The 41,361-nt window shown below is 51.5% G+C and carries 36 protein-coding genes and 1 rRNA gene (1 of these 37 cut by a window edge); 19 read left to right on the top strand and 18 right to left on the bottom strand.

The window, feature by feature from the left end:
- The 7 genes from rrf to cysK all read left to right on the top strand — a co-directional run.
- A 5S ribosomal RNA gene (rrf, locus tag C5O23_RS05865) occupies window positions 1–99 on the top strand; the annotation flags it as partial.
- Between the two features lie 224 nt (window positions 100–323).
- Window positions 324–1,667 (top strand): adenylosuccinate lyase, encoded by a 1,344-nt coding sequence (purB, locus tag C5O23_RS05860; RefSeq protein WP_107032017.1) that lies wholly within the window; start codon window positions 324–326, stop codon window positions 1,665–1,667.
- 42 nt (window positions 1,668–1,709) lie between these two features.
- Entirely contained in the window at window positions 1,710–1,898 is a 189-nt protein-coding gene (locus C5O23_RS05855; RefSeq protein ID WP_107032016.1) for a hypothetical protein, read from the top strand.
- Window positions 1,873–3,810, top strand: coding sequence for a 1-deoxy-D-xylulose-5-phosphate synthase (dxs, locus tag C5O23_RS05850; RefSeq protein WP_107032015.1), 1,938 nt, complete (start codon window positions 1,873–1,875; stop codon window positions 3,808–3,810). Before C5O23_RS05855 ends, dxs begins: the two co-directional genes overlap by 26 nt.
- Entirely contained in the window at window positions 3,807–5,141 is a 1,335-nt protein-coding gene (gene trkA / locus C5O23_RS05845) for a Trk system potassium transporter TrkA (RefSeq protein WP_107032014.1), read from the top strand. Before dxs ends, trkA begins: the two co-directional genes overlap by 4 nt.
- A 7-nt stretch (window positions 5,142–5,148) precedes the next feature.
- Window positions 5,149–6,630 carry a TrkH family potassium uptake protein gene (locus tag C5O23_RS05840; RefSeq protein WP_107032013.1) on the top strand — a complete coding sequence of 494 codons (1,482 nt, stop codon included), beginning with the start codon at window positions 5,149–5,151 and terminating at the stop codon, window positions 6,628–6,630.
- A gap of 110 nt (window positions 6,631–6,740) precedes the next feature.
- Window positions 6,741–7,688 (top strand): cysteine synthase A, encoded by a 948-nt coding sequence (cysK, locus tag C5O23_RS05835; RefSeq protein WP_107032012.1) that lies wholly within the window; start codon window positions 6,741–6,743, stop codon window positions 7,686–7,688.
- Between the two features lie 110 nt (window positions 7,689–7,798).
- Here the strand turns inward: cysK and C5O23_RS05830 are convergent, their stop codons facing one another.
- Both C5O23_RS05830 and C5O23_RS05825 read right to left on the bottom strand, forming a co-directional pair.
- Window positions 7,799–8,413, bottom strand: coding sequence for an OmpH/Skp family outer membrane protein (locus tag C5O23_RS05830; protein ID WP_107032011.1), 615 nt, complete (start codon window positions 8,411–8,413; stop codon window positions 7,799–7,801).
- 39 nt (window positions 8,414–8,452) lie between these two features.
- On the bottom strand, window positions 8,453–8,644 hold the full coding sequence (locus C5O23_RS05825; protein ID WP_107032010.1) for a hypothetical protein: 192 nt from the start codon (window positions 8,642–8,644) through the stop codon (window positions 8,453–8,455).
- A gap of 124 nt (window positions 8,645–8,768) precedes the next feature.
- On the opposite strand from C5O23_RS05825, the gene C5O23_RS05820 reads away from it, so the two are divergent.
- On the top strand, window positions 8,769–10,229 hold the full coding sequence (locus tag C5O23_RS05820; RefSeq protein ID WP_107032009.1) for an aminoacyl-histidine dipeptidase: 1,461 nt from the start codon (window positions 8,769–8,771) through the stop codon (window positions 10,227–10,229).
- A gap of 283 nt (window positions 10,230–10,512) precedes the next feature.
- Window positions 10,513–11,235: an N-acetylmuramidase family protein gene (locus tag C5O23_RS05815; protein ID WP_123398306.1), complete on the top strand. Its 723-nt coding sequence runs from the start codon at window positions 10,513–10,515 to the stop codon at window positions 11,233–11,235.
- A 235-nt stretch (window positions 11,236–11,470) separates the two neighbouring features.
- Here the strand turns inward: C5O23_RS05815 and C5O23_RS05810 are convergent, their stop codons facing one another.
- The 3 genes from C5O23_RS05810 to C5O23_RS05800 form a co-directional block, all read right to left on the bottom strand.
- On the bottom strand, window positions 11,471–12,226 hold the full coding sequence (locus C5O23_RS05810) for a succinate dehydrogenase/fumarate reductase iron-sulfur subunit (protein ID WP_107032007.1): 756 nt from the start codon (window positions 12,224–12,226) through the stop codon (window positions 11,471–11,473).
- 30 nt (window positions 12,227–12,256) lie between these two features.
- Complete coding sequence (locus C5O23_RS05805; RefSeq protein ID WP_107032022.1) at window positions 12,257–14,236, bottom strand: fumarate reductase/succinate dehydrogenase flavoprotein subunit; 1,980 nt, start codon at window positions 14,234–14,236, stop codon at window positions 12,257–12,259.
- 80 nt (window positions 14,237–14,316) lie between these two features.
- Complete coding sequence (locus tag C5O23_RS05800) at window positions 14,317–14,991, bottom strand: succinate dehydrogenase cytochrome b subunit (protein ID WP_107032006.1); 675 nt, start codon at window positions 14,989–14,991, stop codon at window positions 14,317–14,319.
- 326 nt (window positions 14,992–15,317) lie between these two features.
- Here C5O23_RS05800 and C5O23_RS05795 point away from each other — a divergent pair, with 326 nt between their 5' ends.
- From C5O23_RS05795 to C5O23_RS05775, 5 genes are all read left to right on the top strand, one after another.
- Window positions 15,318–16,046: a lysophospholipid acyltransferase family protein gene (locus C5O23_RS05795; protein ID WP_107032005.1), complete on the top strand. Its 729-nt coding sequence runs from the start codon at window positions 15,318–15,320 to the stop codon at window positions 16,044–16,046.
- A gap of 246 nt (window positions 16,047–16,292) precedes the next feature.
- Complete coding sequence (locus C5O23_RS05790) at window positions 16,293–16,568, top strand: co-chaperone GroES (RefSeq protein WP_107032004.1); 276 nt, start codon at window positions 16,293–16,295, stop codon at window positions 16,566–16,568.
- 35 nt (window positions 16,569–16,603) lie between these two features.
- Complete coding sequence (groL, locus tag C5O23_RS05785) at window positions 16,604–18,241, top strand: chaperonin GroEL (protein ID WP_107032003.1); 1,638 nt, start codon at window positions 16,604–16,606, stop codon at window positions 18,239–18,241.
- Between the two features lie 146 nt (window positions 18,242–18,387).
- The gene (locus C5O23_RS05780) at window positions 18,388–19,500 is read left to right on the top strand and encodes a TlpA disulfide reductase family protein (RefSeq protein ID WP_107032002.1); all 1,113 of its coding nucleotides are present in this window, start codon (window positions 18,388–18,390) and stop codon (window positions 19,498–19,500) included.
- Window positions 19,501–19,530: 30 nt separating this feature from the next.
- Window positions 19,531–20,298: a TIGR02757 family protein gene (locus C5O23_RS05775; protein WP_107032001.1), complete on the top strand. Its 768-nt coding sequence runs from the start codon at window positions 19,531–19,533 to the stop codon at window positions 20,296–20,298.
- A 134-nt stretch (window positions 20,299–20,432) separates the two neighbouring features.
- Here C5O23_RS05775 and C5O23_RS05770 read toward each other — a convergent pair whose 3' ends face one another.
- The 8 genes from C5O23_RS05770 to ispE form a co-directional block, all read right to left on the bottom strand.
- Window positions 20,433–21,422 (bottom strand): acyltransferase family protein, encoded by a 990-nt coding sequence (locus C5O23_RS05770; protein ID WP_107032000.1) that lies wholly within the window; start codon window positions 21,420–21,422, stop codon window positions 20,433–20,435.
- 185 nt (window positions 21,423–21,607) lie between these two features.
- Entirely contained in the window at window positions 21,608–24,286 is a 2,679-nt protein-coding gene (locus tag C5O23_RS05765; protein WP_107031999.1) for a 4-alpha-glucanotransferase, read from the bottom strand.
- Between the two features lie 251 nt (window positions 24,287–24,537).
- Entirely contained in the window at window positions 24,538–27,381 is a 2,844-nt protein-coding gene (locus C5O23_RS05760) for a M16 family metallopeptidase (RefSeq protein WP_107031998.1), read from the bottom strand.
- A gap of 104 nt (window positions 27,382–27,485) precedes the next feature.
- A complete protein-coding gene (locus C5O23_RS05755; RefSeq protein WP_107031997.1) occupies window positions 27,486–28,262 on the bottom strand; it encodes a hypothetical protein in 777 nt (258 codons plus the stop codon).
- A complete protein-coding gene (gene mazG, locus C5O23_RS05750) occupies window positions 28,259–29,041 on the bottom strand; it encodes a nucleoside triphosphate pyrophosphohydrolase (RefSeq protein ID WP_107031996.1) in 783 nt (260 codons plus the stop codon). The genes C5O23_RS05755 and mazG overlap by 4 nt, the downstream gene beginning before the upstream one ends.
- 134 nt (window positions 29,042–29,175) lie before the next feature.
- Window positions 29,176–30,336 (bottom strand): molecular chaperone DnaJ, encoded by a 1,161-nt coding sequence (gene dnaJ, locus C5O23_RS05745; protein WP_107031995.1) that lies wholly within the window; start codon window positions 30,334–30,336, stop codon window positions 29,176–29,178.
- Between the two features lie 15 nt (window positions 30,337–30,351).
- A complete protein-coding gene (locus C5O23_RS05740; protein WP_160630577.1) occupies window positions 30,352–30,978 on the bottom strand; it encodes a nucleotide exchange factor GrpE in 627 nt (208 codons plus the stop codon).
- Window positions 30,979–31,171: 193 nt separating this feature from the next.
- Window positions 31,172–31,993: a 4-(cytidine 5'-diphospho)-2-C-methyl-D-erythritol kinase gene (gene ispE / locus C5O23_RS05735; protein WP_107031993.1), complete on the bottom strand. Its 822-nt coding sequence runs from the start codon at window positions 31,991–31,993 to the stop codon at window positions 31,172–31,174.
- 223 nt (window positions 31,994–32,216) lie between these two features.
- Here ispE and dnaB point away from each other — a divergent pair, with 223 nt between their 5' ends.
- Both dnaB and C5O23_RS05725 read left to right on the top strand, forming a co-directional pair.
- Complete coding sequence (gene dnaB / locus C5O23_RS05730; RefSeq protein ID WP_107031992.1) at window positions 32,217–33,788, top strand: replicative DNA helicase; 1,572 nt, start codon at window positions 32,217–32,219, stop codon at window positions 33,786–33,788.
- A 163-nt stretch (window positions 33,789–33,951) separates the two neighbouring features.
- A complete protein-coding gene (locus C5O23_RS05725; protein ID WP_107031991.1) occupies window positions 33,952–35,007 on the top strand; it encodes a leucine-rich repeat domain-containing protein in 1,056 nt (351 codons plus the stop codon).
- A 153-nt stretch (window positions 35,008–35,160) separates the two neighbouring features.
- On the opposite strand, the gene C5O23_RS05720 is transcribed toward C5O23_RS05725, so the two are convergent.
- From C5O23_RS05720 to C5O23_RS05705, 4 genes are read right to left on the bottom strand one after another with little or no spacing between them, the layout of a single operon-like run.
- Complete coding sequence (locus C5O23_RS05720; protein WP_107031990.1) at window positions 35,161–35,517, bottom strand: GntR family transcriptional regulator; 357 nt, start codon at window positions 35,515–35,517, stop codon at window positions 35,161–35,163.
- 8 nt (window positions 35,518–35,525) lie between these two features.
- On the bottom strand, window positions 35,526–36,323 hold the full coding sequence (locus tag C5O23_RS05715; RefSeq protein WP_107031989.1) for a hypothetical protein: 798 nt from the start codon (window positions 36,321–36,323) through the stop codon (window positions 35,526–35,528).
- A 5-nt stretch (window positions 36,324–36,328) separates the two neighbouring features.
- Window positions 36,329–37,174 (bottom strand): ATP-binding cassette domain-containing protein, encoded by an 846-nt coding sequence (locus C5O23_RS05710; protein WP_161553557.1) that lies wholly within the window; start codon window positions 37,172–37,174, stop codon window positions 36,329–36,331.
- A gap of 50 nt (window positions 37,175–37,224) precedes the next feature.
- On the bottom strand, window positions 37,225–38,106 hold the full coding sequence (locus tag C5O23_RS05705; RefSeq protein WP_161553556.1) for a TraB/GumN family protein: 882 nt from the start codon (window positions 38,104–38,106) through the stop codon (window positions 37,225–37,227).
- A 240-nt stretch (window positions 38,107–38,346) separates the two neighbouring features.
- On the opposite strand from C5O23_RS05705, the gene C5O23_RS05700 reads away from it, so the two are divergent.
- Window positions 38,347–39,006, top strand: a complete 660-nt coding sequence (locus tag C5O23_RS05700; protein WP_370464113.1) for a YczE/YyaS/YitT family protein — start codon at window positions 38,347–38,349, stop codon at window positions 39,004–39,006.
- 43 nt (window positions 39,007–39,049) lie between these two features.
- Window positions 39,050–39,643, top strand: a complete 594-nt coding sequence (locus tag C5O23_RS05695) for a Maf family nucleotide pyrophosphatase (RefSeq protein ID WP_107031985.1) — start codon at window positions 39,050–39,052, stop codon at window positions 39,641–39,643.
- A 56-nt stretch (window positions 39,644–39,699) separates the two neighbouring features.
- On the opposite strand, the gene C5O23_RS05690 is transcribed toward C5O23_RS05695, so the two are convergent.
- Window positions 39,700–40,785 (bottom strand): hypothetical protein, encoded by a 1,086-nt coding sequence (locus C5O23_RS05690; protein WP_107031984.1) that lies wholly within the window; start codon window positions 40,783–40,785, stop codon window positions 39,700–39,702.
- Window positions 40,786–40,877: 92 nt separating this feature from the next.
- Between C5O23_RS05690 and C5O23_RS05685 the strand changes: the two genes are divergently transcribed.
- Window positions 40,878–41,361 carry the 5' portion of a DMT family transporter gene (locus C5O23_RS05685; protein WP_107031983.1) on the top strand. The gene runs 473 nt beyond the window's last position, so 484 of the gene's 957 nt are visible here — the first part of the coding sequence; it begins with the start codon at window positions 40,878–40,880; its stop codon lies off the right edge, out of view.

Raw genomic sequence — 41,361 nt, 5'->3', positions numbered from 1 at the left:
ATAGCGTGAGGGCTCCACCTCTTCCCATTCCGAACAGAGAAGTTAAACCTCACCACGTCGATGATACTACGAAAGTGGGAAAGTAGATAACCGCCCCCTCTAAACCGCGGACCGGATCCTGTCACAGAAACAGCTTCCGGCCCGCTTTTTTTATATCCATTCTTCTGCAATTACTCTGCTTCGGAAAGACTCTTATCTGCTCCAAGGCTCCGGCATTTGTCGGGCCTGATGATTTTGTAGGGGCTGAATCTCGGTTATATGTCGCTTTTTTTGTAATTTTGCAGCAAATACGTTTTAACTGACAATCATAGTTATTAAAAATCATGAAACTTACTGAACTGACAGCTATTTCGCCGGTTGACGGTCGCTATCGCGGAAAATGTGAGCGCCTGGACGAATATTTTTCTGAATATGCGCTTATCCGCTATAGGGTTAAAGTAGAAATCGAGTATTTCATAGCTCTGTGTGAACTGCCGTTGCCTGCGCTGGCTTCAGTGCCCGCTGATGTCTTCGGTAAGTTACGTGCCATCTATGAACAGTTTTCGGTTGAAGACGCTCTTCGCATCAAGGAGATCGAAAGTGTTACAAACCATGATGTGAAGGCGGTTGAATATTTCCTCAAAGAAAAATTTGATGTGCTCGGACTTGAAAAGACCAAGGAGTATATACATTTTGGCCTCACCTCGCAGGACATCAACAATACTTCGGTGCCCATGTCAATCGCTGATGCGCTCAAAGAAGTATATCGCCCGCGCATCGTAGAACTTATCGAGCATCTTGAAGAAAGAGCCGATGAGTGGTATGAAATACCCATGCTTGCCAAGACTCACGGACAGCCGGCATCGCCTACACGCCTGGGCAAGGAAATCAAAGTGTTCAGCTATCGTCTGCGCCGTCAGCTTGAAGCGCTCGATTCGGTGGCTATCTCCGGGAAATTCGGTGGAGCTACAGGCAACTTCAACGCGCATCTTTGTGCCTTCCCTGAGATTGACTGGAGGGCTTTCGGCGCTAAATTCCTGAGCGAAAAACTTGGTATCGAACGTGAGGAATATACCACGCAGATTTCCAATTATGACAATCTTGCGGCTGTGTTCGATGCTCTGGCCCGCATCAACAATATAATCCTTGATCTCGACCGTGACATGTGGATGTACATTTCAATGGAATACTTCAAGCAGAAGATCAAGGAAGGAGAAGTAGGCTCTTCGGCCATGCCTCACAAAGTAAATCCGATCGACTTTGAAAACTCAGAAGGCAATATCGGCATTGCGAATGCCGTATTCGGCCATCTTGCAACCAAACTTCCGGTTTCACGTCTGCAACGTGATCTTACCGACTCGACTGTACTGCGCAACATCGGTGTGCCTCTGGCCCATACTCTGATTGCAGTAGCGTCAACAATGAAAGGTCTCGGCAAACTGCTCCTTAACCGGGCAGCCATTGACGCCGACCTTGACAATACCTGGAGCGTTGTGGCCGAAGCCATCCAGACTGTGCTCCGCCGTGAAGGCTATCCGAAGCCTTATGAAACACTGAAGGCGCTAACCCGTACCAACAGCGCTGTGACAGCCGAAAGCATTGCCGCGTTTATCGACACTCTTGAGGTTTCGCCTGAAGTGAAGGACGAGCTTAAGAAACTCTCGCCGCACAGCTACACAGGGTATTGATTTCCCCCGACAAGCACAGTGTGGTAAAAAAAAGAATTTATAATGGATACCTCGACTAAAATACGCTTTGGCTTTATTGCCGTTCTGTGGCTGGCTCTGTGTTATCTGGTGATAGCTTCACAGCCGTTCACTCTCTGGGTGGCGTTTATAGTCATCTGTTCAGGCATAGTGGTCTGGGTTCCTCTTTATAAAAAATATGTCAAGAATGGAAAACGAAACAGTAAAGGCTGACTATCCGCTGTTGTCAGGCATAGATTCGCCGGCCGACTTGCGCAGGTTGCCCGTTGACGAGCTGCCGAAAGTCTGTGCCGAGCTGCGTTCGTTTCTGATCAACTCGCTTGCGTCTCATCCCGGACATTTCGCATCGAGCATGGGAGCGGTAGAGTTGACCGTAGCCTTGCATTATGTGTTCAACACTCCTTATGACAGGATTGTGTGGGATGTCGGGCACCAGGCTTACGGCCATAAACTGCTGACCGGACGTCGTGACCGCTTTGAGACAAACCGAACTCTTGGCGGCCTGAGCGGTTTCCCTAATCCGAAAGAAAGCGAATATGACACCTTCACGGCCGGCCATGCCTCCAACTCTATTTCAGCTGCATTGGGTATGGCTGTGGCCAGTTCGCTCCGGAAAGATGTGCCTCCGCGCCATGTGGTGGCCGTCATCGGCGATGCCTCGATCAGCGGAGGGCTTGCATTCGAAGGGCTTAACAATGCAGCTAATTCGAATTCGAATCTGCTGATCATTCTTAATGACAACGACATGTCGATTGACAGACCTGTCGGTTCGCTCAACACCTATCTGGCTCATCTGACAGCTTCGAAGGCATATAACAATCTGCGTTACCGCTTTTCGCGTTTCCTGCGTCGTCATAAGCTTGTGACTGACTCAGGCAAAGGAATGATCATGCGTTTCAACAATAGTCTGAAGTCACTCCTGACAAAGCAGCAGAATATTTTCGAGGGCCTGAACATAAGGTATTTCGGACCGTTTGACGGTCATGATCTCCAGACGGTGGTCAGTGTGCTTGAAGATATAAAAGATCTTCCGGGTCCGCGCATACTTCATCTCCGTACAATAAAGGGCAAAGGCTATGAACCGGCAGAAAAAGATCCGTCGACATGGCATGCGCCGGGGCGTTTTGACGTCGGAACCGGAGAGATACTGAAAGACGGAGCAGGGCGTCCGCCGAAATATCAGCAGGTGTTCGGCGACACGCTTGTGGAGCTGGCCCGGTTCAATGACAGGATTGTAGGCGTGACCGCGGCAATGCTGTCAGGAACTTCTATGAACAGGCTTCAGCAGGTTTTTCCGGAAAGAACCTTTGATGTAGGCATTTCCGAAGGTCATGCCGTGACATTTGCCGGAGGTCTTGCCAAGGAGGGTATGAAGCCCTATGTGGCTATCTATTCCTCTTTCATGCAGAGAGCCTTTGACCACATCATACATGACGTGGCGATAGAGGGACTCCCTGTGGTCTTCTGTCTTGACCGGGCAGGTCTGGTCGGAGAGGACGGTGCCACGCATCACGGAGTTTTTGACCTTAGTTACCTGCGGGCTATCCCCGGCATGACCATAGCTTCGCCGCGCAATCTTGACTATCTGCGCCACCTGATGCTTACCGCTCAGGATTTTGACGGGCCGATTGCAATCCGCTATCCGCGCGGAAGGGCTGAAGAGTCAGTCAAAGAGCCTATGCGGACTTTGCCGATCGGTAAAGGAGAGAAACTGCGGGACGGAAATGACATTGCGGTTCTCAGCACCGGCCCTATAACATCTGAAGTCACTGAAGCGATCAAGAGAGCCGAGAAGGAACTGGATATCAGAGTGGCTCACTATGATATGATTTTCGTGAAACCACTTGATGCCGAAATTGTAAGTGAAATCGCAGAAAAGGGGTGTCCGGTGATCACAGTTGAAGACGGCATTTCAGAAGGCGGTCTGGGCAGTGCAGTGACAGAGATGCTGTCAGATCTTGGTTCGGCCCAGCATATCAGACGTCTCGGCGTCCCTGACAGATTCATATCACAGGGCACACCGGCTCAGCTTCACCATTTGTGTGGCTTTGACGCAGACGGGATCTTCCAGGCGATAAAGGAATCGTATATCAAAACTCAAACCGACAGCACTCCTACTGAATGAAAATAGTGATAGCAGGCTCCGGAGAGGTTGGTACTCATCTGGCCAAACTTCTTTCGAACGAGGAGCAGGATATAACTGTGGTTGACAGCGACGGTGAAAAACTCGCAATGCTCGATGCCAATTACAATCTTCTGACTTTCAGAGGATCGCCCACATCATTCACAACACTGAAACAGGCCGGGGTAGAGGGTTGCGATCTGTTTATCGCAGTGACTCCTTTCGAGACCCGCAACATCGTGGCCTGTGCCATAGCCAAGAGCCTTGGTGCCGAAAAGACAGTGGCCCGAATCGACAACTACGAATTCAAAGATCCGGTCAACCGGGAATTCTTCAGTCATATCGGTGCTGATGACATGATCTATCCTGAATATCTCGCAGCGATGGAAACCATTCAGGCATTGCGCCACAATTGGGTGCGTCATTGGTTTGAGCTTCATAACGGCGAGTTGATTCTCGTTGGGGTGAAACTGCGTGACAATGCGCCGTTGGTAGGAATGCAGCTTAAGGATCTCGGTGTGATGGACCATAATTTCCATGTGGCTGCCATAAAGCGAGATCATGAGACTATTATTCCGGGTGGTTTTGACAAGTTGCAGTGCAATGACATTGTATATTTCATGACCCGTCGTGATCATGTTGACTCGCTTGTGGACCTCTGCGGCAAAAAGCAGCGCAAGATACGCGATGTGCTCATAATGGGAGGCAGCCGCATTGCCATACGCCTGTGTGCGATGGCCGGCGATGAATTCAACTTCAAGATCATGGACATAGACCGAGACCGATGTCTCAGACTGTCGGAACGTTGTCCTGACGCGCATATCATCAATGCCGACGCCCGTGATACCGATGCTCTGCTTGAAGCCGGAATCTCTGACATGGATGCCTTCATTGCTTTGGCTGACAGCAGCGAGACCAATATTCTCACATGTCTTTCGGCAAAAGAGTTGGGTGTGGTGAAGACCATAGCCGAAGTTGAGAACCTGCAGTTCATCTCTGAAGCCGAGGGACTCAATATCGGAACCATAATAAATAAGAAACTGCTGGCATCGTCGAGAATTTTCCAGATGCTTCTCGACCGCGACACTTCGACCTCAAAATGTCTGGCACTCGCTGATGCGGAAGTCGCGGAAATCGTGGCCCGCGAAGGCTCGAAAATAACCCGCGGCCAGGTGAAGGACCTCCGCCTGTCGCGCGACATGACCATAGCCGGTCTTATCCGAGACGGTAAAGGACAGCTTGTGTCCGGTAATACTGTCATAGCTCCCGGCGACAGAGTGGTCGTGTTCACTCTAAACGGTCTGCTGCATAAAGTTGAAAAATTATTTAAGTAAGTCGTAAATGAGATTCAAAGACTCTGCATCGACGATCAATTTCAGGGTGCTTCTCCGTATCATCGGACTGCTTCTGATCATAGAAGGAGCATTTTTGTCAGTTCCCCTGGTTACTTCTCTGATATATCAGGAAAGAGACTGGATAAATTTCCTTTTTACTATGGGGCTTACGCTGACAGCAGGCTCTCTGATGACATTTTGCATCCGTCCGCGGAGTCAGCGCATGGCAAAACGCGAGGGCTTTCTGCTTACAGCCCTTGTGTGGGTCTTCTTCTCGATTTTCGGCATGATTCCTTTCATGCTTATGGAAAAAGACCCTCTTTCTGTTTCAGATGCTTTTTTTGAGGCAATGTCGGGATTCACCACCACCGGAGCCACTGTCATAAGCTCGATCAGCCATCTGAGCCACGGGGTTGTAATCTGGCGTAGTCTGATGCAGTGGATCGGAGGCATGGGTATCATACTTTTCACCCTTGCCGTGGTCCCGATGCTGAATCACTCAGGCGGAATGCAGATGTTCAACGCAGAGGTGACAGGGATCACACATGACAAACTGCGTCCGCGTATATCGCAGACAGCCAAAGGTCTGTGGCTTATCTATATAGTACTTACAGCAGTGCTGTTTGTCCTGCTCATCATAGGGCCGATGAATGTATTCGAAGCGCTGTGTCATTCGTTCAGCACCATGTCGACCGGAGGATTTTCTACAGCTGATGACAGCATCGAAGCATGGGATTCGGTATATATACAGATCGTGATGACAATCTTTATGTTTCTTGGCGGTACGAGTTTTGTGTTGCTCTACCGAGCGGCTCACGGCGAATTCAAACCGATCTGGCGCAACGATGTTTTCAGGACTTACGTGGGCATAATCATAGGCTGCTATCTGCTTTTTGTAATCGCGATAATCAAAAACGGTCAGGTACATTCAGTCAAGTCGGTGACACTCGATCCGCTTTTCCAGATAATCTCGACCATAACCTCTACCGGCTATGAGATATCGGCATTCTCGTCATGGGGCACCTTTGTGCTTTCGCTTGCCTTCGCCCTGATGTTTTTCGGATCATGTGCGGGCTCGACCAGCGGCGGCGCCAAGATTGACCGTCTGATCTATCTGCTCAAAAACTGCCGCAACGAGATTGTGCGCTCTATCCACCCCAACAATATTCTCACCGTAAGAGTCAATGACCGTGTGATCCCTCACGAAACAGTGTCAAAAGTAATCGCATTCCTTTGTCTTTATGTAATGATAATAATGGTAGGCGGCATACTGCTGACAGCAATGGGGCTGCCGCTTGTCGATTCATTTTTCTCAGCCTTCTCCTGCATAAGCAATACCGGACTCGGTGCCGGTGTCACCGGATATGGCGGATCGTATTCCGTTGTGCCTGATCTTGGCAAATGGTTGCTGGCACTGATCATGATGATAGGCCGTCTGGAACTGTTCACGGTACTGATTCTGTTTACACCTACCTTCTGGAAGAAGTGAGTCTGTGAACAATTACCATAAATATGGTATTGATAGGAAATAAGTCTGATTGTAATTTTGCATTATCAGACAGGAAACACCCTCCAAATTTCCAACAAAATTCATATAGTATGTCAAAGATTTATAAAAACCTCACAGAGCTTATCGGCTCGACTCCGCTTCTGGAAGTGAACAATGTTATTGCTTCTGAAAATCTGAAAGCGCGTATCCTTGTGAAGATCGAGTCGTTCAATCCGGGCGGCAGTGTCAAAGACCGCATCGCGCTGGCTATGATTGAAGATGCCGAACGCAAGGGGATTCTGACACCGGAGACATTGATCATAGAACCGACAAGCGGCAATACCGGTATCGGCCTTGCCTGGGTAGCATCGGTGAAAGGCTATAAACTGATACTGACAATGCCTGAAACCATGAGTGTAGAGCGCCGGAATCTACTCAAGGCGCTTGGTGCCGAAATCGTGCTTACTCCTGGGGGCGAGGGCATGAAGGGGGCTATAAGAAAAGCCGGTGAACTGAAGGAACTGAATCCGGGGGCGATCATACTCCAGCAGTTTGAAAATCCTGCCAATCCGGAGGCTCACCGGCATAGCACAGCCTTGGAAATACTGAGTGACACAGATGGTGAGGTGGATATATTTGTGGCAGGAGTGGGTACCGGAGGCACACTCAGCGGCACTTCTGAAGTGCTGAAAGAACATAATCCGGCTATAAAAACCGTGGCCGTGGAACCGGCAAGCTCTCCGGTGCTCTCAGGCGGTAAGGCCGGTGCGCACAAAATCCAGGGCATAGGAGCGGGGTTTGTCCCCGGAAACTACAATGAATCGGTTGTTGATGAAGTCATTGCCATCCCTGACAATGAAGCCATAAAAGCATCCAGACTGCTTGCTGAGAAAGAAGGTCTGCTGGTTGGCATTTCATCAGGAGCCGCACTTGCGGGTGCTATACGTGAGGCCCGTAAGAAAGAAAACGAAGGCAAGACCATAGTGGCGATACTTCCGGATACCGGCGAACGCTATCTGTCAACAGTCCTCTATGCGTTTGACGAGTATCCACTATGATGAGAAATCAAGGTCAGAAACCTTATGCTGTAAGAAAGGGCTGCTTCCCGATTATATTTCATGGGGAAACAGCCCTTTCTCTGTATTGTTTGATTTGGCTTACAGATGTCTTATTTTGCGTCGCCTACTTTATTGTAGCGGGCGTTGAGGCCTTCGATAATCTCGCTTGTGATATCAAGAGCCGGATTGAAGTAAACGCCTGCGGCTTTGAAGAGGATTGCATCGTAGCCTTTAGATGCGTTATAGATCTTGATATAGTTCTCGATCGAGTCGTTGAGCTGGAGCTGCTGCTGTGCGAGCTCGTTTTCGGTATTGCGACTGAGATTTGCAAGATAGTTTTCTGCGTCAGACTGCATTTTCTGAAGTTTCTGCATGTCGGCATTGTAACTTGCTTCGGTCAGATAGCCGTTGCTGCGGCCCTTCTGCTCGATAGCAGCTGCGAATTTCTGAATTTCAGTTGTCTTTGACTGGCGGGCACCTTCAATTTTAGAGACGGCACGCATGGATGCTTCCTGAAAATCCTTTGCCAGATTGTAGTGCGTCATCAGCGAATCTGAGTCGATGTAGCGGATGTTGATGCTCGGAGAGCTATCGCTATCGGCTGCTGCTGTCGGGGTGTTGGCATCGGCGGCGGCTTCGGTTGATGATGTGCCGTTGCAGGAAGTGGTGCTGAGGGCCATGAGACTTAGAAGCAGCGATGAAGCTGATATTGCTAACTTGTTCATGTGAAGAAAATAGGGTATATGTACTGTATATAAATGATATTAACGTTTTTGCTTACGGTCAGCGCCGCCGTGGGCGCACCCGATACCTCTTCGGCGCAGTTCAGGAAGATCGTGAGCATGACCTGAGGGGAAACGTCCGCCTTTGACAAACAGCACTTTGACCCCCAGTGCAACTATCGCGATTCCGATGAGAACAACAGCTAAGATGACTGTGATGAACAAGGTTTTCATTGTCAATTTGGACTTTTACGATGCAAAAGTAGCAATTTGCGCGATATTTTTGCGCGTATATCAATTTTATTTTATAATTTAGTGCGGTAAATCCATAAAATTTAACACTAATTAATTACCCGATATGGAAATCAAAGATCTTCAGCCGCGCGAGGTGTTCGCGATTTTTGACGAGATCACCAAGATCCCCCGTCCTTCAAAGAAGGAAGAGAAAATCCGCCAGTATCTGCTGGATTTCGCGAAAGCCCACAATCTTGAGGTGAAAACCGACAAGGTTGGCAACGTAGTCATCACCAAACCGGCTACACCAGGCCATGAAAATGCTCCTACAGTCATCATGCAGGGCCACATGGATATGGTTTGCGAGTCAAATGACAAGAATTTCGATTTTGCCAACAGCCCGATCCCCGTGGTGATCGACGGCGACTGGGTGCGCACAAAGGGCACAACTCTCGGTGCTGACAACGGTATCGGTATGGCCGCAGCTCTCGCCGCTCTGATCGATGACAGCTATGAGCATGGTCCGCTCGAAGCTCTCTTTACAGTCGATGAAGAGACCGGTATGACCGGTGCCAACAATCTCGGTGAGGATATGATTTCAGGCACTATGCTTCTCAATCTCGACTCAGAGGATGATGCCGAGATCTTTGTGGGATGTGCCGGAGGTGTTGATACCCAGGCTTTCTTCACTTACAACCGCTCGTTCGCTCCGACCGATTTCATGTATTTCAAGATAAATGTCGAAGGTCTCAACGGCGGCCATTCAGGCGGTGACATTCATCTTGGCCGCGCCAACGCCAACAAGCTCCTTGCCCGCTTCCTTTTCATGCTTTCAGGCAAGCATGAGGTTGTGGTTTCTGAAATCGATGGCGGCAATCTGCGCAACGCCATTCCGCGTGCCGCACATGCAGTGATCGGTGTCCACACTTCACGTAAGGAAGAAGTGCGTACCATGCTCAACCACTATATCGCCGATCTGGAAAACGAGTATCAGGGCGTGGAACCCGGTCTCAAGATCACAATGGAAAGTGTCGACACCCCCGAATTCACCATTGACCAGCAGACATCGCTCAATCTTATCCGCGCGGTCTATGGCGCTCCCCACGGAGTGGTTTCCATGAGCCGTGAACTCGAAGGCCTTGTCGAAACCTCGACCAACCTCGCATCAGTGAAGATGGCTTCTGACAATACAATCGTGGTTACCACCAGTCAGCGCAGCTCTGTAGAGTCACGCAAATGGGACATCGCCCGTCAGGTTGAGGCAGTCTTTCTGCTCGCAGGCGCACGTGTGGAACACGGCGACGGCTATCCCGGATGGCAGCCCAACCTCGAATCACCGATCATGAAGATCTCACGCGATGCCTATAAGGAACTTTATGGAGTTGAACCTGCCATCAAGGCCATTCATGCCGGTCTGGAATGCGGTCTGTTCCTCACCAAGTATCCTTACCTCGACATGGTTTCATTCGGCCCGACACTGCGCGACGTGCATTCTCCTTCCGAGAGCATGTACATTCCGGCTGTAGAACGTTTCTGGGGTCAGCTCAAGCGGACCCTTGAAAAGGTAGGCGAACTCAAGAAGTAATACGGGCTGCATTTCTGATGACAGCAGTCAGGCGTTACTTATAATATAAGGTGGCATCTCCTCCGCCTGCTCCAGGCGGAGGAGGCCACTATTCTTTCTCCTTACGGAGCGCCGTGAAGGCGTGGTTTTCTATGAATGACTCAGAGGTTGTTTTAAAAAACCTCTAAACTTTTGCGCTTCTGAAGCGTCTATGATATCAGTGTGTCTTTCATTCCTTTCTGACACGCTTTCGCTAAGGGCCGCGCCGGAGGGCGCTGCCGATGTTTCATCAATTCATTTTTTCATGTCACGACGATTAATTCTCTTTTCGCTCTCCATTCTCCTCTCGTCGCTTCTATTTTCAATGACCGACAACAGTTCGCAGCATCAAGCCGCTGACTCTCTGACGGCCGTTACACAGGGATGCGATCTGATGATGCTCCCTACCGACACTATTCTGACACTGACCGAAGCCGATTTCGAAGAAGTGGCTGCGGAGCTCGGAGTCGAGGTAGCAGCCATCAAGGCTGTGGTCGAGATCGAAGCCGGGCGCACACACGAAGGCTTTGCTTCTCCGGGCAAACCGCTGATCAATTTTGATCTCTCAATGTTTCGCCGTTTCGCCACAAGGCGCGGTGTGAATCTTTCGAAATACAGCAAATCACATTCTGTTGTGTTCGCGTCGTCACGCGGATCGCAGTCTCGTGCCCACAAGAGGCTGGAGGCCGCCAAATCGATCAATCATAATGCCGCTGTGGAAGGTACTTTCTGGGGTATGTTTCAGATTGGCGGTTTCAATTGGAAAAAATGCGGGGCCGAGAGCCTTGATGACTTTGTCTGCCGCATGTCACGGTCAGAGCGTGACCAGCTTGACATGTTTGCCAGTTTCATCAGTACAACCGGACTTGTGAAACACTTGAAGACCAAAAACTGGGCTGCATTTGCCCGCGGCTACAATGGCCCCGGATATGCCAAACGCGCCTATCACACCCGTATGGCCCAGGCCTACAGCCGTCACAGCAAATAAGATGGAATATTGTCAGAAAAGTGCTTCTGGCACACACGCATTCATTCTCTAACCCGTTTTTTCTGTGAAAACAGCCGGATGCACTGCATCCGGCTGTTTTAGTGTGATCATGCGGAGCGTGTATGCCCTGTCATGGCGCTTACGGCTGAAAGAGATGCGCCCTTGGATCTGTGAAAAGACCCAAGGGCGCATCAGATGGTGTTTCTTATGCCGTCAGTGCGGTGAGACCGGGCGATCAGTCAGCACACTTGGCTTTGATGAATTCGCGGTTGAGGCGGGCGATGTTGCTCAGAGGAACGTTCTTGGGACATTCGGCTGCGCAGGCACCGGTGTTGGTGCAGTTGCCGAATCCGAGTTCGTCCATCTTGCTGACCATTGCGCGCGCACGGCGGGCACGTTCCACCTGACCCTGGGGCAGGAGAGCGAACTGGCTTACCTTTGCGCTGACGAAGAGCATAGCTGAGCCGTTCTTGCAGGCAGCCACGCAGGCGCCGCAGCCGATGCAGGTAGCGGAATCCATAGCGATGTCAGCCACTTCCTTAGAGATGGGGAGGCTGTTGGCGTCAGGAGCTCCGCCGCAGTTGAACGAAACGTAGCCGCCGGCCTGCTGGATCTGGTCGAATGCGTTGCGGTTGACCATGAGGTCACGCACAACGGGGAATGCGGCCGAGCGCCAGGGTTCGATGGTGATGGTGTCCTCGTTGTTAAATTTGCGCATGTGGAGCTGGCAGGTGGTGATTCCCTGAACGGGGCCGTGGGGGTGTCCGTTGATGTAGAGAGAACACATGCCGCAGATACCTTCGCGACAGTCGCTGTCAAAAACTACGGGCTCTTCGTTGCGGTCGATGAGCTGCTGGTTGAGCATGTCGAGCATTTCAAGGAAAGAGCTTCCGGTTGAGACGTTCTCCACGCGGTAGGTCTGGAATGAACCCGGCTCTTTGGGACCACGCTGACGCCAAATCTTGAGGTTTACATTTATAGTATGTTCCATTTTACTTACAATGTTTTGGTGTGGGGAGGATTATGATTTGTAGTTACGGGTCTGAACCTTGATCTCGGTGTAGTTGAGGGGTTCTTTGAGAAGCACGGGCTTTTCGTTGTCGCCGGTGTATTTCCAGCAGCTGACATACATATAGTCCTTGTCGTTACGAGCGGCTTCGCCGTCGGCGAGCTGATATTCCTCGCGGAAGTGAGCGCCGCATGATTCGTTGCGGTTGAGGGCGTCGATAGCCATCATCTTGGCAATTACAAGGAAGTCCTCCAGGCGGAGAGCCTTTTCGAGTTCGGTGTTGAGATCATCGGCACGGCCTACGATGCGCAGGTCAGAGTAGAATTCCTTGCGGACTTCTTCGATCTCGTCAAGAGCTTTGACGAGGCTCTGGAGTGTGCGGCCCATACCTACGAGATCCCACATCACATGGCCCAGTCGCTTGTGGATCTGGTCGGGTGACTTGGTACCCTTGATGGCCATGAGTTTGTCGATGCGGGTGCGGACTGCCTTTTCTGCTTCGTCAAATTCCTTGGCATCGGTAGTGAAGTGGGGCACCTTGATCTGATCGCTCAGATAGTTCTGCATAGTGTAGGGGAGCACGAAGTAGCCGTCGGCAAGGCCCTGCATGAGGGCTGATGCGCCGAGACGGTTTGCGCCGTGGTCAGAGAAGTTACATTCGCCGATTGCGAAGAGACCCTTGACGGAAGTCTGCAGTTCGTAGTCTACCCAGATACCGCCCATTGTGTAGTGGCTTGCGGGGAAGATCATCATCGGGGTTTCGTAGGGATTGTCATCAGAGATCATCTGATACATGTCGAAGAGGTTTCCGTAGCGGTCGCGGACCACGTCTTCGCCCAGACGGTTGATGGCATACTTGAAGTCGAGATATACGGCGTTGCCTGTACCTACACCGAAGCCGGCGTCGCAGCGTTCCTTGGCGGCACGGCTGGCGATGTCACGGGGGCAGAGGTTACCGAATGCCGGATAGCGGCGTTCGAGATAGAAGTCGCGGTCTTCGTCGGGGATATCGGTGGGCTTTTTCTTGCCGGCGCGGATGGCTTCGGCGTCTTCTTTCTTTTTGGGAACCCAGATGCGGCCGTCGTTACGGAGCGATTCACTCATGAGGGTCAGTTTAGACTGATCTTCGCCGTGGACGGGGATACAGGTGGGGTGGATCTGGGTGAAGGCGAGGTTGGCGAGGTAGGCACCCTTCTTGAAAGCCTGGACAGCAGCCGAGCCGTTGCAGCCCATAGCGTTTGTTGAGAGGAAGAATGCACGGCCGTAGCCGCCGGTGGCGAGTACTACTGCGTGGGCTGCGTAGCGTTCGATCTCGCCGGTGACGAGGTTGCGGACGATTATACCGCGGGCGCGGCCGTCGATGATAACCACGTCAAGCATTTCGCGGCGGTTGAACGACTTCACTGTGCCTTTCTTGATCTGGCGGTTGAGTGAGGCGTAGGCACCGAGAAGGAGCTGCTGGCCGGTCTGGCCTTTGGCGTAGAATGTACGTGAAACCTGTGCGCCGCCAAACGAGCGGTTGGCGAGCAGACCTCCGTATTCGCGGGCGAAAGGAACGCCCTGTGCCACACATTGGTCGATGATGTTGTTTGACACTTCGGCAAGACGGTAGACGTTGGCTTCGCGTGAACGGAAGTCGCCGCCCTTGATAGTGTCATAGAAGAGGCGATAGATGGAGTCGCCGTCGTTCTGATAGTCTTTTGCTGCATTGATACCGCCCTGGGCTGCGATGGAGTGGGCGCGGCGGGGTGAGTCCTGGATGCAGAAGTTGAGCACGTTGAAACCGAGTTCGCCGAGGGTCGAGGCGGCAGAGGCGCCTGCCAGACCGGTGCCGACCACGATCACGTCGAGGTTGCGCTTGTTGGCGGGGTTGACGAGTTTCTGATGTGCCTTATAGTTTGTCCATTTCTGGGCGAGGGGCCCTTCGGGGATCTTGGAGTCGATCTGATATTCAGGTAAGGCTGAGGATTCGATGTCGGCGTAATCCTTCATGATGGGGGTAGAGTCAATCATGCCCTCAAGGTTTTTGATGTCTGCCATATCTGTGTTGTGATATTATTTACGGAATAAGATTAGAAACATCCGTTGCTGGCACGGATTGTGAACACGATTGCCTGGATGATGAAGAGGATGACAACGATTGAGGTCCACCAGCAGCCGATTGTCTTGAGGCGGGGGAGCCAGGTGTCATTGTCCCAGCCGCAGCTCTGGAACATTGACCAGAAGCCGTGGTTCATGTGGAACCAGAGAGCGATGAAGCCGATGATGTAGATAATCGGGGTCCAGATGCAGCTGAATGCCACATTGATGAAGTACATGCCGTTCTGAGGATCGGGTTCATGGATGCCCATGATTTCGGCGAGCTGCATTTTTGCCCAGAACTGGATGAGATGGACAACGAGGAATGCGAGGATCACGATACCGAGCACGAGCATGTTCTGCGATGCCCATTCAACCTGAGCGGGTTTGCGAACCACGTCGTAGCGGTCGTTGCCACGGGCCTTGCGGTTCTGAAGGGTCAGCCATACGGCATAACAGATGTGAATGATGAAGAGCACGGCGAGACCCATTGAGGCAACCAGTGCATACCAGTTGGCGCCAAGGAATGCGCAGACTGCGTTATAACCGTCGGGCCAGAAGATAGCCACACCGTTCATCAGACAGTGAAACGTGACAAATAGGACAAGGCATAAGCCCGTGAGAGCCATCACGAACTTCCTCCCTATAGATGAGCAAGTTAACCACATAGTAGTTTAAAAATGGATTAAATTATTTAAATGAATTAAGAAATTGATGCTATTGAACTGTTTTATAGCGCAAAGTTACGTCAAAACATCGGGCTTTACAAGAATTAAAGAAAAATTTCTTTAACCGGATGTAAGAAAGATTAACATTTTTCGAACCGTCATGTGATAATGAATCATTTTTTAAGACACCCTCTTAATATACAAGGTGTAGACCTTAGGGATGCATAAAGCTGACAGTGGACCCAGGTCTGGTAATATATTTGCACATTTTTTGAAAATATAGGGAATAATGTGTATTTTTGCTGTGTCTTAAGCACACAAATTCCATGATGATCATTTATCGCATTTATCAGATTCTGATAATGATTCCTTTGCTTGCGGTGGCCACTGTCATTGCAGCCGTGATCACGGTGACCGGTTCGGCGCTTGGTTTCGGGCGCTGGTGGGGCTACTATCCTCAGGTCCTATGGGCCAGACTTTTCTGTTGGCTTTCCTTTGTCAGAGTTACTGTCAGAGGACGGGAGAATATCGACCCGAAAGTAAGCTACGTTTTCGTGGCAAACCATCAGGGAGCATATGACATTTTTACCGTCTACGGTTATCTCGGCCATAATTTCCGCTGGATGATGAAGCAGAGTCTGCGCAAAATTCCCTTTGTAGGCTGGGCATGCGCCTGGTCGCAGCAGATCTTTGTCGACAATTCCTCGGCATCAGCCACACGCCGCACCATGCAGCAGGCCGAACGCCAGCTGAGCGGAGGCATGTCACTTGTGGTCTTTCCCGAAGGCGCGCGCTCATGGACCGGCGAGATGGCCCGTTTCAAGAAAGGAGCTTTCCGCCTGGCCATCGAGTTCAATCTACCGGTGGTGCCATTGACAATCGACGGCGCCTTTGATGTGCTGCCGCGTTTCAAGAAAATGCCGGTGCCCGGCCATATCTGTCTGACGATTCACAAACCCATCCATCCCTCTGCCGACGGCCATGACCAGGCCCGGCTGATGGAAGAGTCTTATCGTGAAATAGAAAGCGGGTTGCACAAAGGTTGCAGATGCTGAACTAATCCGTAGGCTGAAACGTTTTAAATGTCGGTGGGCGAGTGAGCCGGCCGGCATTAATTTTGCCCTTTTGCAAGGCGCGGAATTGACAAATTGTCAGTCGCAACTGACACAGATGAAGACTGGCACGGTTTATGCTCCATCTGATAGACGTGAAAGCAGTCTTATATACCTTAAATATATATAAAGAGTGCGCATAAAGACAGAAACAATAATAATTAACCAAATAACTAATATTAGGAACTTATGAATATCAAACCATTAGCTGACAGAGTGCTCATCACCCCCACTCCTGCAGAAGAAGTCACCGCCGCAGGCATCATCATTCCTGACACCGCCAAGGAAAAGCCTCTCCGCGGCACCGTGGTTGCTACCGGCAACGGCACTAAGGACGAAGAAATGGTTGTAAAGGCCGGCGATGAAGTCCTTTTCGGAAAATATGCAGGTTCTGAGGTGGAACTCGAAGGTACCAAATATCTCATCATGCGTCAGAGCGACATTCTGGCTGTTCTTGAGAAATAATCATCAATTCTGAAACGCATAAAAAACGCATAAAAATGGCTAAAGAAATAAAATTCGACATAAAGGCTCGCGAAGAGCTTAAGAAAGGCGTTGACGCTCTGGCCGACGCAGTGAAAGTGACCCTCGGACCGAAAGGCCGTAACGTGATCATCGAAAAGAAATTCGGTGCTCCCCACATTACAAAGGACGGAGTCAGTGTGGCACGCGAAGTTGAACTCGAAGATCCCTTCCAGAACATGGGCGCACAGCTCGTCAAGGAAGTGGCTTCAAAGACCGGCGACGATGCCGGCGACGGCACCACAACCGCTACAGTGCTTGCCCAGGCAATCATCAACGTTGGTCTCAAGAATGTGGCTGCCGGTGCTAACCCGATGGACATCAAACGCGGTATTGACCGTGCGGTAGCCGTGGTGGTTGAAGGCATCAAGGCCCAGAGCCAGGAAGTAGGCGATGACTTCAAGAAGATTGAAGACGTGGCCCGTATCTCTGCCAACAACGACGAAGCCATCGGCCATCTCATCGCCGAGGCTATGAAGAAAGTCAAGAAGGAAGGTGTCATCACCGTTGATGAAGCCAAAGGAACTGAAACCACCGTTGACATTGTGGAAGGTATGCAGTTTGACCGCGGCTACATCTCTCCCTACTTCGTGACCAACACCGAGAAGATGGAGTGTGTGATGGAAAGCCCCTACATCCTTATCTATGACAAGAAAATCTCCAACATCAAGGATATCCTTCCCGTGCTTGAAGCTACCGCCCAGTCTGGCCGCGGTCTGCTGATCATCTCCGAAGATGTAGACCAGGAAGCTCTTGCAACCCTCGTAGTGAACCGTCTGCGCGGATCTCTGAAAGTGTGCGCTGTCAAGGCTCCCGGTTTCGGTGACCGCCGCAAGGAAATGCTTGAGGACATCGCAGTGCTCACCGGCGGCGTTGTCATCTCTGAAGAAAAAGGCATGCAGCTTGCCACCGCCACCATCGACCAGCTCGGCCGTGCCGAAAAGATCACTGTCAACAAGGAGAACACCACTATTGTCAACGGTGCCGGCAACAAGGAAGCTATCGCAGGCCGCGTGGCTCAGATCAAGGCCCAGATCGAGCAGACCACAAGCGATTATGACCGCGAAAAACTCCAGGAACGTCTCGCCAAGCTCGCAGGCGGTGTTGCCGTTCTCCATATAGGCGCTCCCAGCGAAGTAGAGATGAAGGAGAAGAAAGACCGCGTTGACGATGCTCTTTCTGCAACCCGTGCGGCTATCGCCGAAGGCATTGTCCCCGGTGGCGGTGTGGCCTACATCCGTTGCGTGAAGTCTCTTGAAAACCTCAAGGGTGCCAATGACGATGAGACCACCGGTATCAACATCGTGCTTCGCGCCATCGAAGAACCCCTCCGCCAGATCGTGGCCAATGCCGGTGAAGAAGGCGCAGTAGTGGTTCAGAAGGTCAAGGACGGCGAAGGTGACTATGGCTACAATGCCCGTACCGATACTTACGAGAATCTTCTCGCAGCCGGTGTCATCGACCCTGCCAAGGTAACCCGTGTGGCCCTTGAAAACGCTGCATCGATCGCCGGAATGTTCCTCACCACCTCATGCGTGATCGCTGACAAGAAGGAAGACAATCCCGCACCCGCAATGCCCGCACCCGGTATGGGCGGCATGGGTGGCATGATGTAAAAATCAGCATCCCCTCTGACAATATAAGAAAACAGTATATTGCAAGCCTTTTCAGCAGTCGTCCGGCTCTTTTTCCCGGACGGCTGCTTTGGCTGTTTGGGGGATTATTCGTACTTTTGCCCGAAAGATTATATCCAATCAGAATTATGAACAAAACTATCACATCAATGCTCGCAGCCGCTATGCTGGCCGTGAGCGCGTGTTCGCTGAACGCACAGCCTAATTTCACACTGACACTCCCTGTGCCGGCAGACAATAATAACAGTATGGCCTACCTGATCAACTGGGACAGCAGCCAGAAGATTGATTCAGTACTCGTCACTGACGGAGTAGTGAAATTTGCAGGAAATGTCGATGCGCCTTTCATCGGCACCGTAAGTGTCAACGGCGGCCGTGGCCCTGTTGTCATCATCGAACCTGGCGACATTGTTCTTTCAGAGTCAATGCAGGCATCAGGAACACCTCTCAATGACAAACTTGAAAGCTACATGAAGCGCCGCAACGAGATCGTGCAGGAATTCCGCACGCTTGACCAGAACGATTCTATCCAGATGGAAAAGGCCAAAGTTCTGGAGAAGGAATACAACCAGATCTCTCAGAAAGCCTATGCCGAGAATGCAGGAAACCCCGTGGGTCTCTTCTGGTTTCTTCAGGATGCCTATGAGATGGACCTCGCCGGTATAGACGCAGCAATCGCAAAAGATCCGGCACTTGGAGCGTCAAAGCGCCTCGAATCGCTGCGCACATCTCTCCAGGCAAAAGCCGAAACTTCGGAAGGAAAGCACTATAAGGACTTCACCGTGAGCTATAACGGCAAGGAAGAAAAGCTCAGTGACTACGTGAAACCCGGCCGTTTCACGCTGGTTGACTTCTGGGCAAGCTGGTGCGGTCCGTGCATCCGCCAGACCAAGGTCATCAAGGAACTCTACGCCAAGTATAAAGACAAAGGTCTTGATGTTGTGGGCGTGGCCGTATGGGATGAGCCTGACAATACATTCAAGGCCATCAAGCAGCACGATCTCCAGTGGCCCTGCATTGTCAACGCACAGACAGTTCCAACCGATCTCTATGGCATTTCCGGTATCCCCTGCATCATCCTGATCAATCCGGAAGGCATCATCGTTTCGCGCGACAAGATGAGCCAGGAGCTTATCGACGCCGTTGACAGCGCTATGGCAGGTTTCGAGCCTCAGGCCGCAGCTGTTGTGTCAGCCGATAAGGATACAGCTGCAGTCAAAACAACCGACGTTATATTCTGATACTCGGTTAATTTTGAATAGTTACTTATTATGACAGACAGAGATCTTAAGGATCTACTTGATACAGAGGCGGCGAGAATCAACTCGCCGTCTTTTATTGGTGATGATCCCGTTCAGTTCCCGCGCAGGTTTTCAGACTTGCGTGACATAGAGATAGCCTCCCTGCTCACTTCGGGCATCGCCTGGGGCAACCGCAAGATGATATGCCGCGACTGCGACAAATTGCTGGCCATGATGGACAACAGCCCATACCGGTTCATGATGGACAAGGCTTATGAAGCGCTGCCTGACGAAGTCAATGTCCACCGCACATTTTTCATCCGCCATCTCAAGCACTATCTGCGTGGTCTGCGCGAAATTTATTCCCGACACGGCACTTTGCAGGACTTTGCGCGTCATGAGCATGTGGCCTCTTCCGAAGCTCCTGCCTGGGCGCTTGTCGCGGGCATAAACCGAGAACTTGCCGCGGCCGAACCCGGAAAATCTGATCTTGCCTCGCGCTGTCTGCCGCAGAATCTGACCACATCTGCGCTGAAGCGTGTCAACATGGCCCTGCGCTGGCTTGTCAGAAATGACGGCATAGTCGACCTCGGAGTCTGGGATGTGATTGAACCCTCGCAGCTCTACATCCCGCTTGATGTCCATGTCGGAGACATCTCGCGCGAACTTGGTCTGCTGACACGCAAGGCCAATGACCGCAAGGCAGTCAATGAAGTCACAGCCCACCTGCGCCGGTTCAACCCCTCAGACCCGACCGTCTATGACTTCGCTCTCTTCGGCATCGGTATGAAACTCTAATGTGTCGGTCTTAAACAATATCTAAGGATAGATCACTCGGCAATAGATACAGCCGGTTGCTTCTCAGTAGCCGGTTTTTGCAATTTATAAGGTCTATTTTGCCGACAAGAGACCGGAAAGATTGGATTTGTTTCTTATTTCCATAATTCATTTTTCCCTATGAGTTGCGGGCAAAGCTTATTTAGAATTTGTATTACAGGCCAAAGTGTAGAGGTAGTGAGTATGAGAATTATTATTCCGCCCGAAACTCCAGGTTGTCCAAATAAATTTGTGTAACAAATCAGATATATGGTCAGGATAATTTCATGCATTCCAAGAACGATGTATGAATTAACTCCGTAAAAATGCAAGAATCTCAAAAATGGGAGTTTATAGGAATACTTTAGAAGATAGATCATTAATAATATGAAAGCAAAAATTTCGGCATAAGAAACTAAGGCTCCAAGGAAGTGGTTCAGGTTATATGCCGATTTGATAAACCAGCAGAGTATGAATACAGTCAGCCCGCAAAGTCCAAGTTGTCGCGATGTCTTTATACCGTGCTCCACATCAATCAGTGATAAGATATGCCGTCCGGTCAGGTATCCCATTGAATAAAATATGAAATACGGCATACAGCGGCTGATCATAAATGGTGCTTTTACATCGTAGAAATAGAAGACTCCGAATAGAGATATTAATAGTGCTGAAATTCCGATTGCAACTCGTTTTAGGTTGGCTTTAACGAGAAAGTATATTAAAAACTGTTGGTTGATCAGAGCGCATATGAACCATAATGGCGGATTGACAGGAAACGACTCTGTAGATTTATAGAGCCTGAAAATACCCCAAAAGCATGAAAAATCGAAACTTGACAACGGATTATGTATGCTCCATTGCAATATAAGATAGATGTAATATACCACATAAAAGAATGCGAACGGAATTAGAAGAGTGTTGATTTTCTTTTTTATAAATTCCAGTAAAGGATATGGCTTGAAAAAAATGCCTGACAAAAAGAAAAACATAGGCATTGTGGGTGGATAATCAACGAATTCTGGATGAGAGGTATGATACCACACTACCCATAAAATAGTAAGTCCTTTGAGATAATCTATATAGTCAATTCGTTTTTTCTGTGCCATGATGGTTTAGAGTCAAGTATTTTCAGTTCAGGAAATTAAGAGGTTGTTTTTACCTCTGAGATATATGATTGGTCTGCGTTAGATAAAACGTGTGTTACACCATAAAAATTGCCCGCAGACCGAATTGTTATTCCGTCTGCGGGCAATATCAGAGGCTATTATTAAGTTTAATCTTGGGCGTGTTATTACCGGCCTGATGATATGATTTCTTCGCGGATGCGGTTGTTGAACTCTTTCTGAGAATTGAGGTCTTCGAGCGTGAGGTGCATGCGGTAACGCCAGTAGTGGCGCGGGTTGGCGGGAATGTTGATCAGTTCGTCGCGCGGGTCCTGACGGCGCAGCACTCCGTCAATCGACAGCCAGTCCTGAAGCGGGAGTATGCAGAGCATCGAGGGTGACTGCAGATGGAGTCTGATGATGCGCTCGCAGATCCACGGCTCGGCATAGACCGGCGCTTCTCCCGGCTCGCCGAGCACTTCGTTGTAGAACCTCTGTGTGGTGGCACGGTCGGCCTCCCACCAGCGGCGTATGCCGTCCATGTCATGGGACGAGGTGGTGCACACCGAGCGGTAGGGATAAGTCCAGGTGTTGCCGAAGGCTGCATTCGGATCTTTCGGCATGCGCTGGATCTCAAGCACAAGTATCTGCAGGTTGTTCATCACGGCAGGCACACATGCCGGAATCATTCCGAGGTCTTCGGCGCAGACGAGCATGTCTGTCGCATCAGTGAGCGGCGGAAGTTTCCACATGGCCTTGTCATACCAGAAGTCATTGTTGCGGCGGTAGAAGAAATCGTTGTAGAGACGGTCGAAACACCAGCGCTCGTAATCGGTCAGCGCACGGTAGGCATAGGTGAACTGGGCCGAGATTCTCGGATGGTATTTGCCTTTTTCATATGGATCCTCGATGAAAAGGACCTCGTCGATCAGGCCTAAGAGCCCGTTGCATATGCGGTCGTTGCGTTTGTTCTTCTCCTGTCCGGCGAAGTAGTCTATCACCCTGCGCTGAGTGCTGACCTCGTCACGCAGGCGGTAGCGGCCATATCCGTCGTCGAGGAGGAAGCGCTCTCGCACCTCCGATGCAGTCTCGCCGAAGAAATCGCCGAGCATATAGTCCATGATGTAGGGGCGGGTCTGGCGCTCTTCGTCAAGCCAGAAGTCATAGCTGTTGCGAAGCTCGTCGGGGCTGAAGGGTAGTGCGCGGTTGAACACACCGAGCAGACCGTGGACGGCATCCATCGGGATCTGCCATATGCGAAAGAATCCGAGCACATGGTCTATGCGGTAGGCGTCAAAGTATTCAGCCATTTTGCGGAAACGCGATTTCCACCAGGCGAAACCGTCTTTCGACATTTCCTCCCAGTTGTAGGTCGGGAGACCCCAGTTCTGGCCGAGCACAGAGAAGTCATCCGGAGGCGCACCGGCCTGGCAGTCGAGATTGAACAGGCGGGGTGAGATCCAGGCGTCGGCACTTGTGCGCGAGATTCCGATAGGAATGTCGCCTTTGATGGCCACGCCTCGTTCCGAAGCATAGTCGCTGACCTCACGCATCTGTTTGTCGAGAAAGTACTGTATGTAGCAGACATAGTCGATGTCATCCTGATGGTCGGCAATGAAGCCTTTGACCTTTTCAGGATCATAGACTGCAAAGTCGCCCCAGCGGCTCATGTCTGGGGTGTGGTTGAGATCGCGGAGCACACACCATGCGGCATAGGGCATCAACCAGTCGGCATTTTTGGCGAAGAACGCCTTGTAGGCTTTCGATCCGAGGACCTCTTTTCCGTCCTGAGCGAAAAGCTCGCGGGTGAATTCGTTTTTGCCGTTGTTGACACGCTCGTAGTCAACCTGAGGCAGGCGGTTGAGTTCGCGGCCCAGATTGTCGAAGTAGCGCTGGCGCTCCTCGTTTTTCAGCCGGCCCATAGCCTGCAGGCGCAGGAACATGGGGTGCAGAGCGAAGGTCGAGTTCGCATTGTAGGGATATGAATCGGTCCAGCTTCCGGTCATGGTGGTGTCATTGATAGGAAGAAGCTGCACGAAATTCTGCCGGGTCTGTGCGGCCCAGTCGATCATCATTTTCAGGTCAAGGAAATCACCGACACCGAAGTCATCTTCGCTGCGGAGCGAGAATACCGGAATAGCCACGCCCGCTCCACGCCAGGGGGCCAGAGGGTTGACCAGTCGCTGTCCGGCATCAACTATTGACTCGTCGGGGCGCTGGAGTCTGAGATCTATATGGCGGTTGTCACGGGCTTCCCATGCGACAACATCGCCGGTCGATTTTTTAAGTATAATGAATTTATAGTCTGTTCCGGGCTGGATTTCAGCGGCCGGAATGTTGACTTTCCATGTCGGATAGTCGGCATCACTCATGCGCAGTGCCTTTGATGTATCCCAGGCTCCCATTGCGGCGGCTTCTCCGGCTACTGCCACAACCTCGTCAGGGGCTATCATTGGAGCGTCGACGCTGAGGGTCAACATGCCTGCCGCCGGCATCACGGCAGCAGAACGGTTGCCGCGGTAGCAGATGCAGTCGGTGAACGCGCTGCTGTAGTAAGGTTTGTCCCAGGGCTGGTCCTGCCAACGGTCGTAGACAGTGAACATGTGGGTGTCTGCGGCATGGACAAAGCGCCGGGGCTTTCCCCATTCCTTTTTGACAGTCCCGTTGTCATGACGCACTATGTAGCCGTAGCTGAATTCTTTTACAGTGTCGGGAATTTCTACATGCACGGTCCAGGTTTCAGCCCCGACAAGTTTCATCGGCACTGCGCGGCTGAGATCGTCCTCGCCAAGTGCAAGCGGACAACCGGTGAGATAGAGAGATTCACCCCACTCGGTGCGGTAATTCACGTTAAAGGTCAATTTCATGAGTAAGTATGATATATGGATATGTATATTCTATTTATTATAATTGATTTTTTTCGGCAGTTAAGTTCGGAATTGATGAGTTGAGATTGTCCATAAAAGTACGGATGATGCAAAAATACGAAAAATCCGTATAAATGCAAAAGGCGCGTTGCAATCCGGTTGATTGCCGCGCGCCTTTTGGAAATTTCCGGGTGAACCGATGTGTCTGTTATGACTGCCGGCACACCATTATGTGATGACCGTGGTGACGGTTATTTTGCAGGATCGAGAATGAGGACCCTGTAGTTGCCCTGTGCGTTGAGGGCCTTCATAAAGTCCATCACATCCTGAGGTGTGATAGAGCTTACAGTGGCAACATTGCCGTTGAAGGTGTCCACGCCGTTTGAAAGCGTTCCGACGATGGCTGAGAGCCACGGCCCGTTCAGCTCTTTGTTGGCGGTAAATGCCTTCACCATATATTCTTTGGCAGGGTTGAGCTCGGCTGCAGTGACATTCGATTCCATTTCCTTGAACTGGCCTTTGATGAACGAGAGGACTTCTTCTTTCATTTCAGGCTTCATCGGGAACTGAGACACGATGCTTGCGGGGTTCAGGCCGGAGCGTTCGAGTGAGCCTGAGGCACTGATCGAATATACGGCTCCCATCTCTTCGCGTACGGTCTTGATCAGACGGTTGGTCAGAATCTGGCCTGCGATTGATGCAAGCATGGCGTTTTTGGGGGTATATTCCATGTCGCCGCTCTCGATAATGGCAACCTGGGTCTGGGGTGTCGACATTTCGGCTGTGAAAGAGTCGGTCTTGTCACCGCCCTTCATGAAGAGGGCAGGATTGTATTTCTCGACCTTCTTCACGGCAGTCTTCGGATCGCCGGGCAGAGATGCGATATATTTCTCGACGAGAGGCTTGAGGGTTTCGGGGTTGACGTTGCCGACAAACACAAATGTCCAGTCAGCAGCATTGGCTGTCATTGCATGGGCTATTTCGATTGTCTGCTCGCGCGAAGCTTTGTTGATGACCTCAGAGTTGAGCATCTGTGCGCGGGGAGAGTCGTAAAGGGTGGCGAGGATGTTTTTCTGGAAGATGTATTCCGGGCTCTTTTCCTGATTTGCAAGGAAGCCGCTGTAGGCGGTTTGCAGGGCTGCAAACTCGTCGGCAGTGAATTCGATATCCTTGAAGTTCATGTAGAGCAGCTCCATAAGGGTCTCGATGTCTTTGGGAGTTGTGGAGCCTGAGAAGCTGCGGCTATAGTTTCCGAATCCGCAGTTGAGCGCCACCTGCTTGCCGGCTGTGTATTTCGACAGGTCGGTGTTTGTGTAGCTGCCGAGGCCGCGGGCCGGAAGAGCTGTCGACATGAAGAGGATCGAGTTGGTGTAGTCGTCAGAGAAATCCGAATAGCCTCCTTTGGCATAGGCCGAGAAGATGATTTCGTCTTCTTTGAACTTGGTCGGCTTGACAATTACTTTGGCGCCGTTTGAAAGAGTCCAGTCAATGGTTCCGAACTGCGGGTTTTCAGTCGCAGCTACAACTGTTCCGGCAACCGGCGCTGCGGGGATCAGAGGCTCGGAGTTGACTTCATCCACAAAAGCATCGATGGTTTCGGCATCGACTGCAGCGAGGGCTTCGGCGATCATCTCCTTGGTGGGGACTGTGATACCTTCAGCTTCAGGCATGAGCACCATGACGGCACGGTTGTCGGGGGTCACAGCTTCGGCCATCTTACGGTTGATGAGATCAAGGGGTACATTGTTGGCTATTCCCTGTGTGAGTGCCCACTCGGTCTCGATCGATGGCAGCGGTTCTTTGTCTGTGAAGTTCTTGACATATTCGCTTACAAACGAGCCGGTCTGACGGGTGGCGCGGTTGTTGTATATGCGCTCGAATGACGAAAGATATTCGCTGCGTGCGCGGTCATATTCACTCTGGGTGAAACCGCCGCGCTGTGCGCGCAGAAGCTCGCGATAGAGAGCCTGGAGGGGCAGGATGATGTCATTGTTCTTTGAAGCTACAGATCCGCTCATGGCATCTTTCACTTTCGAAGAAAGGAAGTAACCGCCGAAATCAATTCCGGCGCCGGCAAAGGGAGAATCCGGTCTGGATGAGATTTCGTTAAGACGGTTGTTGATCATTGACGATATCATGGCCTGGATATAGCTGTTGACGAAATAGGCAGGGGTGTTTTTCAGTTCAGCAGGTATCGGATCGAATATGAACATCATCTGGGCTACAAGATTTTTCTGTTCAGGATCGCTGCCGATTCCGTAGAGAGTGCCTTTGTGGTCAGGCACGGGGGTATAGACGCGCTCTGCGGCATTTTCAGGCATCTCGATTGATGAGAACATCTCTTTGATCTTGCCTTCGATGCGGTCAACGTCAATGTCTCCCACCACGATCACGGCCTGCTGGTCGGGACGATACCATTTTTCATAGTAGTCGCGCAGATCCTGATAGGGGAAGTTGTCAACGATCTCCATCTTGCCGATAGGCAGACGGTGGCCGTATTTTGAGTCTGGGTAGAGGTCAGGCAGGATCTTTTCGAGGATTCGCATCTGACCCTGCATTGAGCGGCGCCACTCTTCATGGATCACACCGCGTTCCTTGTCTATTTCCTCAGGAGCGAGTGTGAGGTCATTGGCCCAGTCATGCAATATGAGAAGGCAGGAGTCCTGGACGCTTTCGCGGGCCACCGGGACATTGCTGATGTTGTAGACAGTCTCGTCTACACCTGTATAGGCGTTGAGGTTGGCGCCGAATTTCACACCGATTGATTCGAGCCAGTCGCGGAGCAGATTGCCGGGGAAATTTGTGGTGCCGTTGAAACACATGTGTTCGAGGAAGTGGGCGAGACCGCTCTGGCTGTCTTCCTCAAGAATAGATCCGACGTTCTGGGCGATGTAGAAATCTGCCTGTCCCTTGGGGTATTCGTTGTGACGGATGTAGTAAGTCAGGCCGTTAGGCAGTTTGCCGATACGCACTGCTGTGTCTACGGGCAGAGGCTGGAGCATCGGATTCTGATCCTGCGCTCTGATTATTCCGGGAAGAGCCATGAAGACCATGACGAGTGCTGCCGACAATAATCTGAATGTAGCTTTGATCATGATTGGTGGTTTGGTGAAATGAATTGAGTATGTTTTTGTTATTTCAGTTATATTACGCAAATATAGGGCAATAGTAACAGAATAGATCCAGTTTGTGTCGCGTTTTAAACAAAATTAACTATCTGCTCCGCTGTCAGGGTCTTGAATTTGCGCTGGTGGTCGGCCAGAACGGCCTGGGCTTCTATACGCAGATAGGGGACGGGGATGATGTAGGCCATAGGGCATTCAGGATGGAACACTCCGAGCTTCATGTCATTGATGCTGATTCCGTAGCGCTCTTCGAGTATGAATCTGTAGATGCTCAGCTGAAGGGCATAGTGCATGTAGGAGCAGTCGTCGAGATGTCTCACCGGGTGGAGGCCTTTGGCTCCGAAACGGCTTGTGCGCTCGGTCTGCCCGTCAGGACGGACAAGCTTTTTTGACCGTTTCCAGTCATATATATTAAAGGTGCCGTCGGGGCGTCGCTCCAGAAAGTCGAGAGTGCCGGCCACACCGTAGTCCTCCATATATATGCGCCATTCTGTGCGGTAAGGGTAGAGGCGCTCAGCCGCTGCGAAATGGCGGAACATGGCATATGCGTCGCCGTCATCGCCGTAATCATCGCCGAGATAATAGCGCTCTATGCGGTCGTGCATTATTGTGCCGAGTTCGCGCGAACGGCGGGCGTTTTCCTCCCACCGGGCTTTCAGCTCCTCAGCAGTCAGACCCATAGAGGGAGCTTTGCGCGCAGCCCAGTAGTCGGCATCGAATTTCGGGAAGCAGCTTTCCACGATGGTTGTCACGGAAGTCAGCGTCCGGTCGCCTACGGTATAGGTGTGGGTCCCGGCATCGAAGCTGAGAAACGGATCGCGCTGATGGGCGTTCAGTTCGTTATAGTTCATAGACTTTTGGCTTCCTCCCAGATCGCATCCATTTCTGCCAGTGTCATTTCCTTAAGAGTCTTGCCGGCTTCATGCGCTTTTTTCTCAAGATAATTGAAGCGTTTGATGAATTTCCTGTTGGTTTTTTCGAGCGCGTTTTCGGGATTGATCTTGTAGAGCCTGGCGGCGTTGATGATGCTGAAGATCAGATCGCCCATCTCCTCTTCGCGGTGAGCGGCATCCATCGAGCCTACGGCCTCTTCGAATTCGCTAAGTTCTTCGCGCACCTTTTCCCAGACCTGCGCCGGTTTTTCCCAGTCGAAACCAACGTTGGCGGCTTTTTCCTGAATGCGGTCTGCCTTTATCATTGCCGGAAGGGCGGCGGGGACTCCGGAAAGCACGGTCTTGTTGCCGCCTTTTTCTTTCAGTTTGAGTTCTTCCCAGTTCTGGAGCACCTCGTCGGTAGAGTTGACGGAAGTGTCGCCAAACACGTGCGGATGGCGGTAGATCAGTTTCGAGTTGAGCGCATCGCAGACGTCTGCGATGTCAAAGGCGCCTTTCTCCTCGCCGATTTTGGCATAGAAAAGCACATGGAGAAGCACATCGCCGAGCTCCTTGCGAATATTGGCGTTGTCTTCGTTTATAAGAGCGTCGCAAAGTTCATAGACTTCCTCTATGGTGTTCGGTCGCAGTGATTCGTTGGTCTGTTTGGCATCCCAGGGACATTTCACACGCAGAATGTCAAGCGTGTCGATCACCCGTCCCAGAGCCTCGATTTTTTCCTCGCGGGTATGTGACATGATATTTGGTTTTTATGATTGCAAAGATACTCAATCAATCTCAAATATCGTGGGTGTGGATGCAAAATTCCCCATGCCGGAATTGCAAATTTGTTGTCGGCACGGGGAATTTATATAGCAGAGCCCTGCGTTTGTTATTCGAATATGTGGCGGAGTTTGCTGAAGATGCGGTCTTTGGTCGACTGGCTGGGAGTCATGTTGGGTTTGCCCTGCAGCGACTCGATGGCTTTCTTCTCTTCATCGGTGAGGTTTTCGGGGATGTAGACCATGACGTTGATAAGCTCGTCGCCTGTTCCGTAGCCGTCGGTCGAGGGGAGTCCTTTTCCGCGCAGGCGCAGAACCTTGCCCGGCTGTGTGCCGGCCGGAATTTTCAGGCGGGCACGGCCAGTGATGGTCGGCACTTCGACTGATCCGCCGAGAGCGGCTGTCGGGATGTCGAGCATAAGGTTATAGATGACGTCGTTGCCGTCACGGATGAGTTCGGGGCTCTTGATTTCTTCGATGACCACAAGGAGGTCGCCGTTTACTCCGCCGTGGATGGCGGCGTTGCCCTGGCCCTTGACAGTCAGAGTCTGTCCGTCAGCCACACCTGCCGGAATGGTGAAGGTCACAGTGCGGTCTTCGCGGACCACGCCTTCGCCGTGGCAGAAACTGCATTTTTCATTGATGATCTTGCCTTCACCCTTACACTGCGGACATTCTACGGCTGACTGTGAGATGCCGAACAGGGTCTGCTGCTGGCGCAGTACGGTGCCCGAACCGCCGCAGGTGGGACATGTGGAGAATGCGGTGCCGTCTTTGGCTCCGGTGCCGTCACAGTGGGTGTCTTTGACAAGAGTAGGAATCTTGAGCGTCTTGGTGACTCCGGTCGCTATTTCGGCGAGAGTCATCTTGACCTTTATGCGCAGGTCGGAACCGCGGCGCTGGCGGCGGGCCCGGCCTCCGGCGGTCTCGAAACCACCCATGTTGCCGAAGCCTCCTCCGAAGATGTCGCCGAACTGCGAGAAGATGTCTTCCATCGAGAATCCTCCGGCATGGAAACCTCCTCCTCCGCCTGGGAAGCCCTGCGGACCCATATTGTGGCCGAACTGGTCATATTTGGCGCGTTTTTCGGGATTGGAGAGCACATCATAGGCCTCGGCAGCTTCCTTGAACTTCTCCTCGGCTTCCTTGTCGCCGGGATTCTTGTCAGGGTGATACTGGATGGCCTTTTTGCGATAGGCGCTCTTTATGGTCTTTTCGTCAGCGTTTTTGTCAACGCCGAGCACTTCGTAATAGTCTCTTTTGTTAGCCATAAGTGGAGAAGCTGCTTACTGGCCCACAGCCACTTTGGCATGGCGGAGCACTTTGTCGTTGATTGTATATCCTTTGGTCGGAGTGTCGATTACGATACCTTTCTGCGATTCGTCGGCCACGGGTACCATAGCTATCGCCTCATGGAGTTCGGCGTCAAATGGCCGGCCGTTGCTTTCAATGGGTTTCACGCCGTTGGAAGCGAGGAATTTGACGAGTTTCTGATAGATCAGCTCCATGCCTTCGCGGATCGAAGACGGATCTTCGAGTTTCGCGCTTGCCTCAAGTCCGCGTTCGAAGTCGTCGACGATTGGGAGCAGTCCTTTGAGCACGCTCTCTGATGCGTTGCGGATGATATCTGATTTTTCCTTGCCCGTGCGTTTGCGGAAATTGTCAAACTCAGCCATGAGGAAGAGATATTCTTTCTTCTCTTTCTCCACCTGGGCCTCGGCGTCTTTCAGCTGTTGTGTCAGGGCATCGATATCGGAAAGCTGCTTGTCGATGATGGCGTTTTCTTCGTCTTCGACAGAATTCTGCTCGTCAAAAGCTTCCTGGACATCGTCAAGAACGGCTGCGTTTCCGTCCATAGTCTCGTCCTTGCGGGGAGTGGCGTTGTCCTGATGGTTATTTTGCTTGTGGCTCATAATATTTATGTCGTTTTTTTGATTTATCGTAGGATTATTCTCTTGTATCATGCAAAAAGGTTGCCAAAATGGCTGTCAGGCAGATATTTTTCCGACAAAACGTGCTTTTGGCCATGCCCCTTTCTGATTTTACAACAAACCGGAGCGCATAACGTTCAATAGTCCAACAAAAAGCGGATGCCTGACGGCGGTATCAGAGTTTTGAACTGAACACAGCCGAACCGGCGAAAGTCTCTGTCAGACAGTCTGCCAAAATGTCATTGTCGAAGAGGCCGTAGACCGATGAGCCTGAACCTGACATGGAGGTGTAGACGGCTCCGAGTCCTTCCATTTTTTCCTTGATCTCGCTGACTGAAGGGTAGGCGGGAAATACCGACGGTTCGAAGTCGTTTTTAAGCCGTCCGCGCCATTCGCTTATGGGGCGGGAGATGATCCCGGCTATGGGTGTCTGTGGTATGGACGGAGTGGTGTGGCGGTAGGCTTCGGCTGTCGGCACACTTGTCGGAGGTTTGACAATGACTATGGTGAGGCCGCTTAGGCTGACTTCGGCCGGAGTGAATTCCGTACCTATCCCGGTGCACAGCATCGGACGGTTATAGATGAAGAAGGGGCAGTCGGCTCCGAGTCCGGCGGCTATTTCAGCAAGCCGGCTGTCGGAAAGTCCGAGAGCGAAAAGCTCGTTGAGCCCGCGGAGCGTAAATGCCGCATCGGCCGATCCGCCTCCAAGTCCGGCTCCGTCGGGTATGATCTTGCGCAGAAAAATGTCGACCGGCGGCAGTTCCACAGTCTCGGCGAGAGCCCTGTAGGCTTTCATCACAAGATTTTTTTCAGGCGGACAATCCACCCGGCGTCCGCTGACAGTCAGAGTGGTTTCGCTTCCCTTGGCCGGAACTATCTCAAGAACATCGCACCAGGGGACAGGGATCATCACGGTCTCAATGTCATGATAGCCGTCAGGCCGACGGCGCAGAATGTCAAGGCCGAGATTGATTTTTGCATTGGGAAACAAGATCATACGGAGGAAATGTGCTTCGTGAAAGAATAATCGGTATAAATTTCAGGCAAAGGTAGCGCTTTTTTCTGACATGTGTAATCAGAACCATATCCACCTCAAAACTTTCGCTCAGATTTTAACTATTGTTTTTAAACAAGCTCTGAGTGGCGGAAAGATGAAACTTTTTCGTACCTTTGTATGAAAAATCGTCTTAACAAAGCCACAACATCACTATATCACAGCCATGCCACAGGACAACACATCAGGCTCTCAGCGAAGAACATCGAAACCGCAACATGTCTCAGTCTTTGACCACGGAGGCCGCATCCCTCCGCGCGACAACGATCTTGAAGAGGCGGTGCTCGGCGCGCTTATGCTTGAAAAGGATGCCTACACGGTTGTCTGTGACATTCTGAAACCAGAATCGTTCTACGATCCGTCAAATCAGAAGATCTATGCCGCCATTCAGAGTCTCGGTGCCGCGCAGCAGAGCATCGACATGCTCACCGTCACCGAAAAGCTGCGTCTGATGGGCGAACTGGAGGCTGCCGGCGGTCCGCTGCGCATCTCCGAACTGACTTCGAGAGTGGCTTCAGGAGCTCACGTAGAGTTCCATGCCCGCATCGTGGCTCAGAAATATCTCGCGCGCGAACTTATTAAATTCGCATCGCAGATCGAGGCGCAGGCTTTTGACGAGAGCTACGATGTGGACGACCTTCTCCAGGAAGCCGAAGGCAAGCTCTTTGAAATCTCGCAGCGTAATGTCAAGAAAGACGTCACACAGATCGATCCTGTGATCAACTCGGCCATCGAGCAGATCCAGACGGCCGCCAACCGTGCCTCCGGTCTTTCAGGTCTTGAGACGGGCTATCATGAACTTGACAAACTGACTTCAGGCTGGCAGCGAAGCGACCTTATCATCATTGCGGCCCGTCCTGCGATGGGCAAGACCGCATTCGTGCTCTCGATGGCCAAGAACATGGCTGTCAACTATAATATCCCCGTGGCCATCTTTTCGCTTGAAATGTCTAACCTCCAGCTCGTCAACCGTCTGATCCAGAACACCTGCGAGATTGAAGGCGAGAAGATCAAAAGCGGTCAGCTGACGCAGATGGAGTGGGATCAGCTCATGTCAAGAGTCAAGAACCTCTACAGCGCACCTTTATATATAGACGACACGGCCTCGCTTTCGATATTCGAACTGCGCACCAAGGCGCGCCGACTTGTCAGAGAGCACAACGTCTCGTTCATAATCATCGACTACCTCCAGCTCATGAATGCCTCAGGCATGAAATTCGGTTCGCGAGAGCAGGAGGTCTCCATGATCTCGCGCTCGCTCAAACAGCTTGCCAAGGAACTCAACATCCCCATCGTGGCCCTCTCGCAGCTTAACCGAAGTGTAGAATCGCGTGGCGCCGACAGCAAGGATGGAAAACGTCCGCAGCTGAGCGACCTTCGTGAATCAGGTGCGATCGAACAGGATGCCGACATTGTCTGCTTCATCCACCGTCCGGAATATTACCTGCGTTCAGGGGTCGATGCCGCCGGCAATGACATCCGCGGCCTGGCCGAATTCATCGTGGCAAAGCACCGTAGCGGCCGTGTGGACGATGTGAAGATGCGCTTCAAGTCGCGCTATGCCCGTTTCGAGAACTGGGACAGCGAGCCGGAGATGACAAGCGGCTCCAAAGTGTCGCGCCTCAATGCCGGCGATGATGATTTTGGCGGCGGAGGCTTCGGACAGCCGGCAAGCCCGTTCAGCGGCGGCTCGGCCGACATCCTCGGTGCGCCCGGCGACGACGTAGCTCCCTTCTGATGCGATATGACTGGATTTCATGCGTTAATGAATATTCTGGAGAACAGGCTATAAAAAAATATGGCCTCTGAGCCTATTGAGGAAACGATTTTTAACGGTCATAAAACTTTTCATAAACACGGTTTGTTAGATAGATAAAATTAACAAAACCAACTATTGTTTTATGAAAAAAGCGTTATTAATCATTGCAATCATGCTGGGTAGCGTGGCTGCATTTGCTCAGAGTCTTGACAAGAATGAAGCTAAACAGCTTAAGGCTTTTCTTTCTGAGCCCGCAAAAGAGGGAACCAATGCATCGGCCCTTAAAGTTTCCGACATCAATGCCATCGCCTCGATTGAAGGTGTGACAGTCGAAAACGGACATGTAACCGCCATCGAATGGAAAGACAAAAAATTGGCTGGCACCCTCAACCTCGCCAATTTCAAAGCTCTTGCCAAAGTCGATGTCTCACGTAACGAACTCACAACACTCAGCGTCGCCAACTGTCCGGCACTGTCTGATCTCAACGCAAGCCGCAACAAGCTCACTCAGGTTGACTTCTCAGGTTGTAAGAATCTCGTGCAGGTAGCTGTCTACAAGAACCGTCTTACTGAAATTGACCTTTCTGACACTCCGCTTCTTCAGAATCTCAATGTGTCAAGCAACCTCTTTGTGGAACTCAGCCTTGCCAACAGTTTCAACCTCAAGACCCTCAACTGCCAGGGTTGCCATCTGGAAGCACTGAATGTGTCAGGCTGTACAGCTCTCAAGAACCTCTATTGCGGTTACAACAAGCTTACAACCCTTCAGCTCACAGGTGTGGAGAATCTTCAGAACCTCAATGTGGATGACAACGAAATCGCCAATCTGATCATCTCCGGGCTGCCTTCGCTTGCCACTCTCATCTGCTCTGACAACAACATGACTTCTCTCGGAGTCCGTGACTGCAGCGCTCTGCTCGACCTCGTCTGCTCATACAATGATCTGACCACACTCTCTGTTGAAAACTGCGCCAACCTCCAGTATGTCGACTGTTCTTACAACGACCTCACCACTCTGGATCTCGCAAACCAGACCTTCCTCCAGCGTCTGATCTGCAACAACAACCAGCTCAACACTCTTGATGTTTCGTTCGACCAGGCTCTTACCTACATCAACTGCCGCTACAATACTATCATTGACTTCCGCACCATCGGTTGCAACAGTCTCCGAATGGTTGCCTGCCAGTGGAACTATTGATCAGCCACAGCCGAATGAATATCAGCCGTTGTCTCTGACCGTCTGAATAAGCAGACCCAATAACGCAAACACACACATATAGCCTGCCGGAAACTTTCTCAATGGTTTCCGGCAGGCTTGTGTCTGTTCGGCTGGGAGCTTTTCAGAGGGGCTCTATGAACGGCTGTTGTATTTGCTGACCACTTCGTCAATGGAAATGCCGAGCAGTTCCATCTCTCTGAAGAGGCCGGTGAGAGTCGTGTCAAAAAACTCGCGGCGGCGTGCCTGGTTGACTTGCTCCAGTGCATCGGCGGTCAGATAGAAGCCCATGCCGCGGCGCGAGACTATGATCCCTTCCGCCTGAAGATATTCATAAGCCTTCAGCACTGTGTGGCTGTTGACTGACAGTTGCACTGAAAGTTCCCTGACTGACGGCACCCGTTCGCCGGCCGTCCAGGCTCCTGTCAGGATCTGGCCGAAGCTGAAGTCTATGATCTGTCGGTAAATTGGTTTGTCAGATGTAAAATCCATGAAAGATATCAGTTTTTGGCCTGACGTGTGGCGAGCAGGCGGTATATTCTGTATGTCATGAAAAGTCCGTAGATAAGCATGGCACCCCACATTACTATCATATAAGGCATCATTTCTTCAACTATTATGGCTGAAAGTTCTGTCGGATCGGTATCGATGCTCATTTTGGCCACGGCAATCACGCCTCCGGTCACTCCGGCCATAATCAGGATAAAGAATATCATGCCTAAAACGCTGCTCATTGATTTGACAACGCGGTGGAGGGTGCTGCGGAGCACTACATACAGACCGGTGATGATGAGGGCGAATGCCTGGATGCATCCGGCTATGACCTGAGATATTTTTAGCTGGCATTCGTTCTCGTCGCCTAAGTTAGTACCTGAGTCTGAAAGATAGGCAGAGACAACTTTTGTCAGATCCCAGTCCTTGTTGATCATCGAGAAGATCAGGTTTAGTCCGTACCAGATGCTTTCGATCACGGCGGGAGTCACCACGAGCACTAAGAGCAGATAGAACACAAGTTTTTCAGATGTCTTGACCGGCAGGAGCGTCATGATAGTGTCATCACGCCGGGCAAACATGATAGGGCTGAAATAGAAGGCGGCTGCCACGAGCAGGCTTGTCAGCGAATATGTGGCCATCACATTGCCTCCGGAGTGGTTGACGAGTTCTACCAGCAGGACGCACAGAAGCGAAACTGCCGCCGAACCGGAGAGGTAATAGATTATGGATTTCTTATACAGCAGGCCGATGCTCAGGCAGCGGCGCCATGAGAATTTGTCGTTGAGAGTGGCTATTGTGTCCATTGCTGCTATGATTCAGATGTTTGTGAATTGATTTGATTCAGGATGGCATCGCGTGCGCCTGACATAAGGGCCGAGTAGAGAAGCGCGTAATTCAGATCGCTGTCTTCGTTGCCACGGTTGGCGGTGACGGAGAGAAACACTCCTGGCCCCTGCTCGGTGAACAGTGCGTCGGCCGGCGGGATAGGGGTGGCCACGCAGGAGATCTTCTCGGCTATCTCCCATGTGGGACGTGCCAGAAGCAATCGTCCGCGCGATAGCATGATCAGTCCGTCATACAGTTCCCGAAGGTCCGAGACGGTGTGGGTGGAGACGATGACGGTTTGGTCCGGGCCGGTGCATCGTGCAAGCATATTGCGCAGTGTCTTCTTTGAGTCGATGTCAAGACCGTTGGCCGGTTCATCGAGGAGCAGCACGTCTACCCCTAACGCAAGCACATAGGCAAGCAGTGACTTGTGGCGCAGACCGAGTGAGAGCTGATTGAAATTCTCATGGCCGGTCAGTCGGAAATCATGAAGGTTTTCCTCGAATGTCTCCTGAGAGAAGGTAGGGTAGAAGCGGCTGTGCATTCCGGCGAATCCTCTGATCGTGGTGGCCGGAATCTCCATCGAGTCAGGGAGCATGAACACTTTTTTCAGAGTCGATGGACAACGCCGGCTCATGTCGCAGCCGTCAGCCTCTACGCTTCCTGCCGACGGGAAGAGCAGGCCGGCTATCAGCCGCAGGAGTGTCGTTTTTCCGGCTCCGTTCTCGCCGAGAAGCAGATGGATGCCCGGTGCTATTGATGCCGTCGCATCGCTGATGGCTGTGAATCCGTGGCGATAGGAATAGGTCAGATGGTCAATGGTGATCATGGCTGGATATATAATTAAGGTATATATTAATATAGGTGTAATTCCGGAAATCATTTGACGGCTTCTACCGAATAGCCCTCTTTGCGCAGAAGACTGATGAGACCCTTCTCGCCGGGCAGATGTCCGGCACCGACGGCGATCAATACGGAAGCACTTGGCAGCAGTCCGGCCATGATGCGCGCCCAGTTTGCGTTGCGCCTGTTGATCATGCGTTCGCTCCATTCATCAGATGAGCCGCTGGCCGGATCTTCCATGAGTTCGAGCATTTGGTTGAGGTCACCTGCAAGATAGGCCTTTGCAAGTTTTTTTGCCATCTCGGCTGCATGACTGTCGTTGCGCACCATCTCCATCAGGCTCTCGGCCTGATCTATGATTGAAGATCCGAAAAGGGCCTTGCACTGGTCATCGATGGTCTCGAATCCGCCGATTTCTTTTCCGAGTGCGGCTCCGCGTTTCTGGATCTCGCCGTCGATTTGCTGCTGAGGGTTGAAGTTAGGAAACACAGTCTGACTCTGAATCATGGCGATAAGAGTGCAGAGCATGGCCGGTTTGAGTTGGGCAAACTGCTTTGCGGAGGCCATTGGTCCCATGTAGTTTCTGAGCATCACGTCGAGGGAGTCGGTCTGGGCGGGAGTGAGCACTGAAGTCAGCAGACTGTCCTGTGGAGCCATAGCATAGCCCATCATGATCTGCTGCGACTGGGGCGACATGGCTTCTGTCATTATCATTTCGCCATAGATTTTATCGGCCGATGCGATGGTTTCGTTGAGCCCTGCCACACTGTCGATGACTGAAACGGGAGCCACGTGGTGTGTGCCGAAAAGATATGACGGTTTTTCAAGTCCGTTGCCTGAAATTTTCCATAAAAGCTGTGCGTTGCCACTGACGGCGGCTGAAATAATGAGAAGTAGAGATAAGATTGTCTTTTTCATTTTACAGATGTGATTTTTGTTGGAGATGTTGGTGCCTGTTGTACTTGAGTCAGAAATGTGATGTTGTTGTTTAGTGTTGTACATTACTAACACACTGCAAAGGTAGGGACATTTTTCTTTCATCCAAAATTTTTCGAAAAAAATTTGTAATTTTGCAAAAAATATGGCTCCGGCCATCGATTCAAGGCTCAGACAGCCATCAACGCGGTAAGAACGGAGAGAACAATAAAAAATATAATTATGAGAAATTGGATCATCAGGTATGCGGTATTTATCATAGGCCTGTATTTTCTGACACTGGGTGTGGTATTGATAATTCGTTCATCGCTGGGGACATCTCCCATTTCAAGCTTTTCCTATGTCCTGAGCCTCAACACTCCGCTTACTCTCGGAATGGCCACTTTCATTCTAAACATGCTGCTCATAGCCGGACAGTTCTGGTTTCTCCGTGGCATCGGAACACGCCGTGACTATATGGAGATCATGATGCAGATCCCCTTCTCACTGCTTTTCTCAGCCTTTCTTGACATCAACATGTATCTTTTCCGTGACATGACTCCTGAGTCATATGCCGGCGCGCTTGCATTTCTCGCCGCGGGCTGTCTCATCCAGGCCTTCGGTGTGGTTCTGGAGATAAAACCCAATGTAGTGGCCATGAGCGGTGAAGGTTTCGTGAAATACGCCGCCCGCCGTTTCGGCAAAGACTTTGGCCGCGTTAAAGTCATGGTCGATGTCGGCCTGGTGCTTCTGGCTGTCGTGACCTCGCTTGCCATGACTCATTCCATCATCGGTGTGCGCGAGGGCACTCTCGTTGCAGCCCTGGGTGTCGGTCTGCTTGTAAGTTTCATCAACACTCGTCTGATAAGCCACATTCCCGTCCACCGCATACTTAGACGGTGAGAATCATCCATCATACTATCTCCTACATATTCCGAACGAAAAAATGTTTCATCCTCTTGACAATCTGAGCGGCTATGAAGTGATCCTCGCCAGCGGATCTCCCCGCCGCAGGGAGCTTCTGGAAATGCTCGACGTTAATTTCCGTGTCGACACATCCCATCCGGTCGACGAGATCGTCCCTGACGGCACTCCCGCTGAAGAAGTTCCGGTTTATCTATCGCGTCTTAAAGCCTCGGCCTATCCCTTGGCTCCCGGCGAAAAGAAAGTGGTCATTACGGCCGACACTGTGGTCATCCTTGATGGCAAGGTGCTCGGAAAGCCTGTAGATGAGGCTGATGCCTGCCGTATGATAACTCTTATGCAGGGGCGTGAACAGAAAGTGGTCACAGGTGTGACCGTGCGCACTCCTGACCTTTGCCAGACATTTTCTGCCGAGTCAGTCGTGGACTTCGCTCCTCTGGCAGCCGATGAGATAGCCTACTATGTGGCGAAATACAAGCCTTTCGACAAAGCCGGAGCCTATGGCATCCAGGAATGGATTGGCGCCGCCGGAATCAAGGGCATTTCAGGCAGTTTCTACAATGTGATGGGCCTCCCTGTGCAGCGTCTCTACTCCGTATTGAAAACTCTTGTTTAGAGGGTGTTATGAAACACCCTCTTGGAGGTTGTTTTCTGACAACCTCTTTGGATGGCTCATTGTGTCTGTTCCCCGATCTCGGTCAGAGTCAGAGCGAAACCGTCTGACGGAGGCAGTAGAATGGTAGAGCCTTCGAGGTCAGCTTCATCAGCCCTGTGCCGCCACGCAAGCAGAGCCGGAGTCTGCAGCGACAGCTTTTCTCCAATTTTAATAGCTGCCACCCCCATTGTCATGCGCAGATTCATTTCCACGCAGGGCATCAGTTTCATCTCCCCATTCTCGCGATAGACCATCATGTCAATGCCGAGCCATCCCTCATAGCTGCCGCCTGCAAGTCGGCTCAGTATCTCCTCTTCGCGACTGATGGTATCAGCCAGCATCTCTGCAGGCAGGTATCCGCAGATAATTTCGTGGAGGCGGCTCTGCGGAGCCACAATGTTTCCGCTGTACATGCCTCTTGATTCAGCCTTGAACACAGACCAGCCTCTGAAACACACCCGACCGCCTTCTGCATGGAAAAGCGCCGCGAAATCAAGCTCTTTGTCAAGCCCGCGCTCCACCATCACGCTTCCCTGGCGGTGTATAATGCCTGCAGCCCGCTTGTAGAGCGCCTTTTCGTCAAGCGAACGCGCGCAGAACACACCGCGCCCGCTCCCTGACCACGGCGACTTGATGAAACATCCGGGCGAAAGCCTCTCTGCCTCGACCACTGACTCCGGATCTGTAGCCTCTGTCGGAACCGGATAGTCTCCCCCAAGACCTTTTATGATTTCTATTGTCATGCGCCGGTGGCTGAGCCGGCGCAGCCGTCCGATCATCTCGTCTGACGGCAGTGTTTCCGGCCTGACCCCTGCCAGCGTGAACTGCCGTTTGGCATCGGCGCTCCATCCCCAAGGAGCAGGAGTGGCTTTCACAGGCTGCCCGGTGAAAATATTGCCGTGAAGGCCGAACCTCTCTTTCAGCTGCCCGGCATCAGCCGCCAGTCCTTCCGGGGCGATGACCAAATCATCCTCCCCGGCCCACCACAGAGGCAGCAGAGCACCCGCCCGGTGGATGGCGGCTGCGTGGGGCGGGGGAGTATAGTTGCGGCATCCCAGTCCGAGTGCGAGATCGTTTTCAGGATTGAAAAGATGGAGTTTCACAGATGGCGTTTTAGATGATTTGACAATTTTTAGCAGTGCAAATTTACTCAATATTGTTGTTAAAATGAAAGACCTTATAAAAACACACCTCTATGGCCAATACTCCGATCGATCCCGACCTGCGCCCGCGTTCTGCCGGTGAACTGATAAAAGGCAACCTGCTGATCATGTTGTCAACAATATTTTTCGGTGTCAACATCCCTGTTGCCAAGCTTCTGATACCCGAATGGATGTCATCGGTCGATCTTACCCTTTTCAGGCTTGGAGGGGGCTGCATACTGATGTGGCTCGCCTCGTTGTTTGTGAAGACCGAGCGCATCTCGCGTCATGACTACTTGCGCATATTCCTTGGCGGCGCCCTCGGCCTGTTCTGCTTCATGTATCTCTTCAACATGTCGCTGCGCTATGGCGACCCGATTGACATTTCCATCATCATGACCTTCCCGCCTGTGTTCGTCATTCTGATCGGAATCCTGTTTCAGCACCGTCGGGCCACTCTGCTTGAGATCGGCGGAGTCATCGTGGCCTTTGCCGGAGCCGTAATAGTCATAGCCTCGAATCATGGCAACGGGCATG

It is taken from the genome of Duncaniella muris, assembly GCF_003024805.1.
Taxonomy (GTDB): Bacteria; Bacteroidota; Bacteroidia; order Bacteroidales; family Muribaculaceae; genus Duncaniella; species Duncaniella muris.
The sequence above is the reverse complement of the archived record's forward strand: the minus strand, read 5'-3'. Positions and strand labels throughout refer to the sequence as shown.

Bases quoted from the DNA above. Each gene is read 5' to 3' on its own strand.
- purB (WP_107032017.1), top strand. From the start codon at position 324: ATGAAACTTACTGAACTGACAGCTATTTCGCCGGTTGACGGTCGCTAT.
- C5O23_RS05855 (WP_107032016.1), top strand. From the start codon at position 1,710: ATGGATACCTCGACTAAAATACGCTTTGGCTTTATTGCCGTTCTGTGG.
- dxs (WP_107032015.1), top strand. From the start codon at position 1,873: ATGGAAAACGAAACAGTAAAGGCTGACTATCCGCTGTTGTCAGGCATA.
- trkA (WP_107032014.1), top strand. From the start codon at position 3,807: ATGAAAATAGTGATAGCAGGCTCCGGAGAGGTTGGTACTCATCTGGCC.
- C5O23_RS05840 (WP_107032013.1), top strand. From the start codon at position 5,149: ATGAGATTCAAAGACTCTGCATCGACGATCAATTTCAGGGTGCTTCTC.
- cysK (WP_107032012.1), top strand. From the start codon at position 6,741: ATGTCAAAGATTTATAAAAACCTCACAGAGCTTATCGGCTCGACTCCG.
- C5O23_RS05830 (WP_107032011.1), bottom strand. From the start codon at position 8,413: ATGAACAAGTTAGCAATATCAGCTTCATCGCTGCTTCTAAGTCTCATG.
- C5O23_RS05825 (WP_107032010.1), bottom strand. From the start codon at position 8,644: ATGAAAACCTTGTTCATCACAGTCATCTTAGCTGTTGTTCTCATCGGA.
- C5O23_RS05820 (WP_107032009.1), top strand. From the start codon at position 8,769: ATGGAAATCAAAGATCTTCAGCCGCGCGAGGTGTTCGCGATTTTTGAC.
- C5O23_RS05815 (WP_123398306.1), top strand. From the start codon at position 10,513: ATGTCACGACGATTAATTCTCTTTTCGCTCTCCATTCTCCTCTCGTCG.
- C5O23_RS05810 (WP_107032007.1), bottom strand. From the start codon at position 12,226: ATGGAACATACTATAAATGTAAACCTCAAGATTTGGCGTCAGCGTGGT.
- C5O23_RS05805 (WP_107032022.1), bottom strand. From the start codon at position 14,236: ATGAAGGATTACGCCGACATCGAATCCTCAGCCTTACCTGAATATCAG.
- C5O23_RS05800 (WP_107032006.1), bottom strand. From the start codon at position 14,991: ATGTGGTTAACTTGCTCATCTATAGGGAGGAAGTTCGTGATGGCTCTC.
- C5O23_RS05795 (WP_107032005.1), top strand. From the start codon at position 15,318: ATGATGATCATTTATCGCATTTATCAGATTCTGATAATGATTCCTTTG.
- C5O23_RS05790 (WP_107032004.1), top strand. From the start codon at position 16,293: ATGAATATCAAACCATTAGCTGACAGAGTGCTCATCACCCCCACTCCT.
- groL (WP_107032003.1), top strand. From the start codon at position 16,604: ATGGCTAAAGAAATAAAATTCGACATAAAGGCTCGCGAAGAGCTTAAG.
- C5O23_RS05780 (WP_107032002.1), top strand. From the start codon at position 18,388: ATGAACAAAACTATCACATCAATGCTCGCAGCCGCTATGCTGGCCGTG.
- C5O23_RS05775 (WP_107032001.1), top strand. From the start codon at position 19,531: ATGACAGACAGAGATCTTAAGGATCTACTTGATACAGAGGCGGCGAGA.
- C5O23_RS05770 (WP_107032000.1), bottom strand. From the start codon at position 21,422: ATGGCACAGAAAAAACGAATTGACTATATAGATTATCTCAAAGGACTT.
- C5O23_RS05765 (WP_107031999.1), bottom strand. From the start codon at position 24,286: ATGAAATTGACCTTTAACGTGAATTACCGCACCGAGTGGGGTGAATCT.
- C5O23_RS05760 (WP_107031998.1), bottom strand. From the start codon at position 27,381: ATGATCAAAGCTACATTCAGATTATTGTCGGCAGCACTCGTCATGGTC.
- C5O23_RS05755 (WP_107031997.1), bottom strand. From the start codon at position 28,262: ATGAACTATAACGAACTGAACGCCCATCAGCGCGATCCGTTTCTCAGC.
- mazG (WP_107031996.1), bottom strand. From the start codon at position 29,041: ATGTCACATACCCGCGAGGAAAAAATCGAGGCTCTGGGACGGGTGATC.
- dnaJ (WP_107031995.1), bottom strand. From the start codon at position 30,336: ATGGCTAACAAAAGAGACTATTACGAAGTGCTCGGCGTTGACAAAAAC.
- C5O23_RS05740 (WP_160630577.1), bottom strand. From the start codon at position 30,978: ATGAGCCACAAGCAAAATAACCATCAGGACAACGCCACTCCCCGCAAG.
- ispE (WP_107031993.1), bottom strand. From the start codon at position 31,993: ATGATCTTGTTTCCCAATGCAAAAATCAATCTCGGCCTTGACATTCTG.
- dnaB (WP_107031992.1), top strand. From the start codon at position 32,217: ATGCCACAGGACAACACATCAGGCTCTCAGCGAAGAACATCGAAACCG.
- C5O23_RS05725 (WP_107031991.1), top strand. From the start codon at position 33,952: ATGAAAAAAGCGTTATTAATCATTGCAATCATGCTGGGTAGCGTGGCT.
- C5O23_RS05720 (WP_107031990.1), bottom strand. From the start codon at position 35,517: ATGGATTTTACATCTGACAAACCAATTTACCGACAGATCATAGACTTC.
- C5O23_RS05715 (WP_107031989.1), bottom strand. From the start codon at position 36,323: ATGGACACAATAGCCACTCTCAACGACAAATTCTCATGGCGCCGCTGC.
- C5O23_RS05710 (WP_161553557.1), bottom strand. From the start codon at position 37,174: ATGATCACCATTGACCATCTGACCTATTCCTATCGCCACGGATTCACA.
- C5O23_RS05705 (WP_161553556.1), bottom strand. From the start codon at position 38,106: ATGAAAAAGACAATCTTATCTCTACTTCTCATTATTTCAGCCGCCGTC.
- C5O23_RS05700 (WP_370464113.1), top strand. From the start codon at position 38,347: ATGAGAAATTGGATCATCAGGTATGCGGTATTTATCATAGGCCTGTAT.
- C5O23_RS05695 (WP_107031985.1), top strand. From the start codon at position 39,050: ATGTTTCATCCTCTTGACAATCTGAGCGGCTATGAAGTGATCCTCGCC.